This window comes from Streptomyces sp. NPDC046727, assembly GCF_040645635.1.
In the GTDB taxonomy this organism is placed as follows: Bacteria; Actinomycetota; Actinomycetes; order Streptomycetales; family Streptomycetaceae; genus Streptomyces.
Map to the genome: position 1 here is coordinate 1 of NZ_JBEYYR010000042.1, position 57,671 is coordinate 57,671.

Annotated in this window: 46 protein-coding genes, 1 tRNA gene, 1 rRNA gene and 1 pseudogene (1 of these 49 running past the window's edge); 28 read left to right on the forward strand and 21 right to left on the reverse strand. The window is 72.0% G+C overall.

Annotated features, from left to right (window positions below):
- The 3 genes from rrf to ABZ937_RS35660 form a co-directional block, all read left to right on the forward strand.
- Positions 1-82 (forward strand): 5S ribosomal RNA (rrf, locus tag ABZ937_RS35650); the annotation flags it as partial.
- 114 nt (positions 83-196) lie between these two features.
- On the forward strand, positions 197-859 hold the full coding sequence (locus ABZ937_RS35655) for a DegT/DnrJ/EryC1/StrS family aminotransferase (protein ID WP_361698332.1): 663 nt from the start codon (positions 197-199) through the stop codon (positions 857-859).
- Between the two features lie 84 nt (positions 860-943).
- Positions 944-1,019, forward strand: a tRNA-Thr gene (locus tag ABZ937_RS35660).
- Positions 1,020-1,062: 43 nt separating this feature from the next.
- Here ABZ937_RS35660 and ABZ937_RS35665 read toward each other — a convergent pair.
- Entirely contained in the window at positions 1,063-3,822 is a 2,760-nt protein-coding gene (locus ABZ937_RS35665; RefSeq protein WP_361698210.1) for a SpoIIE family protein phosphatase, read from the reverse strand.
- Between the two features lie 411 nt (positions 3,823-4,233).
- On the opposite strand from ABZ937_RS35665, the gene ABZ937_RS35670 reads away from it, so the two are divergent.
- The 10 genes from ABZ937_RS35670 (at position 4,234) to ABZ937_RS35715 (ending at position 19,095) form a co-directional block, all read left to right on the forward strand.
- Positions 4,234-9,696 carry a HAMP domain-containing protein gene (locus ABZ937_RS35670; protein ID WP_361698212.1) on the forward strand — a complete coding sequence of 1,821 codons (5,463 nt, stop codon included), beginning with the start codon at positions 4,234-4,236 and terminating at the stop codon, positions 9,694-9,696.
- 292 nt (positions 9,697-9,988) lie between these two features.
- Entirely contained in the window at positions 9,989-10,669 is a 681-nt protein-coding gene (locus ABZ937_RS35675) for a response regulator (protein ID WP_361698214.1), read from the forward strand.
- A gap of 124 nt (positions 10,670-10,793) precedes the next feature.
- Positions 10,794-13,538, forward strand: a complete 2,745-nt coding sequence (locus tag ABZ937_RS35680; protein WP_361698216.1) for a DNA translocase FtsK — start codon at positions 10,794-10,796, stop codon at positions 13,536-13,538.
- Between the two features lie 280 nt (positions 13,539-13,818).
- Entirely contained in the window at positions 13,819-14,661 is an 843-nt protein-coding gene (locus tag ABZ937_RS35685) for a RodZ domain-containing protein (RefSeq protein WP_361698218.1), read from the forward strand.
- A 91-nt stretch (positions 14,662-14,752) separates the two neighbouring features.
- Entirely contained in the window at positions 14,753-16,225 is a 1,473-nt protein-coding gene (gene rimO, locus ABZ937_RS35690) for a 30S ribosomal protein S12 methylthiotransferase RimO (RefSeq protein ID WP_361698220.1), read from the forward strand.
- Positions 16,222-17,001 carry a CDP-diacylglycerol--glycerol-3-phosphate 3-phosphatidyltransferase gene (gene pgsA, locus ABZ937_RS35695; RefSeq protein WP_361698222.1) on the forward strand — a complete coding sequence of 260 codons (780 nt, stop codon included), beginning with the start codon at positions 16,222-16,224 and terminating at the stop codon, positions 16,999-17,001. Before rimO ends, pgsA begins: the two co-directional genes overlap by 4 nt.
- Positions 16,998-17,543 (forward strand): CinA family protein, encoded by a 546-nt coding sequence (locus ABZ937_RS35700; RefSeq protein ID WP_361698224.1) that lies wholly within the window; start codon positions 16,998-17,000, stop codon positions 17,541-17,543. Before pgsA ends, ABZ937_RS35700 begins: the two co-directional genes overlap by 4 nt.
- 109 nt (positions 17,544-17,652) lie before the next feature.
- On the forward strand, positions 17,653-18,027 hold the full coding sequence (locus ABZ937_RS35705) for a helix-turn-helix transcriptional regulator (RefSeq protein ID WP_053666341.1): 375 nt from the start codon (positions 17,653-17,655) through the stop codon (positions 18,025-18,027).
- Positions 18,028-18,221: 194 nt separating this feature from the next.
- On the forward strand, positions 18,222-18,692 hold the full coding sequence (locus tag ABZ937_RS35710) for a DNA starvation/stationary phase protection protein (RefSeq protein ID WP_361698226.1): 471 nt from the start codon (positions 18,222-18,224) through the stop codon (positions 18,690-18,692).
- A gap of 124 nt (positions 18,693-18,816) precedes the next feature.
- Positions 18,817-19,095, forward strand: a complete 279-nt coding sequence (locus tag ABZ937_RS35715; protein WP_361698228.1) for a hypothetical protein — start codon at positions 18,817-18,819, stop codon at positions 19,093-19,095.
- Here ABZ937_RS35715 and ABZ937_RS35720 read toward each other — a convergent pair.
- The 3 genes from ABZ937_RS35720 to ABZ937_RS35730 form a co-directional block, all read right to left on the reverse strand.
- Positions 19,043-19,807 carry an SDR family NAD(P)-dependent oxidoreductase gene (locus tag ABZ937_RS35720; RefSeq protein ID WP_361698230.1) on the reverse strand — a complete coding sequence of 255 codons (765 nt, stop codon included), beginning with the start codon at positions 19,805-19,807 and terminating at the stop codon, positions 19,043-19,045. The genes ABZ937_RS35715 and ABZ937_RS35720 overlap by 53 nt on opposite strands.
- 84 nt (positions 19,808-19,891) lie before the next feature.
- On the reverse strand, positions 19,892-20,737 hold the full coding sequence (locus ABZ937_RS35725; RefSeq protein ID WP_361698232.1) for a DNA-formamidopyrimidine glycosylase family protein: 846 nt from the start codon (positions 20,735-20,737) through the stop codon (positions 19,892-19,894).
- A gap of 185 nt (positions 20,738-20,922) precedes the next feature.
- Positions 20,923-25,920: an ATP-dependent helicase gene (locus ABZ937_RS35730; RefSeq protein ID WP_361698234.1), complete on the reverse strand. Its 4,998-nt coding sequence runs from the start codon at positions 25,918-25,920 to the stop codon at positions 20,923-20,925.
- A gap of 183 nt (positions 25,921-26,103) precedes the next feature.
- On the opposite strand from ABZ937_RS35730, the pseudogene ABZ937_RS35735 reads away from it, so the two are divergent.
- The 3 genes and pseudogenes from ABZ937_RS35735 to ABZ937_RS35745 form a co-directional block, all read left to right on the forward strand.
- A pseudogene (locus ABZ937_RS35735) lies at positions 26,104-26,955 on the forward strand (AraC family transcriptional regulator); the annotation flags it as partial.
- 29 nt (positions 26,956-26,984) lie between these two features.
- Positions 26,985-27,740 (forward strand): AzlC family ABC transporter permease, encoded by a 756-nt coding sequence (locus ABZ937_RS35740; RefSeq protein WP_361698236.1) that lies wholly within the window; start codon positions 26,985-26,987, stop codon positions 27,738-27,740.
- On the forward strand, positions 27,737-28,045 hold the full coding sequence (locus ABZ937_RS35745) for an AzlD domain-containing protein (RefSeq protein WP_361698238.1): 309 nt from the start codon (positions 27,737-27,739) through the stop codon (positions 28,043-28,045). Before ABZ937_RS35740 ends, ABZ937_RS35745 begins: the two co-directional genes overlap by 4 nt.
- A 74-nt stretch (positions 28,046-28,119) precedes the next feature.
- Here ABZ937_RS35745 and ABZ937_RS35750 read toward each other — a convergent pair whose 3' ends face one another.
- Entirely contained in the window at positions 28,120-29,064 is a 945-nt protein-coding gene (locus tag ABZ937_RS35750; RefSeq protein ID WP_361698240.1) for a hypothetical protein, read from the reverse strand.
- A gap of 80 nt (positions 29,065-29,144) precedes the next feature.
- Between ABZ937_RS35750 and ABZ937_RS35755 the strand changes: the two genes are divergently transcribed.
- Positions 29,145-29,339, forward strand: coding sequence for a DUF3046 domain-containing protein (locus ABZ937_RS35755; protein WP_361698242.1), 195 nt, complete (start codon positions 29,145-29,147; stop codon positions 29,337-29,339).
- A 139-nt stretch (positions 29,340-29,478) separates the two neighbouring features.
- Entirely contained in the window at positions 29,479-30,723 is a 1,245-nt protein-coding gene (locus ABZ937_RS35760) for an AI-2E family transporter (RefSeq protein ID WP_361698334.1), read from the forward strand.
- A 34-nt stretch (positions 30,724-30,757) separates the two neighbouring features.
- Here the strand turns inward: ABZ937_RS35760 and ABZ937_RS35765 are convergent, their stop codons facing one another.
- Positions 30,758-31,504, reverse strand: coding sequence for a hypothetical protein (locus tag ABZ937_RS35765; RefSeq protein ID WP_361698244.1), 747 nt, complete (start codon positions 31,502-31,504; stop codon positions 30,758-30,760).
- 87 nt (positions 31,505-31,591) lie between these two features.
- Positions 31,592-32,089, reverse strand: coding sequence for a hypothetical protein (locus ABZ937_RS35770; RefSeq protein ID WP_361698246.1), 498 nt, complete (start codon positions 32,087-32,089; stop codon positions 31,592-31,594).
- Positions 32,090-32,324: 235 nt separating this feature from the next.
- Between ABZ937_RS35770 and recA the strand changes: the two genes are divergently transcribed.
- The 3 genes from recA to ABZ937_RS35785 all read left to right on the forward strand — a co-directional run bounded on the left by recA (position 32,325) and on the right by ABZ937_RS35785 (position 37,102).
- Complete coding sequence (gene recA / locus ABZ937_RS35775; RefSeq protein WP_361698248.1) at positions 32,325-33,452, forward strand: recombinase RecA; 1,128 nt, start codon at positions 32,325-32,327, stop codon at positions 33,450-33,452.
- Positions 33,453-33,455: 3 nt separating this feature from the next.
- Entirely contained in the window at positions 33,456-34,361 is a 906-nt protein-coding gene (gene recX, locus ABZ937_RS35780) for a recombination regulator RecX (protein ID WP_361698250.1), read from the forward strand.
- A gap of 212 nt (positions 34,362-34,573) precedes the next feature.
- Positions 34,574-37,102, forward strand: a complete 2,529-nt coding sequence (locus ABZ937_RS35785) for an ABC transporter permease (protein ID WP_361698252.1) — start codon at positions 34,574-34,576, stop codon at positions 37,100-37,102.
- A gap of 89 nt (positions 37,103-37,191) precedes the next feature.
- On the opposite strand, the gene ABZ937_RS35790 is transcribed toward ABZ937_RS35785, so the two are convergent.
- The 8 genes from ABZ937_RS35790 to ABZ937_RS35825 form a co-directional block, all read right to left on the reverse strand.
- On the reverse strand, positions 37,192-37,632 hold the full coding sequence (locus tag ABZ937_RS35790) for a rhodanese-like domain-containing protein (protein WP_361698336.1): 441 nt from the start codon (positions 37,630-37,632) through the stop codon (positions 37,192-37,194).
- A gap of 5 nt (positions 37,633-37,637) precedes the next feature.
- Positions 37,638-38,189 carry a cysteine dioxygenase gene (locus tag ABZ937_RS35795; RefSeq protein WP_361698254.1) on the reverse strand — a complete coding sequence of 184 codons (552 nt, stop codon included), beginning with the start codon at positions 38,187-38,189 and terminating at the stop codon, positions 37,638-37,640.
- Between the two features lie 70 nt (positions 38,190-38,259).
- Positions 38,260-38,346, reverse strand: a complete 87-nt coding sequence (locus ABZ937_RS35800) for a putative leader peptide (protein WP_313960178.1) — start codon at positions 38,344-38,346, stop codon at positions 38,260-38,262.
- Between the two features lie 75 nt (positions 38,347-38,421).
- Positions 38,422-40,038 (reverse strand): FAD-dependent monooxygenase, encoded by a 1,617-nt coding sequence (locus ABZ937_RS35805; protein WP_361698256.1) that lies wholly within the window; start codon positions 40,036-40,038, stop codon positions 38,422-38,424.
- 176 nt (positions 40,039-40,214) lie between these two features.
- Positions 40,215-41,165 (reverse strand): amino acid ABC transporter permease, encoded by a 951-nt coding sequence (locus ABZ937_RS35810; RefSeq protein WP_361698258.1) that lies wholly within the window; start codon positions 41,163-41,165, stop codon positions 40,215-40,217.
- Positions 41,162-41,827, reverse strand: coding sequence for an amino acid ABC transporter permease (locus ABZ937_RS35815; RefSeq protein ID WP_361698260.1), 666 nt, complete (start codon positions 41,825-41,827; stop codon positions 41,162-41,164). The genes ABZ937_RS35810 and ABZ937_RS35815 overlap by 4 nt, the downstream gene beginning before the upstream one ends.
- A 74-nt stretch (positions 41,828-41,901) precedes the next feature.
- Complete coding sequence (locus ABZ937_RS35820; protein ID WP_361698262.1) at positions 41,902-42,735, reverse strand: glutamate ABC transporter substrate-binding protein; 834 nt, start codon at positions 42,733-42,735, stop codon at positions 41,902-41,904.
- Between the two features lie 85 nt (positions 42,736-42,820).
- Entirely contained in the window at positions 42,821-43,597 is a 777-nt protein-coding gene (locus tag ABZ937_RS35825) for an amino acid ABC transporter ATP-binding protein (protein WP_361698264.1), read from the reverse strand.
- Positions 43,598-43,893: 296 nt separating this feature from the next.
- On the opposite strand from ABZ937_RS35825, the gene ABZ937_RS35830 reads away from it, so the two are divergent.
- Together ABZ937_RS35830 and ABZ937_RS35835 are read left to right on the forward strand one after the other, a co-directional pair.
- On the forward strand, positions 43,894-44,580 hold the full coding sequence (locus tag ABZ937_RS35830) for a response regulator transcription factor (protein ID WP_361698266.1): 687 nt from the start codon (positions 43,894-43,896) through the stop codon (positions 44,578-44,580).
- A gap of 9 nt (positions 44,581-44,589) precedes the next feature.
- Positions 44,590-46,038 (forward strand): HAMP domain-containing sensor histidine kinase, encoded by a 1,449-nt coding sequence (locus ABZ937_RS35835; RefSeq protein ID WP_361698268.1) that lies wholly within the window; start codon positions 44,590-44,592, stop codon positions 46,036-46,038.
- Here the strand turns inward: ABZ937_RS35835 and ABZ937_RS35840 are convergent.
- Positions 46,017-47,015: a TAXI family TRAP transporter solute-binding subunit gene (locus ABZ937_RS35840; RefSeq protein WP_361698270.1), complete on the reverse strand. Its 999-nt coding sequence runs from the start codon at positions 47,013-47,015 to the stop codon at positions 46,017-46,019. The two genes, ABZ937_RS35835 and ABZ937_RS35840, sit on opposite strands and share 22 nt — an antisense overlap.
- 105 nt (positions 47,016-47,120) lie before the next feature.
- Between ABZ937_RS35840 and ABZ937_RS35845 the strand changes: the two genes are divergently transcribed.
- Positions 47,121-47,528, forward strand: a complete 408-nt coding sequence (locus ABZ937_RS35845; RefSeq protein ID WP_361698272.1) for a MazG nucleotide pyrophosphohydrolase domain-containing protein — start codon at positions 47,121-47,123, stop codon at positions 47,526-47,528.
- 40 nt (positions 47,529-47,568) lie between these two features.
- Here the strand turns inward: ABZ937_RS35845 and ABZ937_RS35850 are convergent, their stop codons facing one another.
- The 4 genes from ABZ937_RS35850 to ABZ937_RS35865 form a co-directional block, all read right to left on the reverse strand.
- Positions 47,569-49,008, reverse strand: a complete 1,440-nt coding sequence (locus ABZ937_RS35850) for a hypothetical protein (RefSeq protein WP_361698274.1) — start codon at positions 49,006-49,008, stop codon at positions 47,569-47,571.
- A 207-nt stretch (positions 49,009-49,215) separates the two neighbouring features.
- Positions 49,216-49,659 carry a MarR family transcriptional regulator gene (locus ABZ937_RS35855; protein WP_361698276.1) on the reverse strand — a complete coding sequence of 148 codons (444 nt, stop codon included), beginning with the start codon at positions 49,657-49,659 and terminating at the stop codon, positions 49,216-49,218.
- Positions 49,660-49,754: 95 nt separating this feature from the next.
- On the reverse strand, positions 49,755-50,114 hold the full coding sequence (locus tag ABZ937_RS35860; protein ID WP_361698278.1) for a DUF6204 family protein: 360 nt from the start codon (positions 50,112-50,114) through the stop codon (positions 49,755-49,757).
- 63 nt (positions 50,115-50,177) lie between these two features.
- A complete protein-coding gene (locus tag ABZ937_RS35865) occupies positions 50,178-53,543 on the reverse strand; it encodes a CHAT domain-containing protein (RefSeq protein ID WP_361698280.1) in 3,366 nt (1,121 codons plus the stop codon).
- 213 nt (positions 53,544-53,756) lie between these two features.
- On the opposite strand from ABZ937_RS35865, the gene ABZ937_RS35870 reads away from it, so the two are divergent.
- The 4 genes from ABZ937_RS35870 to ABZ937_RS35885 all read left to right on the forward strand — a co-directional run bounded on the left by ABZ937_RS35870 (position 53,757) and on the right by ABZ937_RS35885 (position 56,394).
- Positions 53,757-54,299: a hypothetical protein gene (locus ABZ937_RS35870; RefSeq protein WP_361698282.1), complete on the forward strand. Its 543-nt coding sequence runs from the start codon at positions 53,757-53,759 to the stop codon at positions 54,297-54,299.
- Between the two features lie 519 nt (positions 54,300-54,818).
- The gene (locus ABZ937_RS35875) at positions 54,819-55,037 is read left to right on the forward strand and encodes a hypothetical protein (protein ID WP_361698284.1); all 219 of its coding nucleotides are present in this window, start codon (positions 54,819-54,821) and stop codon (positions 55,035-55,037) included.
- On the forward strand, positions 55,034-55,717 hold the full coding sequence (locus ABZ937_RS35880; protein ID WP_361698286.1) for a hypothetical protein: 684 nt from the start codon (positions 55,034-55,036) through the stop codon (positions 55,715-55,717). The genes ABZ937_RS35875 and ABZ937_RS35880 overlap by 4 nt, the downstream gene beginning before the upstream one ends.
- Positions 55,717-56,394 carry an RES family NAD+ phosphorylase gene (locus ABZ937_RS35885; RefSeq protein ID WP_361698288.1) on the forward strand — a complete coding sequence of 226 codons (678 nt, stop codon included), beginning with the start codon at positions 55,717-55,719 and terminating at the stop codon, positions 56,392-56,394. The genes ABZ937_RS35880 and ABZ937_RS35885 overlap by 1 nt, the downstream gene beginning before the upstream one ends.
- A 43-nt stretch (positions 56,395-56,437) precedes the next feature.
- Here ABZ937_RS35885 and ABZ937_RS35890 read toward each other — a convergent pair whose 3' ends face one another.
- Positions 56,438-57,671: the 3' portion of a cation:proton antiporter gene (locus tag ABZ937_RS35890; protein ID WP_361698290.1), read on the reverse strand. It continues 26 nt past the right edge of the window; the window shows 1,234 of its 1,260 coding nt (coding positions 27-1,260); its start codon lies off the right edge, out of view — the gene reads right to left on this strand; its stop codon occupies positions 56,438-56,440.

Below are 57,671 nucleotides of genomic sequence, written 5' to 3' on the forward strand. Positions count from 1 at the left end.
CATACCGAACCCGGAAGCTAAGCCTCACAGCGCCGATGGTACTGCAGGGGGGACCCTGTGGGAGAGTAGGACGCCGCCGAACAAATATTGAGAAAGGTCGGATCCTGAACTTCGGTTCGGGGTCCGACCTTTTTCCGTTGTGCGTAACGTGTCGTTCACGTTGCGAGCACAGCATCCAGACATGGGAACTGCAGCAATGCTCAGGGCCGCCGGCGTAGGAGTCGGTGACGAGGTCGTCGTGCCGGCCTTCGGGAACGTCGAGGTCGCCGAGGCCGTGACCCTGGCCGGTGCCCTCCCCGTGTTCGCCGACATAGACCCGGTGACCTACTGCCTCGAACCGGACGCGGTGGAGGCGGCCGTAACCTCCCGCACGGCCGCGGTCGTTGTCGTACACCGCTTCGGACGCCGCGCCGCCATCGGGCGACTGCACGCGCTCGGCCAGCGGCACGGGCTGCTGGTGCTGGAGCAGGGCGAGTCCGAGGCGCCGTACGACGAGATAGCCCAGCGCAGGGAGCGGGCCGCCTATCTCGATGCCAAGCTGAAGGGCGTACGCACGCCGGACGGCGGTGACGGGCACACCTACCAGCAGTACGTCGTACGGGTGCCGGGGAACGGCCGGCCGGACCGGGACGCCTTCGCACGTGCCCTGCGGGCCAAGGGAGTTGAGTGCCGGGTGCCGGTGAAGACGCCCGTGCACCGGTTGCCGGAGTTCCGCCGGTGCGTGTCGTTGCCGGCGACCGAACTGGCCGCCGACGAGACGCTCGCGCTGCCCGTGGACGCCGCGCTCACCAAACGGGAGATGCAGCGGATAGTGTCCGCCACCAACGCCCTTGGTGGCCTGCTGCAGCCCGCCTTCTGAGCGGACACCGAACGAATTTGGGAACTGGGGCCCGCTCGGGGTACAGTTTCTTTGTCGCCGGGAGGGAAACCTCGAAGACGACAGGCCCCTATAGCTCAGTCGGCAGAGCGTCTCCATGGTAAGGAGAAGGTCAACGGTTCGATTCCGTTTGGGGGCTCCAGCAAAAGGCCCCACCCTTTCGGGTGGGGCCTTTTCGTGTTTCCTCAGGCCTCCTGGTGGATTCCCGGGACGCGCATCGCCAGAATCGCCATGTCGTCCGACGGGGCGTCGGACGCGAAGCGTTCCACCGCGCGCATGATGCGTGCGGCGACCGCACCCGCCGTCAGACCCGTGCACGTCGTGAGGACGTCGGCGAGGCCGTCGTCGCCCAGCATGCGCGTGCCCTCCCGGCGTTCGGTGACGCCGTCCGTGACGCAGAGCAGCACATCGCCCGGGTCAAGGGTGACCGTCTCCTCGTACAGCTCAAGGTCCTCGATGACGCCCAGCAGCGGCTGCGGCTCGGCCGCGGTCACCACCGTGCCGTCCTGGCGCAGACGCAGCGGGAGCGGATGGCCGGCGCAGACCACCTTCAGCTCGGCGCTGCCGTCCTCCTGCGTGCGCAGCTCGCCGTAGAGGAGGGTCAGGAAGCGGCTGCGGTCCCCCTCGTCGAGGATGGCGGAATTCAGGCGCTCCAGGACCGCGGGACCGGACAGGCCCTCCCTGGCCAGCAGGCGCAGGGCATGCCGGGCCAGGCCGGTGACCGCCGCCGCGTTGGGGCCCGTACCGCAGACGTCGCCGATGGCGAAGCCGTAGGCGCCGTTGCCGATGGGGAAGACGTCGTAGAAGTCGCCGCCGACCTCGTTGCCCTCGCCGGCCGCGCGGTAGATGACCTCTACCTCGACGCCGTCGATCTGCGGCAGGCCCGGTGGGAGCAGGCTGCGCTGGAGGGACTGGCTGATGGCCGTGCGCTCCGAGTACAGGCGGGCGTTGTCCAGGGCGAGGGCGGCCCGGCGGCTCAGGTCCTCGGCGAGTTCCAGGATCTCCTGGCGGAAGTGCTCGTCGGTGGGTTTGCCGAGGGTCAGCATGCCGATGACGCGGTTACGGGCGACGAGCGGCAGGACGACCGTCTCGCCGCCGACCGCGGAGGCCGTCGCGAGCGTCGGGCCGATGCCGGACGCGACCTGGTGCGTGGGGCCGCCGGTCAGGCCAAGGCTGCGCATGGAGGTGCGCAGGGCCGCCTGGTGGGCGACCTCGCCCGGGGTCGTCCAGACCCGGGCGCCGGGCGTCGGTACCGGATCCGGCGGCGGGATCTTCGACAGCAACGACTTGATGCCGTCGATGAGTTCCTCGTCCTCGTGCAGGACGTACGACAGGTACGGGTCGGAGGCCTGGTCGGCGATGGTGTACACCGCGCACCAGGTGGCCAGGGTCGGGACCGTCATCTGGGCCATCAGGGCCAGCGTCTGGTCCCGGTCCAGGGTGCCGGCCAGCAGGTCGGAGGCCTCGACCAGGAAGCTCAGCGAGCCACGGCGCAGCCGCTCCAGCTCGCCGAGGCGCGCCGACTCGACGGCGAGGGCGATGCGGTCGGCGGCGAACTGCAGGCGCAGCGCCTCCTCGTTGGTGTACCGGCCGGCCGCCTCGGCCGCGACGCCGAGGGAGCCGGTGAGGCGGCCCTCGACCTTCAGCGGGACGGTCACGACCGAGCGCATGCCGGTGCCGGAGAGCAGCGGTACGGCCCCGGGGACGGCGGCGAGGTCGTCGTGGACGGCGGGCATGCGCGCGGAGCCGTACCGGCCGGGGCCCGCCTCGACGGGGACGCGTGCGAAGCGCTGGCGGGCGGAGGGCAGGCCGGTAGAGGCGCGGACCTCCAGTTCCGTCTCGTCGTCGGTGGCGAGCAGCAGGAACGCGGAGTCCCCGTCGAGCATGTCACGGGCGCGTTCGACGGTGCGCTGGAGCAGCCCGTCGAGGTCGTCCGGGGCGGGGGAGCCGATGAAGACCTCGAAGGGGTCGGTGGCCTGCCCGTCGGAGGAGGGGGGCTGGTCGCCGGCCGGGACGCGGGACGGCGTCTGGAGGACGGCGCGCTCGTGGTCGCGGACCAGGAGGCAGACGGTGGAGGGCTCGCCGCCGGTGTCGCGGACCCTGAGGTGGGAGGCGTACACGTGGGCCACGCGGCCGTCGGCGCCCCGGATGCCGTAGGTGCCCTCCCAGCGGGAGAGCTGGAGGGCCTCGGCGATGCCGGTGCCGGTGCCGGGGGTGTGCGGCCAGGCCGCCAGCTCGGTGAGGGGTTTGCCGATGACCTCGGTCGCCGGGTAGCCGAACAGTTCCTCGGCGTCCTCGTTCCAGGCGCTGATGGTGCCCTTCCGGTCGACCTGGAGGACGGCGACGCGGACCCGGCCGTCGGCCAGCGGGAGGAGGTCGGCGGGCAGAGCCGGGCCGGCCGTGCGCGTGCCGACCGGGCGTTCGGGCAGGTTGAGCTGGAACCAGACGTTCTTGTGGGTGGGGGTGTAGTCCACGCCCCAGCGGGTGGCCAGGGCCGCGCAGAGCTGGAGGCCGCGGCCGCCCTCGCGGTCGGGGCTGCCCATGGTGGCGGCGGAGCTCTGGAGGGGGACCTCGCGCTCCGGGTAGCGGTCGGAGACCTCGATGCGCACGCCGTCCTCGGTGCGCAGGCACAGCACGTCCGCGTGGGTGCCCGCGTGGACGACCGCGTTGGTCACCAGTTCACTGGTGAGGACGACCGCGTCGTCGACGATGTCGGCGAACCCCCAGCCCTGGAGGGTGTCGCGGACGAAGGACCGGGCGGTCGCGACCGATCGTCCGACGGGCTCGAAACGGGCAGCCGCGCGCGCGGTGATCACAGAACTCCTCGGCCGGTCGTCGGCATGCAGGGCTGGCTGGCCGGCGGGCTCGCGCCGCTGCTGCGGCATCAGCTCACCCGTCGGCTGTGGCTCCGGGGGCTGCCCCCCGGGGATCAGTCCGGTGGTCATGTGTCCGGCCGCCCCTCCGATGCCCGCTCGTACTCGTGCCACCGCCCAGGCCGGTCTGGACCGGTGCGGCTGGACAGCCGCATGCAAGGTTACTTACCTTCGCCGTCCGAGCGGATGCCGGTCGTAGGTGTTTACGCCCCCAGGGTGTGCGGACGATGTGCGAAGCTGCCGAACTGTTATGGCCTGGTTCGGCCGGGGTGAAACACTGGGCAAGCTTCTGACGAAGGTCGGGTCGCGCTGCGTGTGTTCCGTGTACGGCGGGCAGCAGCCCCTGGTGTGGCCGGATCTCGTCTGGCAGAAATACGCAGCAGTAACCGGCACGTGGAAGCAACCGGTATGCCGATGAGCGGCAGGCCGGGGCCGAAGCGGCCGAGCACAGCAGTGACGGTCTACCCCTCCGGGAGGGACACAGTGGAGTCTGGCGCGGCGACGCGAGGCACGAAGACGCGCGCGAAAGGCGGACCGTCCCTGGGCAGGAACGGTGGGACCACCGAGGTGGACACCGCTGCCCTGAACCGACTGCTGGCGGCGCTCGTGTCGATGCGCGACGGGAACTTCCGCAAGCGGCTCACGGTGTCCGGCGACGGCGTGATGTCCGAGATCGCGGCCGTCTTCAACGAGGTGGCCGACCGGAATCTGCATCTGACCGGTGAGCTGTCGCGCGTGCGGCGCATGGTGGGGCGTGAGGGAAAACTCACGGAACGGCTGGAGACGGGGGCCTGTGAGGGCTCCTGGGCTACGGCCATCGACAACTCCAATGCGCTGGTGGACGACCTCGTCTGGCCTGTTTCCGAGGTCAGCCGGGTGCTCACGGCGGTCGCCGAGGGTGATCTGTCGCCGCGGATGGAGCTGCGGACGCAGGCGCCGGACGGCGGTACGGGGCATCCGCTGCGGGGTGAGTTCCTGAAGGTCGGCCGTACCGTCAACAACCTGGTCGACCAGCTGTCGACGTTCACGGACGAGGTCACGCGCGTGGCCAGCGAGGTCGGCACCGAGGGCAAGCTCGGCGGCCAGGCCCGGGTGCGCGGAATGTCGGGTTCGTGGAAGGACCTGACCGAGTCCGTCAACACGATGGCCTACCGGCTGACCGCGCAGGTGCGGGACATCGCGCTGGTGACCACGGCGGTCGCCAAGGGTGACCTGTCACGCAAGGTGACCGTGCATGTCGCCGGTGAGATGCTGGAGCTGAAGAACACCGTCAACACGATGGTGGATCAGCTGTCGTCCTTCTCCTCCGAGGTCACGCGGGTGGCCCGGGAGGTGGGCACCGAGGGCATCCTGGGCGGCCAGGCGCAGGTGCCCGGCGTTGCCGGTGTGTGGAAGGAACTGACCGACTCCGTCAACACCATGGCGGGCAACCTGACCGCGCAGGTGCGGGGGATCTCGCAGGTCACGACCGCTGTCGCCAACGGTGATCTCTCGCAGAAGGTGACGGTTCCGGCGCGCGGCGAGGTGGCGCAGCTCGCCGAGACGATCAACCAGATGACCGAGACGCTGCGGATCTTCGCGGACGAGGTCACGCGGGTGGCGAACGAGGTCGGTGCGGAGGGGCGGCTCGGCGGGCAGGCGAACGTGCCGGGCGCGGCGGGTACGTGGAAGGACCTCACGGACTCCGTCAACACGGTCTTCCGGAACCTGACCACGCAGGTGCGGGACATCGCCGCGGTGACGACGGCGGTGGCCAGCGGTGACCTGTCGCAGAAGGTCACGGTGGATGTGGCCGGCGAGATGCTGGAGCTGAAGAACACCGTCAACGGCATGGTGGACCAGCTCTCGGCGTTCGGAGCCGAGGTGACACGGGTCGCGCGGGAGATCGGTGTCGAGGGCGAGCTGGGCGGACAGGCGCAGGTGTCCGGGGCGGCCGGTACATGGAAGGACTTGACGGACTCCGTCAACACTGCGTTCCGCAACCTCACCGGGCAGGTGCGCAATATCGCCCAGGTGACGACGGCGGTGGCGAACGGTGACCTGTCGCAGAAGGTCACCGTGGACGTGTCCGGTGAGATGCTCCAGCTGAAGAACACCGTGAACACGATGGTGGACCAGCTGTCGAGCTTCGCCGACCAGGTCACGCGGATGGCCCGGGACGTGGGTACGGAGGGCCGCCTCGGCGGTCAGGCCCGGGTGGACGGCGTCTCCGGCACGTGGAAGGAGTTGACGGACTCCGTCAACTTCATGGCCGGCAACCTGACCTCCCAGGTGCGGCAGATCGCCCAGGTGACGACGGCCGTGGCGCGCGGTGACCTGTCGCAGAAGATCGACGTTGACGCGCGCGGCGAGATTCTTGAGCTGAAGAACACGATCAACACGATGGTTGATCAGCTGTCCGCCTTCGCCGACCAGGTGACCCGGGTCGCGCGTGACGTGGGTACGGAGGGCCGCCTCGGCGGTCAGGCGCAGGTGCCCGGTGTCGCCGGTGTGTGGCGGGATCTGACCGACTCCGTGAACGGCATGGCCGGCAACCTCACGGCCCAGGTGCGCAACATCGCGCAGGTCGCCACCGCCGTGGCGCGCGGTGACCTCTCCCAGAAGATCACCGTGGACGCGCGCGGGGAGATCCTGGAGCTGAAGAACACCCTGAACACGATGGTGGATCAGCTGTCGTCGTTCGCCCAGGAGGTCACGCGAGTGGCCCGTGAGGTGGGCACGGAGGGCATCCTCGGCGGTCAGGCCGAGGTGCAGGGTGTCTCCGGCACCTGGAAGGACCTCACGCAGTCCGTGAACTTCATGGCGAACAACCTGACGATCCAGGTGCGCAACATCGCCGAGGTCACGACGGCGGTCGCCAAGGGCGACCTGTCGAAGAAGATCACGGTTGACGCGAAGGGCGAGATCCTTGAGCTGGTCACGACGGTCAACACCATGGTTGACCAGCTCTCAAGCTTCGCCGAGCAGGTGACCCGGGTGGCCCGCGAGGTGGGCACCGAGGGCATCCTGGGCGGCCAGGCGCACGTGCCGGGCGTGACCGGCATCTGGAAGGACCTGAGCAACAACGTCAACCTGATGGCCAACAACCTGACCATGCAGGTGCGGAACATCTCGCAGGTGTCGGCGGCCGTGGCCAACGGTGACCTGACGCGGCAGGTGACGATCGAGGCGCGCGGTGAGGTCGCGCAGCTCGCCGACACCATCAACACCATGGTGAAGACGCTGAGTTCGTTCGCCGACCAGGTCACCAAGGTGGCCCGTGAGGTGGGCACGGACGGCATCCTCGGTGGTCAGGCGCACGTACCGGGTGTGGCCGGCACCTGGAAGGACCTCACCGAGTCGGTGAACGGCATGGCGTCCAACCTGACCGGTCAGGTGCGCAACATCGCCATGGTCACCACGGCCATCGCCAAGGGTGACCTGACGAAGAAGATCGACATTGACGCTCGCGGTGAGATTCTTGAGCTGAAGACGACGATCAACACGATGGTTGATCAGCTGTCCAGCTTCGCCGAGGAGGTCACGCGTGTGGCCCGCGAGGTGGGTACGGAAGGGCAGCTGGGCGGTCAGGCACGCGTGCGTGACGTCGACGGCACCTGGCGCGACCTGACGGAGTCCGTGAACGAGATGGCCGGGAACCTGACCCGGCAGGTGCGTGCCATCGCGCGCGTGGCGACCGCGGTGACCCGTGGCGACCTGAACCTGAAGATCGACGTGGACGCGTCCGGCGAGATCCAGGAACTGCAGGACTACATCAACAAGATGATCGCCAACCTGCGTGACACCACGATCGCCAACAAGGAGCAGGACTGGCTCAAGGGCAACCTCGCCCGTATCTCCGCCCTCATGCAGGGCCGCCGGGACCTGGAGGACGTGGCCTCGCTGATCATGAGCGAGCTGACGCCGGTGGTGTCCGCGCAGCACGGCGCGTTCTTCCTGGCGATGCCGCTCATGGACGGCAAGGGCGTCGGCAACGGCGAGGACGGCTACGAGCTGCGCATGCTGGGCTCGTACGGCTACTCGATGGGCTCCATGCCGACGTCGTTCCGGCCCGGTGAGGCGCTGATCGGCACGGCCGCCGAGGAGAAGCGCACGATCCTGGTGGACAACGCGCCCAGCGGCTACCTGAAGATCTCCTCCGGGCTCGGCGAGGCCCCGCCCGCGCAGGTGATCGTGCTGCCGGTGCTGTTCGAGGGCAAGGTGCTCGGCGTGATCGAGCTGGCGTCCTTCACGCCGTTCACGCAGATCCAGAGGGACTTCCTGAACCAGATCGCCGAGATGATCGCGACCAGCGTCAACACCATCTCGGTCAACACCAAGACCGAGCAGCTGCTCAAGCAGTCGCAGGAGCTGACCGAACAGCTGCGGGAGCGGTCGGCCGAGCTGGAGAACCGGCAGAAGGCGCTGCAGGCCTCCAACGCCGAACTGGAGGAGAAGGCCGAGCTGCTGGCCCGGCAGAACCGGGACATCGAGGTGAAGAACACCGAGATCGAGGAGGCCCGGCAGGTCCTGGAGGAGCGCGCCGAGCAGCTCGCGGTGTCGATGCGCTACAAGAGCGAGTTCCTCGCCAACATGTCGCACGAGCTGCGCACGCCGCTCAACTCCCTGCTGATCCTGGCCAAGCTGCTCGCCGACAACGCCGAGGGGAACCTCTCGCCGAAGCAGGTGGAGTTCGCCGAGACCATCCACGGTGCCGGCTCCGACCTGCTCCAGCTGATCAACGACATCCTCGACCTGTCGAAGGTCGAGGCGGGCAAGATGGACGTCTCCCCGACGCGTATCGCGCTCGTCCAGCTCGTGGACTACGTGGAGGCCACCTTCCGGCCGCTGACCGCGGAGAAGGGCCTGGATCTGTCGGTACGGGTCTCCCCGGAGCTGCCGGCGACCCTGCACACCGACGAGCAGCGGCTGCTGCAGGTGCTGCGCAACCTGTTGTCCAACGCGGTGAAGTTCACGGACTCCGGTTCGGTGGAACTGGTGATCCGGCCGGCCGGCTCAGGGGTGCCGCAGTCCATCCGGGAGCAGCTGCTGGAGGCCGGTTCGCTGACCGACCCGGACGGCGAGCTGATCGCGTTCTCGGTGACCGACACCGGCATCGGCATCGCGGCCAGCAAGATGCGGGTCATCTTCGAGGCGTTCAAGCAGGCGGACGGCACCACCAGCCGCAAGTACGGCGGCACCGGCCTGGGCCTGTCGATCTCGCGGGAGATCGCGCAGCTGCTCGGCGGCGAGATCCACGCGCAGAGCGAGCCGGGCCGCGGCTCGACGTTCACGCTGTACCTGCCGCTGTACCCGAGCGAACTGCCGCCGCAGGGCTACACGCAGTCCGTGCCCGCCCTGGAGGCCGGTGATCTGGTCGCCGCCGCCGAGGCGCACCTGTCCTCGGAGCTGTCCGCGGTGGAGATCGAGACCCCGGCCGAGGTGAAGTCGTACCAGGAGACGCAGAACGGACCGGCCGCGCTCTTCCGGCGCCGGCGGCGGAGTCTGCCCGAGGACACACAGCGGGCCGAGCAGTGGACCCCCGTCTCCGAGCAGGAGCGCGCGCCGCAGCAGGGCCGCGCGGTGCGGTTCGGCGGCGAGAAGGTGCTGATCGTCGACGACGACATCCGCAACGTGTTCGCGCTCACCAGCGTCCTGGAGCAGCACGGCCTGTCGGTGCTGTACGCCGAGAACGGCCGCGAGGGCATCGAGGTGCTGGAGCAGCACGACGACGTGGCGGTCGTCCTGATGGACATCATGATGCCCGAGATGGACGGCTATGCGACGACTACGGCGATCCGCAGGATGCCGCAGTTCGCGGGGCTGCCGATCATCGCGCTGACGGCGAAGGCGATGAAGGGCGACCGGGAGAAGGCGATCGAGTCGGGCGCCTCCGACTATGTCACCAAACCGGTCGACCCTGATCACCTGCTGGCCGTGATGCGCCAGTGGATGGGTGTGGAGTGATCGCGGCGGGCGCGGCGAACGGTCCGACCGGGCCGTACGTGAACGCCGGGGGAACCTTCGGCGGGTTCCGGGAGTTGTTCCATGACGAAGTCCGGCACCATGTGGGAATCCCGGATTCCGGGAACCTTCCGGGGTCCTGCCGCGTTTCCGTTACGTGCACAGTGACATCGCGGTGACAGGGTGTGGCGACAGGCGGGGTGCGGCTACGATGACCGGCACAAGGACGGGCGGCGAAAGGGAGTCGTCCCCTGGGGCGGCGCCCGGTGTACCGCCGGGGCGAGGAGGGCGGGCCATGGTGCAGAAGGCCAAGATCCTCCTGGTCGATGACCGGCCGGAGAATCTGCTGGCGCTGGAGGCCATCCTCTCTGCGCTCGATCAGACGCTGGTGCGGGCATCGAGCGGGGAGGAAGCGCTCAAAGCACTGCTCACGGACGATTTCGCGGTCATTCTGCTGGACGTCCAGATGCCGGGCATGGACGGGTTCGAGACCGCCGCGCACATCAAGCGGCGCGAGCGGACCCGGGACATCCCGATCATCTTCCTCACGGCGATCAACCACGGCCCGCACCACACCTTCCGGGGCTACGCGGCGGGCGCGGTGGACTACATCTCCAAGCCGTTCGACCCGTGGGTGCTGCGCGCGAAGGTCTCGGTCTTCGTCGAGCTGTACATGAAGAACTGCCAGCTGCGTGAGCAGGCGGCGCTGCTGCGGCTCCAGTTGGAGGGCGGCGGCAAGGGAGCCGTCGGCGGCAAGGAGCCGGCCGGACTGCTCGCCGAGCTGTCCGCGCGGCTCGCGGCCGTCGAGGAGCAGGCCGAGGCGCTGTCCAAGCAGCTGGACGACGACTCCGCGGACGCGGCGGCGGTGGCCACGGCGGCCCATCTGGAGCGCAAACTCACCGGGTTGCGCCGTGCCCTCGACGCCCTGGAGCCGGGCACGGGCGGCAGCGGTGCCTCGGTGCCCTCGCAGAACTGACGTACACCCGGACCGCAGTTGCGGATGAGTGTGCGTCAGTTCCGGTCCTCGGCAGGTACGACACGAACGGGTGAAGCTGTGGTCACACGTGTCCGCTGTCGTCTCCCCCGGTAACCTCACACCCATGGCCTCACGTCCCTCCGCAGCCAAGAAGCAGCCCGCGAAGAAGGCGGCCGCTCCCGCGAAGGCTCCGGCGAAGAAGGCCGCAGCGAAGAAGGCCCCGGCCAAGAAGGCGCCCGCCAAGAAGGCCGCGGCCAAGAAGCCCGCGCCGCCGAAGCCGGCACCCAACCCCACCGGGGGCGTGTACCGGCTCGTGCGCGCCCTCTGGCTCGGCCTCGCGCACGCCGTCGGAGCCGTCTTCCGCGGCATAGGGCAGGGCGCGAAGAACCTCGACCCGGCCCACCGCAAGGACGGCATCGCGCTGCTGCTGTTCGGCATCGCGCTGATCGTCGCCGCAGGCACCTGGGCGGACCTGCGCGGGCCCGTCGGCGACCTGGTGGAGATCCTGGTCACCGGCGCCTTCGGCCGGCTCGACCTGCTGGTGCCGATACTGCTCGCGGTGATCGCCGTACGGTTCATCCGGCACCCGGAGAAGCCGGAGGCCAACGGGCGGATCGTGATCGGCCTGTCCGCGCTCGTCATCGGCGTGCTCGGCCAGGTCCACATCGCCTGCGGCTCGCCCGCGCGCAGCGCCGGCATGCAGGGCATAAGGGACGCCGGCGGTCTCATCGGCTGGGCGGCGGCCACCCCGCTGACGTACTCCATGACCGAGGTGCTCGCCGTACCCCTGCTGGTACTGCTGACGATCTTCGGGCTGCTCGTGGTGACCGCCACCCCGGTCAACGCCATCCCGCAGCGGCTGCGGACGCTCGGCGTCCGCCTGGGTGTGCTGCACGACCACGAGGCGGAGCGGTTCGACGGGGACGACGGGCACTACGACGAGCCGTGGCGCGAGGCGACGCCCGCGCGCCCGCGCAGGCGCTCCGGCGCCCCGCAGGCGTACGACCCCGACGGGGCCGAGGAGGAGGCCCTCTCGCAGCGCCGCGGGCGGCCCAGGCGCTCCGCGGTGCCCCAGCCGGACCTGCAGCGGCAGCTGGACGCCGTGGACGTCGCGGCGGCTGCCGCGGCCGCGCTCGACGGCGCCGTGATGCACGGCATGCCGCCGTCCCCGCTCGTCGCCGACCTCACCCAGGGGGTGAGCGTGGGCGAGCGCGAGGACACCACCCCGGTGCCCGCTCCCGCTCCCGAGCCCGCACCGGCACCGGCGCCGGTCCCGGCCGCGCGGCCGAAGCAGGAGAAGCTCAAGGCCGACGCCGTACCCGACCTGACCAAGAAGGCCCCCGACGAACCCCGCGACCTGCCCGCGCGCGCGGAGCAGCTCCAGCTGTCCGGCGACATCACCTACGCGCTGCCCTCCCTCGACCTGCTCCAGCGGGGCGGCCCCGGCAAGGCGCGCAGCGCCGCCAACGACGCGGTCGTCGCCTCGCTCACCCAGGTCTTCACCGAGTTCAAGGTCGACGCGGCCGTCACGGGCTTCACCCGAGGCCCGACGGTCACCCGCTACGAGGTCGAGCTGGGCCCCGCCGTGAAGGTCGAGCGGATCACCGCGCTGACCAAGAACATCGCGTACGCGGTGGCCAGCCCGGACGTGCGGATCATCAGCCCCATCCCCGGCAAGTCCGCGGTGGGCATCGAGATCCCGAACACGGACCGGGAGATGGTCAACCTCGGCGACGTGCTGCGCCTCGCGGAGTCCGCGGAGGACGACGACCCGATGCTGGTCGCCTTCGGCAAGGACGTCGAGGGCGGGTACGTCATGCACTCGCTGGCGAAGATGCCGCACATGCTGGTCGCCGGCGCCACCGGCTCCGGCAAGTCGTCCTGCATCAACTGTCTGATCACCTCGGTCATGATGCGGGCGACCCCGGAGGACGTCCGGATGATCCTGGTCGACCCCAAGCGCGTCGAGCTGACCGCCTACGAGGGCATCCCGCACCTGATCACGCCAATCATCACCAACCCCAAGCGGGCCGCCGAGGCGCTCCAGTGGGTGGTCCGCGAGATGGACCTCAGGTATGACGACCTGGCCGCCTATGGGTACCGGCACATCGACGACTTCAACCGCGCGGTGCGCGAGGGCAAGGTCAAGCCGCCCGAGGGCAGTGAGCGGGAGCTGCAGCCGTACCCGTACCTGCTGGTGATCGTGGACGAGCTGGCCGACCTGATGATGGTCGCCCCGCGGGACGTCGAGGACGCGATCGTGCGCATCACGCAGCTCGCGCGCGCGGCCGGCATCCATCTGGTGCTCGCCACCCAGCGCCCGTCGGTCGACGTGGTCACCGGCCTGATCAAGGCCAATGTGCCCTCCCGGCTGGCCTTCGCCACCTCCTCGCTGGCCGACTCCCGGGTCATCCTCGACCAGCCCGGCGCCGAGAAGCTGATCGGCAAGGGCGACGGCCTGTTCCTGCCGATGGGCGCGAACAAGCCGACCCGTATGCAGGGCGCGTTCGTGACCGAGGAGGAGGTCGCGGTCGTCGTCCAGCACTGCAAGGACCAGATGGCGCCGGTCTTCCGGGACGACGTCACCGTGGGCACCAAACAGAAGAAGGAGATCGACGAGGACATCGGTGACGACCTCGACCTGCTGTGCCAGGCGGCCGAGCTGGTCGTCTCCACCCAGTTCGGGTCGACGTCCATGCTGCAGCGCAAGCTGCGCGTCGGCTTCGCCAAGGCCGGACGGCTCATGGACCTCATGGAGTCCCGCAACATCGTGGGACCGAGCGAGGGTTCCAAGGCACGTGACGTTCTTGTGAAGCCTGACGAGCTGGACGGTGTGCTGGCGCTGATTCGCGGGGAGTCCGAGGGGTAAGCGCGAAGGGCCGTTCGGTGGAAGCCGGTTACGCCGGGTGGCGGGACACGCCGTGATCCAGCCGTTAGAGATCGCGGGCAACCGTTTCCCTGTGTCGTACGTCAAGTTGAGCGAGAGGGCAGACGGGTCCCCCATTCGGGTGTGTCCGCCTGTCCCGTCCTCGGGATGTCCGGCCATTCCGATGGCGTACAAACTCCTACCGCCCGGTTGCCCCACCCTTTCGTACCCCCCCTAGACTGAGCTTCCAGCACAGGTGGCTACACGCTCGAAAGGCGCCCCCGTGTCCATCGGCAACTCCCCTGAAGACGAGCGTCCGTTCCGAGACGAGTCCCAGGAAGCCCGACCCTCCGTGGGCCGCGCGCTGCAGCAGGCGCGGATCGCGGCCGGGCTCACCGTGGACGATGTCAGCACTGCCACTCGTGTCCGCATCGCCATCGTGCACGCCATCGAGGCGGACGATTTCGCCCCCTGCGGCGGCGCCGTGTACGCCCGGGGGCACATCCGCACGCTGGCCAGGGCCGTGCGTGTCGACCCCGAGCCGCTGATCGCTCAGTTCGACGCCGAGCACGGCGGCCGTCCCGCGCCCACCCCCGCCGCACCCCTGTTCGAGGCGGAACGGATCCGGCCCGAGCGGCGCGGCCCGAACTGGACCGCGGCGATGGTCGCCGCGATCGTCGTCGTGATCGGGTTCGTCGGGTTCACCGCGGTCAAGGGCGGAGACGACTCCGGCGACTCGAAGTCGCAGGTCGCCGAGGGCGCCGCGCCCACCACCGGCAAGTCCGCCTCGCCCACGCCGAAGAAGGAGAAGCCCGCCGAGCCGAGCGACGGGCCCTCCGACAGCGCCATCGCCGCCGCGCCCCAGGACAAGGTCACCGTCCAGGTCAGCGCCGCCGACGGACGCAGCTGGATCTCCGCCAAGGACCACAACGGCCGGATGCTCTTCGACGGGCTGCTGAAGAAGGGCCAGTCCAAGACCTTCCAGGACAGCTCCAAGGTCAATCTGATCCTCGGCGACGCGGGCGCGATCGAGCTGTACGTCAACGGCAAGAAGATCGAGAACAACTTCCGGCCCGGCGCGGTCGAGCGTCTCACCTACACGAAGGGCGACCCCGTGGCCGGCTGACCGGCCATGCACGGCAGATGTGACGGGGTTGGCCAAGATCGGCCAACCCCGTCGACGTGGGCTGTCAGTGAGACAAAGTAGTCTTGAGCCCATGCCTGAACGCCGTACCGTCGCACTTGTCACTCTCGGCTGCGCCCGTAACGAGGTGGACTCGGAGGAGCTCGCAGGCCGCTTGGAGGCGGACGGCTGGCAGCTCGTCGAGGACGCCGCGGACGCGGACGTCGCCGTCGTCAACACCTGTGGCTTCGTGGAAGCCGCCAAGAAGGACTCCGTCGACGCCCTCCTGGAGGCGAACGACCTCAAGGACCACGGGAGAACCCAGGCCGTCGTGGCGGTGGGCTGCATGGCCGAGCGGTACGGCAAGGAGCTGGCCGAGGCGCTGCCCGAGGCCGACGGCGTGCTCGGCTTCGACGACTACGCGGACATCTCCGACCGTCTGCAGACCATCCTGTCCGGTGGCATCCACGCCTCCCACACCCCGCGCGACCGGCGCAAGCTGCTGCCGATCAGCCCGGCCGAGCGACAGGACTCCGCCGCCGCGGTGGCACTCCCCGGGCACGGCCCGGCCGACCTCCCGCAGGGCGTCGCGCCCGCCTCCGGCCCCCGCGCGCCCCTGCGCCGCCGCCTCGACGGCGCCCCGGTCGCCTCCGTCAAGCTCGCCTCCGGCTGCGACCGGCGCTGCTCCTTCTGCGCCATCCCGTCCTTCCGTGGCTCCTTCATCTCCCGCCGCCCCAGCGACGTCCTCAACGAGACCCGCTGGCTGGCCGAGCAGGGCGTGAAGGAGATCATGCTGGTCTCCGAGAACAACACCTCCTACGGCAAGGACCTGGGCGACATCCGCCTGCTGGAGTCCCTGCTGCCGGAGCTGGCCGAGGTCGACGGCATCGAGCGGGTGCGGGTGAGCTACCTGCAGCCGGCCGAGATGCGCCCCGGACTCATCGACGTCCTGACCTCGACCCCCAAGGTCGCCCCGTACTTCGACCTGTCCTTCCAGCACTCCGCGCCCGACGTGCTGCGGTCCATGCGCCGCTTCGGTGACACCGACCGGTTCCTGGAGCTGCTCGACACCATCAGGAACAAGGCCCCCGAGGCCGGCGTCCGCTCCAACTTCATCGTCGGCTTCCCCGGCGAGACCGAGTCCGACCTGGCCGAGCTGGAGCGCTTCCTGAACGGCGCCCGGCTGGACGCCATCGGCGTCTTCGGCTACTCGGACGAGGAGGGCACGGAAGCGGCGACGTACGACAACAAGCTCGACGAGGACGTCGTCGCCGAGCGCCTGGCCCACATCTCCCGGCTCGCCGAGGAACTCGTCTCGCAGCGCGCCGAGGAGCGCGTCGGCGAGACCGTGCGGGTCCTGGTGGAGTCCGTGGACGAGGAGGAGGGCGTCCACGGCCGTGGCGCGCACCAGGCGCCCGAGACCGACGGCCAGGTCCTGCTCACGAGCGGCGAGGGCCTGAGGGTCGGACGTATGGTCGAGGCGAAGGTGGTCGGTACGGAAGGTGTCGACCTGGTGGCCGAGCCGCTGGCCGGCTCGCTCGCGTGTAGTGAGGAGGCGGGCAGATGACCGGAGTCCCGGCATCCGCCGCGGGCGGTTCCTCCGGCGCGCACCGCGCCCGGGGTTCCGCCGCCGCTGCCGACGGCGCCCGGTCCGAGGTCTCCGGTTCTGCATCGGGTCCGGCCGGTCCGGCCGACGGCCCGGACGGCGGTGGGCGGTCCCCGCGCGGCGGGAAGATCGCGGCCGCGGCCGTCAACCAGGCCAGCGTCTGGAACGTCGCCAATCTGCTGACCATGCTCCGGCTGCTCCTGGTGCCCGGCTTCGTGGCACTGATGCTGGCGGGCGGCGGCTACGACCCGGCCTGGCGCTCCCTGGCCTGGGCCGCCTTCGCCATCGCCATGATCACCGACCTGTTCGACGGGCATCTGGCGCGCACCTACAACCTGGTCACCGACTTCGGGAAGATCGCCGACCCCATCGCCGACAAGGCGATCATGGGGGCGGCGCTCATCTGTCTCTCCGGCCTCGGTGATCTGCCGTGGTGGGTGACGGCCGTGATCCTCGGCCGGGAACTCGGCATCACCCTGCTGCGTTTTCTGGTCATTCGCTACGGCGTGATCCCCGCCAGCCGGGGGGGCAAGCTGAAGACGCTCACCCAGGGCGTGGCCGTCGGGATGTACGTCCTGGCGCTGACGGGGTGGCTGGCCACCCTGAGGTTCTGGGTGATGGCCGTGGCGGTCGTCCTCACGGTCGTGACGGGCCTCGACTACGTGAGACAAGCCATTGTGCTGCGCCGACGGGGAATCGCCGAGCGCGCCGCGGCGTTGGAGGAGACGGAAGCGTGAGTTCCCAGGCCACCGAGCTGGTGCGACTACTGACCGTGAGGGGCGAGACCCTCGCCGTCGCCGAGTCGCTGACCGGTGGCCTGGTAGCGGCGGAGATCACCGGGGTGCCCGGGGCGTCCCGGGTGTTCCGGGGCTCGGTCACCGCCTACGCCACCGCGCTGAAGCACGAGCTGCTGGGTGTCGACGCCACCCTGCTGGCCCAGCGAGGAGCGGTGGACCCGCAGGTCGCGGCCCAGATGGCGGCCGGAGTCCGCAAGGCTCTGGGGGCCGACTGGGGCATCGCGACCACCGGGGTCGCCGGCCCCGAGCCGCAGGACGGACAGCCCGTCGGGACGGTCTTCGTGGCCGTCGACGGGCCCCTCACCGCCCGGACCGGTTCCGCCGGTGGCGGAAAAGTCGAGGCTCTGCGGTTGAACGGCAGCCGTGCGGAAATTCGTATGGAGAGTGTACGGAGCGTACTCGCAGTGCTCCTGGAGCAGCTTGCGGGCGAACAAACTGGGAATGAGCGGGCACAGGATACGGAACGGAACGGGGGGTTTTGATGTTTGCAGCCCTGAGTGAACACGACATCGCTCCCCGCACGGCCGCGGCGCAAGGCGGTACGGTGGGGCGAGAAGGATGCGGCTACGCGGTCCGAGGAGGGAGCCACCGATGATTCTGCTCCGTCGCCTGCTGGGTGACGTGCTGCGTCGGCAGCGCCAACGCCAGGGCCGTACTCTGCGCGAAGTCTCCTCGTCCGCCCGAGTCTCACTCGGCTATCTCTCCGAGGTGGAGCGGGGGCAGAAGGAGGCTTCCTCCGAGCTGCTCGCCGCCATCTGCGACGCGCTGGACGTACGGATGTCGGAACTCATGCGAGAAGTGAGCGACGAGCTGGCGCTGGCCGAACTGGCCCAGTCCGCCGCGGCCACCGAGCCTGTGCCCACGCCGGTCCGACCGATGCTGGGTTCCGTGTCGGTGACCGGTGTGCCACCGGAACGGGTGACCATCAAGGCGCCTGCGGAGGCGGTGGACGTGGTCGCCGCCTGAGGTCCGCGCGCGGCCTGACGATCCGATACACGGTGAAGCCCCGGCCGGCTTCTCCAGGGAGACCTGGGGGAGGCGGGCCGGGGCTTCTTCCTTGCCGGCGACGCCGCCCACCCGTCCTGCGCCCGTTTGCCGGTGTTGTGGGGTGCGGTCATGGTGGGAGGGATGTGACGGCGCCGAAGCACCGGAGGAAGCGGATGTACGTCGTGAAGAGCCCGTTGGCTGAGGCGGACCTGAAGGCCGTGTCCGAGGCGCTGCAGGGCGCCCTGGTCGACCTGGTGGACCTCTCCCTGATCGCCAAGCAGATCCACTGGAACATCGTCGGCCCCCGCTTCCGCTCCATCCACCTCCAGCTCGACGAGGTCGTCGACTCCGCCCGCACCCACTCGGACACCGTGGCCGAGCGGGCCTCGGCGCTGGGCGTACCGCCCGACGGGCGCGCCGCCACGGTCGCCGCCGGCAGCGGCATCAAGGCCGTTCCGGCGGGGTGGATCAAGGACGCGGATGCCGTCGGGGCGATGGCGGACGCGCTGGGCGCGGTGATCACCCGGATGCGTGAGCGGGTGCAGGCGACCGCGGAGCCGGACCCGGTGTCCCAGGACATCATCATCGGGATCACCGCGGATCTGGAGAAGCATCACTGGATGTTCCAGGCCGAGAACGCGTAGCGAGTGCGGCCGGCGACCGCTGAATCCGGTGACGAGTGGCCCGGCGTTGCATCGGTGAGCCCGTGGTGCGCCTCCCGCGCGGGGCGCGCGACGGTCTAGCGTCCGGCTGGAGGTGATGGCGGGCATGGTGGGGCGGATAGTGCGCCGGGGGGTGGCTCTCGGGCTCGGGGCGGTGTGGTGGTGGGCTGTGCTGCGGCTCGCCGCGGGGCAGGGCTCGGGTGTGCTGGAGGGCGCCGTCGCGGCCGGCGGCTGGGGGCTGAGCCTGCTGCCCGTGCACTGTGTACCCAAGGGGCACGCCACCGGGGCCCTGTCGGCGGGGCGCTGGGTGGCCGCGTGGCGCGCCGGGGACGTCACCAGGGCATCGCGACACCCCCGTTCGGGCGAAGTATCTGGCCCGTCGTGAACCCCGAGGCGTCCGACGCCAGATACAGCACCGCGTGCGCGACGTCGTCCGGTTCGCCGACCCGGCCCAGCGGGGTCATGCGGGTCATCACGGCCTCGGTGTGCGCCTGTGCCTCGCGGTCGTGGCGGGCGGTCATGGGGGTGCGGATCCAGCCCGGCGCGATGGCGTTGACCCGGATGCCGTGCGGGCCGACCTCGGTGGCCAGCGTCTTGGTCAGCTGCACCACGGCAGCCTTGGCCGCGCCGTAGCAGAGCAGCCCGGCGCCGCCGGTGTCGACCGCGCCGGAGGCCATGGTGACGATGCTGCCGCGGGTCTCCCGGGCCAGCATCAGCCGGGCCGCCTCCTGGCAGGCGTACAGCACGCCCTTGAAGTTGACGTTCAGCACCCGGTCGAGATCCGCGTCCGAGGTCTCCAGGACCGGGCTGCTGTGCATGATCCCGGCGATCGCCGCCAGTACGTCCAGCCGCTCGCAGGACCGGACTGCCTCGCCGAGCCGGGCCCGGTCGGCGACGTCGAGGACGTGGACGCGGGCCGTGCCGCCGCGCTCCTTGATCAGCGTTGCGGTGCCGTCCAGGCCGTCCGCGTCCCGGTCGGCGCAGTGCACCGTCGCGCCCGCCTCGGCGAGCAGCACGGCGGAGGCCCGGCCGATGCCGCCGGCCGCTCCGGTGACGAAGGCGGTGCGTCCGCTGAGGTCGTACGCGGTGAGGGCCATGCTGGGACGGTACGAGCGGATCTGACGGTCCGTCAATTGGTCGGCGTGGGCCGATGGCTCGGCGCCTGCCCGGGGCGTCGGCGGTCAGCCCGTGCGGCGGGGGTATTTCTCCCGCCAGCGTTGCGCTGTGCCCGGGGCGGGAGCGGGGCCCGTCTGACAGGCGGGGCACCAGTAGGTGGGGCGCTCCTGGGAACCGTCGCCCTGGTCGGCCACCCGGACCGGGGTCCGGCAGCGCAGACACGGGCGGGCCGCGCGGCCGTAGACGAACAGGTCGTGCCGGTGCAGGCCGGTGGTCTGCCGGACCGGGCGGTCGCGGTTCGCCTCCAGGAGACGCTTGGCCAGGCCGGGCAGCTGCTCGGCGCGGTCCGCGGGGAGCGCGCCGGCCGGCAGCCAGGGGGTCACGCCGAGCAGGAAGCACAGCTCGCTCTTGTAGACGTTGCCGATGCCGGCCAGATTGCGCTGGTCCAGCAGGGCCTCGCCGAGCTGACGGGCCGGGTCCGCGAGCACGTTGGCCAAAGCCTGCTCGGGATCCCAGTCCGGCCCGAGCAGATCGGGGCCGAGGTGGCCGACGACCCGCTCCTCCTCGGTCGTGCGCAACAGCTCCAGGACCTGCAGGCGGTAGCCGACGGCCGTGCGGTCGACGGTGCCGAGGATCGCCCGGATCTGGTGGGCCGGTCCGCCCCGCCAGCGCTCACCCGTGCCGTACACCTTCCACGCGCCCTCCATACGCAGATGCGTGTGCAGGGTCAGGCCGCCCTCGAACCGGGTGAGCAGGTGCTTGCCGCGGGGGATGGTGCTGAGCACCCTGCGGCCGGTCAGATCGACCGTCGCGTACTTCGGCACCCGGAAGTCGCTGCGGGTCAGCGCCTTGCCCGCGAGAGCCTCATGCAGCCGCCGCGCGGCCTGCCAGACGGTGTCACCTTCGGGCATGGGTCAAGGGTGCCATGGGGGTGGGTGGGGCGGGGCGGTGCCCTGTGTGGGGCGGGGCCGGGTGGTGGTTCCCGGCGCCGGTCTCGCTGAGGCGGGCGCGGGTGCGGACGGTGGCCGGGCCCGGGGCGGGCGAGGCCGGGTGCCTGATCCTGGCGGAGGTGGGGCAAAGAGGCCGTCCGCGCCGGTCACGCTCTCAGGCGTAGGCCGCGTGGTGTTGCCACGAAGCCCGCGGCCTCCAGGAGGGTGCCTATGGGGGAGGTCAGGGCCTGGGTGCCGTTGATCCGTTCGACCGTGACCGTGCCGAGGGAGCCCGCGCGGGCCGCCGCGGCCAGTGTCTCGGCGGCCGTCCGGAGGCGGGGGTCGTCCGGCGCGGCGGTGTCCGGGGCGGCGGGCCAGGCCAGCAGTGTCTTGCCGCCGCGCTCCATGTACAGCGTCAGCTCGCCCTCCACCAGGACGACCAGCGATCCCGCCTTGCGGCCCGGCTTGTGCCCGGCTCCGGTCGGCGGCTCGGGCCAGGGGAGCGCGGAGCCGTAGGCGTTCGCCGGGTCGGCCGCGGCCAGGACCACGGCACGGGGGTCGGGCGCGGGCGAGCCTGCTCGGCCGTTGCCGTAGCCGCGGGGCGCGCCGTAGGGTCCGCCCGGGTTGTAGGGGGTGCTGCCGCCGCGGGGTCCGCCGTAGCCGGGGGAGGCGAACGGGTCGGCGAGGTCGCGGGGTGAGACGTGGTCGCCCTCGGTGGTGGTGTGGTGCTCCGGCGGCCAGGTGAAGTCGCCGTCCAGGCCGGGGTGGGCGAAACCGCCGTCGGCTCCGTCGAAGGCGCCGGCAGGTGTGTGGCCGTGCGGGGTGCCGTCGGTCCCTGCTCCGTCGAACGGGTTCGGGAAGCCCTGCTCGGCGAAGCCGTTCCGGGGGGCCGGGGCGGGCAGGCCCTCGGCCCGCTCGCGGGCGTTCGCCACCGCGCGGAGGCGGTCCACCGCGCCGTCCATCGCGAACTGGGCCGCGCCCAGCCCCTCGACCACGTAGCCCCGCCGGGCCTGACCGCTCTCCTCGAACGCCGACAGCACTCGGTAGACCGCGGAGAAGCCGCCCTCGACCCCTTCCGCGGCGACCGCTCCCCGGGTGACCACGCCGTGCCGGTCCAGGAGGGTGCGGGCCAGCGCGTGCGCGCGCACGGTGGCGTCCGGTTCGGCCGTGGGCAGCAGCGACCAACGGCCGGCGACGGTCGGCGGGCCGGTGCGGGAGGCGGTGCGCGCGGCGGCCGTCAGCGAGCCGTAGCGCCCGCGCGGGACGGCGCGCTTGGCGCGGTGCGCGGTCGAGCCCGCCGTACGACCCGAGCCCAGGAGGGCCCGCATCGGCGCGAGGGTGTCGTTGGTGAGCCGGCCCGACCAGGCCAGGTCCCAGAGCGCGTCGGCCAGTTGAAGGTCGGTGACGTCGGGGTGCGTTGTGAAGCGGACCTGGTCGGCGATCTGCCGGAAGAACAGGCCGTAGCCGCCGGAAAGGGCGTCCAGGACGGACTGGTGGAGTGCGGTCAGCTCCAGCGGGTGCGGTGCCGGGAGCAACAGCGGGGCCGCGTCCGCCAGATAGAGGGAGACCCAGCCGTCCTTGCCGGGCAGGACGCCCGCGCCGGCCCACACCACCTCGCCCGCGGCGGTCAGTTCGTCGAGCATCGACGGCGTGTAGGTGGCCACACGGGAGGGCAGGACCAGCTTCTCCAGCGCGGAGGCGGGCACGGAGGCACCCTGCAACTGCTCGATGGCGCGCACCAGGCCGTCGATGCCGCGCAGCCCATGACCCTTGCCGATGTGCTGCCACTGCGGCAGGAACTGGGCGAGCGCGGCGGGCGGGACGGGCTCCAGCTCGTGCCGCAGAGCCGCCAGGGAGCGGCGGCGCAGGCGGCGCAGCACGGCCGCGTCGCACCACTCCTGGCCGATGCCCGCCGGGTGGAACTCGCCCTGGACGACTCGGCCGGCCGCGGCCAGGCGGTGCAGGGCGCCCTCGGTGACCGCGACGCCCAGGCCGAACCGGGCCGCCGCGGTGGCCGAGGTGAACGGGCCGTGCGTGCGCGCGTACCGCGCGAGGAGGTCGCCCAGTGGGTCCTTCACCGGCTCGGTGAACGCCTCGGGGACACCGACCGGCAGCGCCGTGCCGAGCGCGTCGCGCAGCCGGCCCGCGTCCTCGACGGCCGCCCAGTGGTCCGCGCCCGCGACGCGGACCCGGATGGCCCGGCGGGCGGCGGCCAGCTCCGGCGCCCACTGCGGGTCCGCACCCCGCGCGATCAGCTCGGCGTCGGTCAGCGGGCCGAGCAGGCGGAGCACATCGGCAACGCCCTCCATGTCCTTGACCCGGCGGTCCTCGGTGAGCCACTGCAGCTCGCGCTCCAGCTCGGCCAGCACCTCCGCGTCGAGCAGTTCGCGCAGCTCCGCCTGACCCAGCAGCTCGGCCAGCAGCCGCGAGTCCAGGGACAGCGCGGCGGCTCGGCGCTCGGCCAGCGGGGAGTCGCCCTCGTACAGGAACTGGGCGACGTACCCGAAGAGCAGGGAGCGGGCGAACGGGGACGGCTCCGGGGTGGTGACCTCGACCAGCCGCACCTTGCGGGACTCGATGTCGCCCATCAGCTCGACCAGCCCGGGGACGTCGAAGACGTCCTGGAGGCATTCGCGGACCGCCTCCAGCACGATCGGGAACGAGCCGAACTCGCTCGCCACCTGGAGCAGCTGGGCCGCCCGCTGGCGCTGCTGCCACAGCGGGGTGCGCTTGCCGGGGTTGCGGCGCGGCAGCAGCAGCGCGCGGGCGGCGCACTCGCGGAACCGGGAGGCGAACAGCGCCGAGCCGCCGACCTGGTCGGTGACGATCTGGTCGACCTCCCCCTTGTCGAAGGAGACGTCCGCCGCGCCGACCGGGGCCTGCTCGCTGTCGACCGCCGTGTGGAGGGGGGTGCCGGCCTTCATGGGCTCCTGGTCGAGCAGGTCCAGGCCCATCAGATCGGCGTCGGGCAGCCGCAGCACGATGCCGTCGTCGGCGTGCATGACCTGCGCGTCCATGCCGTACCGCTCGGACAGGCGGGCGCCGAGGGCGAGGGCCCAGGGGGCGTGGACCTGGGCGCCGAAGGGGGAGTGGACGACGACCCGCCAGTCGCCCAGCTCGTCCCGGAACCGCTCCACGACGATCGTGCGGTCGTCCGGGACATGGCCGCACGCCTCGCGCTGCTCGTCCAGGTACGACAGCACGTTGTCCGCCGCCCAGGTGTCCAGGCCCGCCGCCAGCAGCCGCAGTCGCGCGTCGTCCTTGGGCAGCGAGCCGACCTCGCGCAGGAACGCGCCCACCGCGCGGCCCAGTTCCAGCGGGCGGCCCAGCTGGTCGCCCTTCCAGAACGGCAGCCGGCCCGGCACGCCCGGTGCGGGCGAGACCAGGACACGGTCGCGCGTGATGTCCTCGATCCGCCAGGAACTCGTGCCCAGCGTGAAGACATCGCCCACCCGGGACTCGTAGACCATCTCCTCGTCCAGCTCGCCGACCCGACCTCCGCCCTTCTTGGGGTCGGAACCGGCGAGGAAGACACCGAACAGGCCACGGTCGGGGATCGTGCCGCCGGAGGTGACGGCGAGACGCTGGGCGCCCGGACGGCCGGTGATCTCGCCGGTCACGCGGTCCCACACCACGCGCGGGCGCAGTTCCGCGAACGCGTCCGACGGATAGCGGCCGGCGAGCATGTCCAGGACCGCCGTGAACGCCGACTCGGGCAGCGAGGCGAACGGGGCCGCGCGACGGACCATGGCCAGCAGATCGTCGAACTGCCAGGTGTCCAGCGCCGTCATGGCGACCAGCTGCTGCGCGAGCACGTCCAGCGGGTTCGCGGGCACCTTCAGGGACTCGATCGAGCCCGAGCGCATCCGCTCGGTGACCACGGCCGCCTGGACGAGGTCACCGCGGTACTTCGGGAAGACGACACCGGTGGAGACGGCGCCGACCTGGTGCCCCGCGCGGCCGACCCGCTGGAGCCCCGAGGCGACCGAGGGCGGCGACTCGACCTGCACGACGAGGTCCACGGCGCCCATGTCGATGCCGAGTTCGAGGCTGGAGGTGGCCACCACCGCTGGCAGCCGGCCGGCCTTCAGGTCTTCCTCCACCAGGGCGCGCTGTTCCTTGGAGACCGAGCCGTGGTGCGCGCGGGCGATCACCGGCGGCGCGCCCTGGGCAGCGCCGGAGCCGCCCATCAGCTGGGCGGGGGAGTGGTGCTCGTCCAGGGTCTCGCCGGTCGCCCGCTCGTACGCGATCTCGTTGAGCCGGTTGCACAGCCGCTCCGCCAGGCGGCGGGAGTTGGCGAAGACGATCGTGGACCGGTGGGCCTGGACCAGGTCGGCGATCCGCTCCTCCACATGCGGCCAGATCGACGGCCGCTCCCCGCCCTCGGCGGCGTCGGTGGCCGGGGAGCCGCCCAGCTCGCCCATGTCCTCGACCGGGACGACCACGGAGAGGTCGAACTCCTTGCCGGACTCCGGCTGGACGATCTCCACCTTGCGGCGCGGGGAGAGATACCGGGCCACCTCGTCCACCGGGCGCACGGTCGCCGACAGACCGATCCGGCGGGCGGGCTTCGGCAGCAGCTCGTCCAGCCGCTCCAGGGAGAGCGCGAGGTGCGCGCCGCGCTTGGTGCCGGCGACCGCGTGCACCTCGTCCAGGATCACCGTCTCCACGCCCGTGAGCGCGTCGCGCGTGGCCGACGTCAGCATCAGGAACAGCGACTCGGGTGTGGTGATCAGGATGTCCGGCGGGCGCGTGGACAGGGCGCGGCGCTCGGCGGCCGGGGTGTCGCCGGAGCGGATGCCGACCCTGACCTCGGGCTCGGGCAGCCCCAGGCGCACGGACTCCTGGCGGATACCGGTCAGCGGGCTGCGCAGATTGCGCTCGACGTCGACCGCGAGGGCCTTCAGCGGGGACACGTACAGCACCCGGCAGCGCTTCCTCGGGTCGGCCGGGGGCGGGGCCGAGGCCAGCTGGTCCAGGGCGGCGAGGAACGCGGCCAGCGTCTTGCCCGAGCCGGTCGGGGCGACCACCAGCACGTCCGAGCCCTCGCGAATGGCCTGCCACGCGCCCGACTGGGCCGCGGTGGGCGCGGAGAAGGCCCCCGTGAACCAGCCGCGGGTCGCGGGGGAGAAGCCGTCGAGGGCTCGGTGTGCGGAGCTGACCATGCGTCCATCGTGCACCCGCCCACTGACAATCGCCCTGACCTGCGCAAACGAGGCGGGCGCGGGTCCACCGCCCCGGGTGGCCCCGCGACCCGCGGGGGCGCTGGGGGGAGCTGGCCGGCGCGGAGCAGGGCGGTGGGCACCCGCGGAACCGGTGTGATCCGGCGCAGGGCGGAGAATGGGCGTATGGCGGGTTCAGGGGAGCGGGCGCGGCACTGGCGGTACGCGGAGCTGCCCGATGTCGACCTGCTGCGCGCCCGGTACATCCGCAAGACCTTCGTCCGGCACACCCACGAGAACTTCGTGATCGCGGCCATCGCCGACGGTGTCGAGGTCTTCCACCACCACGGCTCCGACGTCTCCGCCGGCGCCGGGGCGCTCGCCCTGGTCAACCCGGACACCCCGCACACCGGCCGGGCCGGCGTGCCCGAGGGCTGGCGGTACGGCGCGCTCTACCCGTCGCCCGAGGTGGTCGCCGCGATCGCCGCCGAGACGACCACCCTCCGGGGCACCCCGGGCTTCGTCAGTCCGGTCCTCGACGATCCCTCCACGGTCCGCCTGGTCCACCAGGTGCTGCGCGCCGCGGACGAGGGCAACGCACTGGCCGCCGACACGCTGCTGCGGGTCGCCGTGACCAGGCTGCTGCGGCTGAACGGCGGCCCGCTGCCCCAGCGGCGGACCCGGACGGCCGGCGCGGGGATCGCGGCACGCGCGCGTGCGGTGCTGGAGGAGCGGATGACCGCGCCGCCGACGCTGGAACGGCTGGCCACGGACCTCGGGACCAGCCCGTTCGCGCTGCTGCGAGCGTTCCGTGACGCCTACGGCATGCCGCCCCACACCTGGCTGACCGACGCCCGGGTGCGCCGCGCCCGGCTGCTGCTGGACGCGGGGACGAGCCCCGCCGAGGCGGCCGTCGCCGTCGGCTTCACCGACCAGCCCCACCTCAACCGGCACTTCGCCCGGATCGTCGGCGTGCCCCCGGGCGCGTACCAGCGCGAGCGCACGAGCCCGGGCAAGCGCAAGAACGTACAAGACGCGGGCTGACGGCCGCCCGTACCGTCCGGGGCGTGGCACAGCACATAGCACTCACGGACCGGACCGCCGAAGGAGCGGACAAACCGGACGCGGCCGTCGTACGGGACGCCCTCGGGGTCGGCGTCGCCGTGGGCCTGTCCGGGTTCGCCTTCGGGGTGACCTCGGCCGGCAGCGGACTCAGCCTCCTCCAGACCTGCGCGCTCAGCCTTCTCGTGTTCACCGGCGCCTCCCAGTTCGCCCTGGTCGGGGCGCTCGCCGCCGGAGGCAACCCGTTCACGGCAGCCGCCGGCGCCTTCTTCCTGGGCGTGCGCAACGCCTTCTACGGACTGCGGCTGTCGCAGTTGCTCGCCCTCCCGCGCGCGGTACGGCCGTTCGCCGCCCAGTGGGTGATCGACGAGACCACCGCGGTGACCCTGGCGCAGCCGACCCGGCGGGCCGCGCGGATCGGCTTCACCGTCACCGGGCTCAGCCTGTACGTGCTGTGGAACCTCACCACGCTGCTCGGCGCGCTGGGTGCCAGGGCGATCGGTGACACGCGCGCGTGGGGCCTGGACGCGGCAGGACCCGCCGTGTTCCTGGCCCTGCTCGCCCCGATGCTGAAGACGGCCACCGAGCGCGCGGTCGCGGGCCTCGCCGTCCTGCTGGGCCTCGGTCTGCTGCCCGTCCTGCCGACCGGGGTGCCGGTCCTGGTGGCGGCGCTGGCGGCCCCGCTCGCCCTCTTCGCGGAGGGCCGGCGCGGCGGGCGTACCCGGCGGCACGAACCGGACGGCTCGGAGGAGGACCGGTGAACACCTGGATCGCGATCGGCGTGACCGCCCTCGGTTGCTACGCCGTCAAGCTCGCCGGCCTGCTCGTCCCGGCACACACCGTGGAGCGGCCGTACGTGCGGCGGCTCGCCGCCCTGCTGCCGGTCGCCCTGCTCGCCGCGCTCACGGCCCAGCAGACGTTCGCCGAGGGGCACACGCTGATGCTGGACGCCCGGGCCGCCGGGCTCGGCGCGGCGGCCCTGGCACTGGTGCTGCGGGCGCCGTTCCTGCTGGTTGTGACGGCGGCCGTGGTGGTGACGGCGGCCGTGCGGGCCGTCGGAGGATGAGGCGGGCCGTTGATGGGTGAGGTAGTCCGGCCCGTTCGCCGACGGGAAGGACCCGACAAGCGAACGGGGACGGCTCAGCCCACGAAGCGGCCGTACGCCCTCAGGGTGCGCAGTGCCTCGATGGTCACCAGGGGACGCGCCTCCAACGCCGGCGCCGGCGCCCACCGGCGCCAGCTGATCGGCCAGCCGCCGTCCTGCTGCTGCTGGGCGGCCAGGTGGTCGAGCGAGCGGGCCATCTCGTCGTCCGTGAACCACGCGCGCGCGAGCGAGTCCGGGCTCCGGGCGAAGTCGTGCGGGAAGTGGTGCTCGCCCGGGGCGTAGCCGGACGCGACCGGAAACGCGTCGAGCCGGTCCGGATCCAGCGCCGCGAGCCGCTGCTCCCGCACCAGGCGGCCCAGCCGGTCGGCGGCGGCCTCCGCGCGCGGGCGGTCGGGAACGGAGTCCAGGAAGGTCACGGCGGCCTCCACCTCGTAGGGGTGGGACTTCTCCAGGGACTCCACCGCCTGCCAGCAGAAGTCGGTGGCCCGGAACAGCCAGGCGTGCCACACCTCGTTGCGGTGCAGCAGCCCGACCACCGGCCCGGTGGCCAGCAGCTCGCTGGGCGGGTCGTCGACGACCGGGACGAACGGCGCCGTCGGATATCCGCGCTGACTGGGGTGGATCGCCGGCAGGGCACCGTCCGGGGTGGAGACGGAGGTCAGATAGCGGCACACACGCTCCACCCGCTGCCCGCCGCAGCGCTCGACGGCGTCCAGTACCCGCAGCGCGTGCGCGGTGTGCAGGGGCTGGCTGACCGGTCCGCGCAGATCGGGCTCCAGCGCGTGCCCGTACCCGCCGTCCTCGTTGCGGTAGGCGTCCAGCGCCGCTTCCACCGCCTCCCGGCTGCCGTGCAGGAAGTGGTACGCGAAGAGACGCTGCTCCAGCACGCGCGCGGTGAGCCATATGAACTGCTCGGCGCGGAAGAGCGGGGAGCGCGCCGACGGCGGGGAGGGGAGTGGGGAAGCTCCTGTTTGGGCCATGCGTCAGACCGTAGGACGGAAAGCGGTCTCGGCAGGCGCTCCCGGGCAGGGCCCACCCCCAGGGGCGGGATACTGGAGTCATGCGGTTGACGGTCTTCTGGCAGCGGATGGCGGATCACTTCGGTCCGGGGTACGCCGACACCTTCGCGCGCGATCACGTGATGTCGGAACTGGGCGGACGGACGGTGAACGAGGCACTGGACGCAGGCTGGGCGGCCAAGGACGTGTGGCGCGTGATCTGCACGGTCATGAACGTGCCGGGCGAGAAGCGCTGACCTGCCGACCGGAATGCCGGGCTTGTTGCGTACGACACCGGCGGTACGGCACTGAAACTGTCACGAAGATCGCGGGCGGGCGCCGGTTGTCGGTGGCGTGGGCGAGACTGGGCAAGTGGCACCCACTGACGAGGACCCCCTGGCACCCACCACGGAGGACGGCGAGCCGTCCGTCCGGCGGGCAGCACCGGCCGCTACGACCCCGCCCGTCCGGCCCCCGGTCTCCGAAGCCGTCGCTCCGGGCGGCCGGATGCCGCGCTGGCTGCCGCGCGCCATGGTGCTCGCGCTCGCGCTGATCGCCGCGTTCCAGCTGGGCAGCTGGGCCTTCCACCAGCTGACAGGCCTCTTGATCAACATATTGATCGCGTTCTTCCTGGCCCTCGCGATCGAGCCCGCGGTGAGCCGGATGGCCGCCCGCGGCATGCGCAGGGGGCTCGCCACCTTCCTGGTCTTCCTCGGGCTGGCCATCGTCTCCGCCGGGTTCATCACCCTGCTCGGCTCGATGCTGGCCGGCCAGATCATCAAGATGATCGAGGGCTTCCCGCAATACCTTGACTCGCTCATCAACTGGATCAATGAGACCTTCCACACGGAGCTCAGACGGGTGGACATCCAGGAGGGCCTGCTCCACTCCGACTGGCTGCGCAAGTACGCGCAGACCAGCGCGGCCGGGGTCCTCGACGTGTCCGCGCAGGTGCTCGGCGGGCTCTTCCAGCTGCTGACGGTCACCCTGTTCTCGTTCTACTTCGCCGCGGACGGTCCCCGGCTGCGGCGCGCCCTGTGCTCCGTCCTGCCCCCCGCCCGCCAGGCCGAGGTGCTGCGCGCCTGGGAGATCGCCGTCGACAAGACGGGCGGCTATCTGTACTCGCGCGGCCTCATGGCGCTCATCTCCGGCATAGCGCACTACATCCTGCTCCAGTCCCTGGGCGTGCCGTACGCGCCCGTGCTCGGCGTCTGGGTGGGCCTGGTCTCGCAGTTCATCCCCACCATCGGGACGTACCTCGCGGGCGCGCTGCCGATGTTGATCGCGTTCACCGTCAACCCCTGGTACGCGGTGTGGGTGCTGGTCTTCGTCGTGATCTACCAGCAGTTCGAGAACTACATGCTCCAGCCCAAGCTGACCGCCAAGACCGTCGACATCCACCCGGCGGTCGCCTTCGGCTCGGTCATCGCGGGCACCGCGCTGCTGGGCGCGGTCGGCGCGCTGATCGCCATCCCGGCGGTGGCCACTCTGCAGGCGTTCCTCGGGGCGTACGTGAAGCGGTACGCCGTCACCGACGACCCCCGGGTGCACGGCCACCGCGGCCGAAGCCCGGGCGGCCCCGGGATGCTCACGCGCATGCGACGGCTCTGGGCCCGCCCCTCCGGCGGCGAGCAGACGTAGGCCCCGAAGGCCGCTTCCGCGGGCCGGCGCCGCCTCAGTACGTCAGGACCGCCCACGCGGCGGCCACGGCGACGGCCGCCGCGTAGCCGCCGGCCGCCGCGGCCACGATCCGCCGGCGTGCCGGCTCGCTCCAGGGCGTGCGGTACAGCAGCCGGGCCAGCAGGGGCAGGACGAGCACGGCGTGCAGGCTCACACCGTGCAGCGGCTTGAGCGGAGCCGTCGAGTGATAGGCGGCCTCCTGGTGGCCGGTCCGCGTCAGGAGCACCCCGCGCGCGATCATGCCCGCGCCGGAGGCCAGCGCGACCAGCAGGAGGGCGAAACCCGAACGCACGGCGAGCGGCATGCCTGCGGGGCCCGTCGGCCGGTGCCGGAAGGAGGCGACGGCGAAGACGGTGAGCAGGACGACCAGGACGCCGCCGCCCATCGCGAGCGTCATGGACACGGCCGTGTCGAAGGGTGTCTCCCTGTTCAGGTGCGAGGGCACCCGGCGCCATGCCTGGAGGGTGATGCCGCCCACCTCCACCACGCAGTCGGCGGCGAAGACGAGCAGCAGGGCCGTGCGCAGCCGGTCACCGGTCCGCAGGTACGACGTGACCCAGGTGACCGCGATCAGTGTCACTCCGAACGAGAGCCCGAAGGTGACGGGCTTGCGCCAGGAGACGGGACCGTCCCAGGGGCCGCCGTCGACCGCGAACACCACGAGGTGGACGAGGCCGGACAGGACGAGGAGCAGCCCCGTCGTGTGGCAGAGGCGGTCGACAGCGGCACGCGGATTTTTCATGGGCCCCAGGCTCCCGGGCGCGGCCCGCGCGGTCGTCGTCCGGCCGGAGACACCCGTGGTACGCCCCGGGGAGCACGCGGGCCCGTGTCACAGGTGATCGAAGAAGCGGGTCCACCAGGTCGCGCAGTCCTCGGCGGCGAGCCAGGTCACACCGTCGTACGGCCGGTGGAGCAGTCGCTGGGGGACCAGCCGGTGGCCGAGGTCGGACAGAGCGGTCGTGACGCGGACGTGGTCCGCCTCGGACAGCGCTCCGTCGCACACGGCGTCGTCCAGGTCCTCGTGACCGCCGGGGGCGGGTGTGGTGACCACGGCCAGGTCGCCGTAGTTGCTCAGCCGCACGGCGAGGAACCCTCCGGCCTCGGTCGCCCGGGCCGGGACGTGCACGGAGAAGGAGTAGCTCGCGTCCTGGATCCCCTCGTCGAGGTCACAGGGCCACCCGAAGTCCTCGCTCAGCCGGTCCCGCAGTCTGGCCGCCCGGAGCCGGGCCGCGGGGTGGTCGAAGCCGTCGGGGTGCTCCAGGTGGTGCGGTCCGGGCAGCCGGTCCAGGGCGTGGAACAGGGCCCACGTCCGGGTGTCGTCGTTCATCCCCGCCCACCTTACGGAAGCCCCGGCCGCGGCGAGTGGTGCGCTTGACACGAAAATCGAACATCCATTCTCATGGAAGCTCAGGCGAGGCTTTCGGTTGGGGATTTCGACCCGATTCGCGGGGATGTGTCCCACGGTTATCCACAGGCTGGGCCTGCGTCGGGGCGCATTGTCAGTGGCAGGCGTTAGCGTCTTTGACGTGAAGCGATCGACTCAAGCAAACCGGGTGGAACCCATGGCAGGAACCGACCGCGAGAAGGCGCTCGACGCCGCGCTCGCACAGATTGAACGGCAATTCGGCAAGGGCGCGGTCATGCGCATGGGCGAGCGGTCGAAGGAGCCCATCGAGGTCATCCCGACCGGGTCGACCGCCCTCGACGTCGCCCTCGGCGTCGGTGGCCTGCCGCGCGGCCGTGTCGTCGAGATCTACGGACCGGAGTCCTCCGGTAAGACGACCCTGACCCTGCACGCCGTGGCCAACGCACAGAAGGCCGGCGGCCAGGTCGCGTTCGTGGACGCGGAGCACGCCCTCGACCCCGAGTACGCGCGCAAGCTCGGCGTCGACATCGACAACCTGATCCTCTCCCAGCCGGACAACGGCGAGCAGGCCCTGGAGATCGTGGACATGCTGGTCCGCTCCGGCGCCCTCGACCTCATCGTCATCGACTCCGTCGCCGCGCTCGTCCCGCGCGCGGAGATCGAGGGCGAGATGGGCGACAGCCACGTGGGTCTCCAGGCCCGGCTGATGAGCCAGGCGCTGCGGAAGATCACCAGCGCGCTCAACCAGTCCAAGACCACCGCGATCTTCATCAACCAGCTCCGCGAGAAGATCGGCGTGATGTTCGGCTCCCCGGAGACCACGACCGGTGGCCGCGCGCTGAAGTTCTACGCCTCGGTGCGTATCGACATCCGTCGCATCGAGACCCTGAAGGACGGCACCGAGGCGGTCGGCAACCGCACCCGCTGCAAGGTCGTCAAGAACAAGGTCGCGCCGCCCTTCAAGCAGGCCGAGTTCGACATCCTCTACGGCCAGGGCATCAGCCGCGAGGGCGGTCTGATCGACATGGGCGTGGAGCACGGCTTCGTGCGCAAGGCCGGCGCCTGGTACACGTACGAGGGCGACCAGCTCGGCCAGGGCAAGGAGAACGCGCGCAACTTCCTCAAGGACAACCCCGACCTGGCCAACGAGATCGAGAAGAAGATCAAGGAGAAGCTGGGCGTGGGGGTCCGGCCGGAGGAGCCCGCTGCCGAGCCGGGCGCCGACGCGGCCAGCACCGCGGCGGCCGAGGACCCCGCCAAGCTGGCGTCCGCCCCGGCAGCCGCCAAGGCCACCAAGCCCAAGGCCGCCGCAGCCAAGAGCTGACCCGTGACACGACGAACCGACTGGGCCGAGTACGAGTACGCCACCCCCGGTGCCCCACGGGGGAGGGGCACCGAGGGCTACCCGCACTCCGCCCCGGACGGTGACGACGGACACCGGGACGCCGGCTACGGCGAGTACGGCGGGCAGGGCGCCTACAGCGGGCGTGACGAGTACGGCGGGCCCGGCGCGTACCGCGGCACCGGCGGGTACGACGGTGCCGGCGGCGCCGACCCGGGGGAAGCGGACGGCGAGTCGTACGGGGGCGGTTCGCCCGGCGGCCGTGGCTCCGGCGGGCCCGGCGCGCGCGGTGGCCGGGGGCGTGGCCGTCGGCGGCGCGGCTTCGGGGACGCGCCCGGTGAGGACGAAGGCGCCCCTCCCTCGGCGAGGGACGAGCGAGGGGAGTCTTCAGGGGACCCGGCTGAGCGGGCCCGGGCGATCTGCCTGCGCCTGCTCACCGGGACCCCGCGCACCCGCAAGCAGCTCGCGGACGCCCTGCGCAAGCGGGAGATCCCCGAGGAAGTGGCCGAGGAGGTGCTGACTCGGTTCGAGGAGGTCGGGCTCATCGACGACGGCGCGTTCGCGGACGCCTGGGTGGAGTCCCGGCACCACGGCCGGGGGCTCGCCCGGCGCGCCCTCGCCCGGGAACTGCGCACCAAGGGCGTCGACTCCGCGCTGATCGACGAGGCCGTCGGCCAGCTCGACTCCGAGCAGGAGGAGGCGACCGCCCGCGAACTGGTCGCCCGCAAGCTGCGTGCCACCCGTGGCCTCGACCGCGACAAGCGGCTCCGCCGGCTCGCGGGCATGCTGGCCCGCAAGGGCTACTCCGAGGGCATGGCCCTTCGGATCGTCCGCCAGGCCCTGGAGGAAGAGGGCGAGGACACGGAGTTCCTGGGGGACGGGGACTTCTGACGCGCTCCCACCGGCGTCGGGGTGGGGTTAACCCCCGCCTCGAACGGGCGGGATGACCCCCGCCGCAGGACGCCGGGTCACCGCAGTGCTCTCACCTGCCCGCACGGGCGAGTCTGTACGCGCACCCCCGGCCCCGGCACACGCACCAGCCGGAGGCCGGCCGGGTACGACACAACCCGTGCACACAACAGAACAGAAGAGAGCCCGTCCCCATGATGCTGCGTTACGCCCTGCAGACAGTCCGCGCCCGCAAGGCAGGTTTTCTCGGTGCCTTCCTCGCCCTGATGTGCGCGGCGGCTCTGATCACCGCGTGCGGCACCCTCCTCGACACCGGCCTGCGCGGCACCGTCCGGACCGAGCGCTACGCCGCCGCTCCCGTCGTGGTCTCCGCCGACCAGTACGTGCACCGCACCACCGTCAAGCACAAGAAGGGCAAGACCAAGGTCAAGCACAAGGCGAAACCCATCGCCGAGCGCGCCTGGCTTCCCGAGCGGCTGCGCGGCACGCTCGCCCACACCCCCGGCGTGGCCCGGGTCGTCCCCGAACTCACCTTCCTCGCTCAGCCGTCGACCCCCACCGGCACCGGCGGCCGTACCCCCTACGGCCACGCCTGGGACTCCGCCGCACTGACCCCGTACCGGCTGACCGCGGGCCACGCCCCCAAGGCCGCGGACGACCTCGTCATCGACAGCGACCTCGCCGCGCGGGCCCGGCTGCGGCCCGGCGACCGGCTCACCGTGCAGTCCACGCAGGCCCCGCGCGGCTACCGGATCACCGGTATCGCCACCCCCGCCACCGCCGTACGCCACCAGACGTCCCTCTTCTTCTCCGCCGCCGAGGCGCGCCGGCTGGCCGCGCACCCCGGGCAGGTCACCGCGTTCGGTGTGCTGCCGGCCAAGGGAACGGATCCCGAGCGGGTGCGCCAGGCCGTGGCGCGGGCGCTGCACGGCACCACGGCCCAGGTCAGCACCGGCGACGCCCGCGGGCCCGTCGAGTTCCTGGACGCGGCCGCCGCCCGCACCCGGCTGGTCAGCATGGGTGGTGCCATGGGCGGCACCTCGCTGCTGGTGGCGGTGCTCGTGGTCGTCGGCACCTTCGCGCTCACCGTCCAGCAGCGCCACCGTGAACTCGCCCTGCTCCGGGCCATCGCCGCCACGCCCGGGCAGATCCGCAAACTGCTCGGCCGGGAGGCGCTGATCGTCGGCGCGGCGGCGGGCACGGCCGGCGCACTGCTCGGGCTGCCGCTGGGCGGCTGGCTGCACTCGAGGTTCGTCGCCCTGGGCGCCGTACCCGACACGCTCGAACACACCGTCGGTGTCTTCCCGCCGCTCGCCGCTCTCGCCGCCACCCTGCTCGGCGCCTGGGCGGCGGCCCGGATCGCCTCCCGCAGGATCGCCCGGATCCGCCCGGCCGAGGCCCTGGCCGAAGCCAGGACCGAGCGCACCCGGCCGCCCTGGGGCCGGATCGCCGCCGGGCTGCTGCTCCTCGCCGGCGGAGTCGTCCTCGTCGTGGTCCTCACCTCCCTGCGCACCGAGCCCGCCTCGACTCCCGTGACCTTCCTCGCCGTCGTCGTCCTGTCCACCGCCGTCGCCCTGCTCGGTCCCCTCCTGGTCAGGGCCGCCGCGCTGCTGCTCACCGGCCCGCTCCGGCTCACCGGTCACGGCGGCCGGCTCGCCACCGCCAACCTGCGAGGCAACGCCGCCCGCATGGCCTCCGTCGTCACCCCGCTCGCCCTGCTCGTCGGCATGACCTGCACCGTCCTCTTCGTCCAGGCCACCCTCGGCGACGCCGCCCGCACCCAGGTCCGCGAAGGTGTCCGGGCCGACTGGGTCGTCGCCGCCCAGGGCCCCGGCGTCCCCGGCGCGGCCGCCGAGCGGCTGCGCGCACGGCACGACACCGTCACCGAGGTGGTCCGCACGACCGTCCGCGTCGGCCTCGACAAGTACCCCGCGCAGGGCGTCACCCCCGCCGGCCTGACCCGCACCTGGGACCCGGAGGTCACCGCCGGTTCCCTCGACCGGCTCGGCCCCGGCACCGTCGCCGTCAGCGAACTGGCCGCGGACCAGCAGCATCTGAAGCCGGGAAGCACGCTGAAGCTCACCCTCGGCGACGGCACGCCCGCCACGCTCACCGTCGCCGCCGTCTACGCCCGGGGTCTCGGCTTCGGCGACCTCACCTTCGCCCACGACCTCGTGGCCCACCACGTCGACAACCCGCTCGCCTCCTCCGTCCTCGTCAGCACGACCCGTACACAGACACAACTCTCGACTACGCTCCGTGAGTTCCCGGGACTGCGTATTCTTTCGCCGGCCGCCGCCGACGCCCTCCAGGCCGACCGCCAACAGACGAACGCCGAGGTCAACTACCTCGCCATGGGGCTCGTTCTGGCCTTCACCGCCATCGCCGTCGTCAACACGCTCGCCATGTCGGTCGCGGAGCGTGTGCGGGAGTTCGCGTTGCTCCGCCTCGCCGGCGCGACCCGCCGTCAGGTGCTGCGCATGCTGCGCACCGAGGTGCTGTCCGTGCTGTTCCTCGCCACCTCGCTCGGCAGCGGCATCGCCCTCGCCGTGCTCACCGCGTTCAGCGTCGGCATGACAAACCGGGCCGCCCCGACGGTCACGCCGCTGCTCTACGTCGGTGTCGTCGGGGTCGCCGGCATCCTCGCGCTCGCGGCCAGTGCCCTCTCGGCGCGCGCGGCGCTCCGGGTGCGGGCGGTGACGGTCGCCACGGCCAAGGAGTAGCGGCGGCTCCGGCCGCGGTGTGCGTGCGTGTTTCCCGGTGAACCCCCGTCCGTCAGGTACGGGGGTTCACCGCTTTCGGAACCTGCGGTTCAGGACGTCGCCGGCACCACCGGCAGCCCTGCCGCCCGCCACGCCTGGAAGCCGCCCACCAGATCCGTCGCCCGGTGCAGGCCCAGCTGGTGGAGGGAGGCGGCGGCGAGACTGGAGGCGTAGCCCTCGTTGCAGATCACCACGACCCGCAGGTCGTGACCAGTGGCCTCGGGAAGGCGGTGGCTGCCCTGGGGATCGAGGCGCCACTCCAGTTCGTTGCGCTCGACCACGACCGCGCCGGGGATGAGTCCGTCCCGCTCGCGCAGGGCCGCGTACCGGATGTCGACCAGCAGCGCCGCGCCGGAGCGCGCCACCTCGTGCGCCTCCTGCGCCTCGACGCGCCGGTAGCCCGCGCGCACCCGCTCCAGCAACGCGTCGATGCCGAGCGGCCGTCCGTCCGGTACGCCCGCCACGCCGGTCACCACCGGCCGCTCGTCGATGCCGCTCACTGCCAGTCCTCCGGGCGCTCGACCTGCTCCAGGCGCAGGACCTGGCCCGTGCGACTGTAGCGGCGGATCCGCGGCAGCGGCGGGTAGTAGGCGTGGACGGAGATCGCGTGTCGCTCGTGGGACTCGTTGAGCACCTCGTGCACATGGTGGCGGCCGAAGGCGCGGCCCTGCCCGGCGGCCAGCCGGCGGACCCGGTCCACGCCCTCGGTGAGCTCCAGGGTCTTCCAGCCGTCGGTGGGCAGCCGGGCGGTGAGGGAGTGCTCGGTGAGGTCGCCCGACGCGGTGAGGAAGGCGCCGACCGAGTCGGCGTGGTCGTGCCAGCCGGTGCCGGAACGGGGCGGCCAGCCGATCAGCCAGGCCTCACTGCCGCCGGGCCCCTTCAGGCGCACCCAGGTGCGGCCCTCGGGGTCGAGCGGCAGGGAGGCGATCAGCTCGGCGTCCGAGGCCGTACGCCGGACGTAGTCGAGGAGGTCCGCCTGGGTGGGTCCGGCGCCGACGGCACGGGACGCGGAAGCGGAAGGGGACAGCGAAGAGGAAGGGACAGACACGGACACCGTCCTGAGGAGCGTTCGCGGAGACGGGCGCGCGACGGCGCCCGTAAAGGGGAGGGATGCGAATTCAGCAGGACGGACGACACACGCAGCCCGCATAGCGGACGAGGTCCATATGGACCCTCCGCCACAGGCGCACACAGGTGTCGGTCACGATCCGGAGTACAGCATGCGGCCGTACTCCGGTCAACCGAGTGTCACCCTGCGGACGGAGGGTGGGGGCGCGCGGTCAGCGCGCGCCGGAGCCCGCCTCCGCCGTCTTCTTCTGCTCCTCCTGCACCGCGCCGCCCACCGTGGCCTCGGCGGCCGCGTACAGGTCGGCCGGGCGGACGCCGCTCAGCGCGGTGACCAGGTGGCCGTCGGGGCGTACGAGCAGCACGCTGTGCGCCGGCGCGCCGGGGTAGCTCTCGGCGACCAGCAGTTCGGCGGGGTGCGGCAGCGCGGTCACGGCCGCCGCGAGCCGGGGCATCACCCCGGCGGACACCCAGTGCTTGCGGTCCCAGACACCCGTACCGGGCGCGATCAGGACGACGAGCAGCGCGCCGCGGCCGAGCCGGTCGCGCAGCCGGACGAAGGACCCGTCCTCCGCGGTGACCCGGACATCGGTGACCGGCGCGCCGGGCGGGGTGTCGACCGGGATGCCCGCCTCCAGATGCCGGGGCGCGAGCGGCGAGTCGGCGTACGTCCCCGGCGCGCCCAGCGGGCCGCGCCCCAGATGGCCGTCCGTGAGCAACGCGTCGTGGCCCTTGGCCGCGCCCGGGACGATGTGGCGCAGCCCGCCTCCGCCGCGCAGCACCGGCAGCACCTGGTCGGCGGCGCGCAGCCGGGCGGCGACCACCCCGCGCCGCTCGGACTGGTAGCTGTCCAGCAGGGCCTCGTGCGGGCCGTGGTGCCAGGCCGTGGTCAGCTTCCAGGCGAGGTTGTCGGCGTCCCGGAGGCCCTCGTCGAGCCCCTGGGTGCCGAGCGCGCCGAGCAGATGGGCCGCGTCCCCGGCGAGGAAGACCCGGCCGACGCGCCACCGGCGGGCGAGGCGGTGGTGCACGGTGTGGACACCGGTGTCGAGCAGGTCGTACGCCGGTGGGGTGCCGTTCGTCCAGCCCGCGAGGGTCTCGCGGATCCGGGCCACCAGGATCTCGGGCGTGACCAGGTCCTTGCCCGGCGGCAGCAGCCAGTCCAGGCGCCACGCACCGTCCGGGAGGGGGCGGGCGGTCACCTCCCCGGCCGAGGGCCCGGACGACCGCCACGGCGGCATCCGATGGAGCAACGCGCGACCCTCCCACGGAAGTTCCACGCGCAGCGCGGCGACCGCGTGCCGCTCCACCGCCGTACGGCCCGGGAAGCGGATGTCCTGGAGTTTGCGCACGGTGGAGCGGGGGCCGTCGCAGCCGACCAGGTAACTCCCGCGCCACCAGGTGCCCTGGGGGCCGCGGGTGTGCGCGGTGACGCCGGAGGGCTCCTGCTCGATGCCGTCCAGGCGGCTATCGACGGCCACCTTCACCAGCGGCTCGTCGGCGAGAGCCGCGCGCAGGGCGTTCGTGAGGACGTGCTGGGCGATGTGCAGCGGGGCGGCGGGGTCGGTCTCGTCGAAGGCGATCTCGTTCATCACCTGCTTGCGGCGCAGCGACCGCCATCCGGCCCAGCGCAAGCCCTGCTCCGCTAGCGGGAATCCGGTCAGGCGCTCCAGCAGAGCGACCGTTTCCTCACGCAGGACGACCGTGCGCGCCGGGCGGGGTTCGTCCTTGCCCGGGCCCTCGTCCAGGACGACGGCCGGCACCTCCTGGCGGGCCAGCGCCAGGGCGAGCGTGAGCCCGACGGGCCCCGCTCCGACGATGATCACCGGGTCCACGGTGTGGCGCCCCCTGCTCGCAGCGATGCCGTGACGGAGACAAGTGAACAGGAAGGTGAAGCGGGGTGCACGATCACAGAACGTATGCAACCCATTGGCAGAGTTTGCGTCAAGTGACCGGGGGCAGTGGCGATCATGCCACTGCCCCCGGGCGCCTCATGTCACTTGAATGACCGTCAGTCCTTGGAGACGTCGTCCCCGACGACGGGACCGGTGAGGTCCAGGACTCCGGCCGTGCCTCCGGCCCCGGTCGCCGCCGTGCCCGCGATGTCCGCGACATCCTGGGCGCCGAGCACCGCGCCGGTCGACTTCTTGCGGCGCCGCAGCCGGCCCTCCAGCCAGCTCGCGAACGAGGTCAGCGAGAAGTTGATGACCAGGTAGATCACGGCGACGACGGTGAAGGAGGCGATGGTGTTGGCACCGTAGTAGCCGGCCATCGGGTTGACCGAGGCGAGCAGCTCCGGGAAGGTCAGGACCGCGCCACCGAGCGCGGTGTCCTTCACGATCACGACCAGCTGGCTGACGAGCGCCGGGAGCATCGCGGTGACCGACTGGGGCAGCAGGATGAGCCGCATCACCTGGTTCTTGCGCAGACCGATCGCCAGGGCTGCCTCGGACTGGCCCTTCGGCAGGGCGAGGATGCCCGCGCGGACGATCTCCGCCAGCACCGACGCGTTGTACAGCACCAGGCCGGTGACGACTGCGTACAGGGGACGGTCGTCCGACGGGACGTCGGTGTACTCGGAGTACAGGGCGTTCCCGAAGATCATCAGAACCAGCACCGGGATCGCGCGGAAGAACTCGACGACCGCCCCGACCGGGATCCGTATCCACGCGTGGTCCGAGAGGCGGGCGATACCGAGCACGGCACCGAGCGGCAGCGCGATGACCATGGAGAGGGCCGCGGCCTTCAGGGTGTTCTGCAGACCGGGCCAGATGTACGTCGAGTAGGCCTCGGTGCCGCTGAAGAACGGCTTCCAGAGCGCCCACTCCAGCTGGCCCTTGTCGTCCAGGGACTTGTACACCCACCACAGGACGGCCGCGAGGACGACGAGGAAGCCCGCCGTGTACAGGATGTTGCGCCGCTTGGCCCGGGGGCCCTGGGCGTCGTACAGGACCGAACTCATCGCTTCACCGCCACCTTCTTGCCCACCCAGCCGAGGATCAGACCGGTCGGCAGGGTCAGACAGCAGAACCCGAAGGCGATGACCGCGGAGATCAACAGCAGCTGTGCCTCGTTCTCCACCATCTCCTTCATCAGCAGTGCCGCTTCCGCCACGCCGATCGCTGCCGCCACCGTCGTGTTCTTCGTCAACGCGATCAGCACGTTGGTCAGCGGGCCGACGGCCGCGCGGAAGGCCTGCGGCAGCACGATCAGGCCCAGCACCTGCGTGAAGCTCAGGCCGATGGCCCGGGCCGCCTCCGCCTGGCCGACCGGAACCGTGTTGATGCCCGCGCGGATCGCCTCGCAGACGAAGGCCGACGTGTAGACGATCAGACCGAGCACGGCCAGCCGGAAGCTGTACGTGTCGACCTTGTCCGAGCCCAGGGTGACGCCCAGCGTGTCGTGCAGGCCGAGCGAGGAGAACAGGATGATCACCGTGAGCGGGATGTTCCGCACGATGTTCACGTACGCGGTGCCGAAACCGCGCATCAGCGGCACCGGGCCCACCCGCATGGCGGCCAGCAGGGTGCCCCAGACCAGGGAGCCCACGGCGGACAGCAGCGTGAGCTGCACCGTCGTCCAGAACGCTCCCAGCACGTCGTACTTGTCAAGAAAGTCGAACACGATCTCCCGCGCTTCCGCGTGTTGGATGCCCGGGTGCGCCGCCCTCACGGACGGCGCACCCGTAGGGCGTTGCCTCAGCTCTTGATGTCACCGATCTTCGGAGCGGGCTCGTTCTTGTAGCCGGCCGGGCCGAAGTTCTTCTCCACGGCCGTCTTCCAGGAACCGTCGGAGACCATCTCCTCCAGGGCCTTGTTGATCTTGGCCTTGAGGTCGCTGCCCTTCTTGACGCCGATGCCGTAGTTCTCATTGGTCATCTTGAAGCCGCCGAGCTTGAACTTGCCCTTGAACTGGGCCTGGGCGGCGTAACCGGCGAGGATCGAGTCGTCCGTGGTCAGCGCGTCGATCGCCTTGCTCTGCAGACCGGTCAGACAGGCCGAGTACGCCGGGTACTGCTGGAGCTGCGCCTCCCGGGCCAGCTTGTCCTTGACGTTCTGCGCCGACGTCGAGCCGGTCACCGAGCACAGCTTCTTCTTGTTCAGGTCCGCCGGCGACTTGATGGAGTTGTCGTCCGCGCGAACCAGCACATCCTGGTGGGCCAGCAGGTACGGGCCGGCGAAGTCGACCTTCTGCTGACGCTCCGGGGTGATCGAGTAGGTCGCGGCGATGAAGTCGACGTCGCCGCGCTGGAGCATGGTCTCGCGGTCGGCGCTCTTCGACTCCTTCCACTCGATCTGGTCGGCGCTGTAACCGAGCTTCTTGGCGACATAGGTGGCCACGTCGACGTCGAAGCCCGCGTAGCCCTGCGGGGTCTTCTGGCCGAGGCCCGGCTGGTCGAACTTGATGCCGATGGCGATCTTCTTGCCGTCACCGGAGCCGCCTTCGTCCTTCTTGTCGCCGCCGCACGCGGTGGCGGTCACGGAGAGGGCGAGGAGGACGGCCGAGGCGGCGGTGACCTTGCGGAGCTTCATGGTGAACATCCTTTGAGTGGTGAGGAACGAGGTCCTGAGGCGCTGGGGACCCGACCGGGCGGTGCGTGCGACCGGGGCCGTGCGGTCAGTGGTGCAGGATCTTGGACAGGAAGTCCTTGGCCCGGTCGCTGCGCGGGTTGCTGAAGAACTGGTCGGGCGTGGCCTGTTCGACGATCCGGCCGTCCGCCATGAAGACGACACGGTTCGCGGCCGATCGCGCGAAGCCCATCTCGTGGGTGACGACGATCATCGTCATGCCCTCTCGCGCGAGCTGCTGCATGACCTCGAGGACCTCGTTGATCATCTCGGGGTCGAGAGCGGAGGTCGGCTCGTCGAAGAGCATGACCTTCGGTCCCATCGCCAGCGCCCGGGCTATCGCGACCCGCTGCTGCTGACCGCCGGACAGCTGCGCCGGGTACTTGTCGGCCTGGGTGCCCACGCCGACCCGGTCCAGCAGCGCCCTGGCCTTCTCCTCGGCCTGCTTCTTCTCCGCCTTGCGGACCTTGACCTGGCCCAGCATCACGTTCTCGAGCACGGTCTTGTGCGCGAAGAGGTTGAACGACTGGAACACCATCCCGACGTCCGCCCGCAGCCGGGCCAGTTCCCGGCCCTCGTGCGGCAGGGGCTTGCCGTCGATCGTGATCGTGCCCGAGTCGATGGTCTCCAGGCGGTTGATGGTGCGGCACAGGGTCGACTTTCCGGACCCGGAGGGCCCGATGACCACGACGACCTCGCCGCGGGCGATCGTCAGGTCGATGTCCTGGAGCACGTGCAACGCGCCGAAGTGCTTGTTGACGCTCTTCAGGACGACCAGTTCGTCGGACGTGGCCACGTCTTCCTTGGCCACCGGTACTTTGGTCATCGCTCTCAGGCTCCGTCCTCCTCGGGTTTCCGAGGACAGTAGTGAGGGGCTGTGACCTGCGTCATCACATCTGAGGGAGATCTGAGCATCACGATCCGATAGCAATCGGACACGTGTCGTAGCACTTGTCGGCTGTGCGCGTATCGGGCGGGTAACGGAAGCGACAGGCAACCCGAAGCCTCTTGACGTCGTCCTTATCCATCAGCGTCACTGCCATGGTGCACGCGCGCGTGTCTGTGATCTACAAGACCGACGCAAACCGAGACCGTACGACCGCTGAACCGGAGGGGGCCGGGATGAGACTGCTCCTCGTCGAGGACGACAACCACGTCGCCGCGGCCCTGTCGGCCGTCCTCGCGCGGCATGGCTTCCACGTCACGCACGCGCGCAGCGGCGAGGAAGCCCTCCAGGCGCTCGTCCCGGAGGGCGCCGGTTTCGGTGTCGTCCTGCTCGACCTCGGCCTGCCCGACCAGGACGGCTACGAGGTCTGCGGCAAGATCCGCAAGCGCACCAGCATCCCGGTGATCATGGTGACCGCGCGCTCCGACGTCCGCTCCCGCATCCACGGGCTCAACCTCGGCGCCGACGACTACGTCGTCAAGCCGTACGACACCGGGGAACTGCTCGCCCGGATCCACGCCGTCAGCCGGCGCACCGCCCACGAGGACCCCGCGACCGGCGGCGAGAGCGCCCTGCTCCTCGGCCCCGTCCGCATCGAACTGCCCACGCGTCAGGTCAGCGTGGACGGCTCGGTGATCCAGCTGACCCGCAAGGAGTTCGACCTGCTCGCCCTGCTCGCCCAGCGGCCCGGCGTGGTCTTCCGGCGCGAGCAGATCATCAGCGAGGTCTGGCGCACCAGCTGGGAGGGGACCGGTCGCACCCTGGAGGTGCACGTCGCCTCCCTGCGCGCCAAGCTGCGCATGCCCGCGCTGATCGAGACCGTACGCGGCGTCGGCTACCGGCTCGTCGCCCCGGCCGCCTAGCGGGGACGGGTGCGCACACGCCTCCTGCCGCTGCTCATCGTCCTGATGGCGGCCGTCCTGCTCGCCCTCGGGGTCCCGCTCGCCGTCAGCCTGGCCGCCGCGCAGCAGCAGAAGGTCGTCGTCGACCGCATCGACGACACGGCACGGTTCGCGGCGCTCGCCCAGTTCGTCACCGACAGGCCCGGCGGATCCCGCCGCACCACCACCGACGAGCGCTGGGAGACCCTGCGCAGCGAACTGCAGAGCTACTACGGCGTCTACGACATCCGCGCCGGGGTCTTCTACCGCAACGGCTCCGCCATGGCCAATGCGCCCGACGACTGGTTCGTACCGCCGACCGGGGAGGTCCGCCGGGCGTTCGACGAGGCGCTGCTCAGCCGGCGCAGCCATGACCCCCGGCAGGTGTGGCCCTGGCAGCGCGGCCGGCTCATCGTCGCCTCACCGGTGATCCGGGACGGGGACGTCGTCGCGGTCGTGGTCACCGACTCGCCCACCGGACAGCTGCGTTCCCGGATCCTGCGCGGCTGGCTGTTCATCGGGGCCGGCGAGATCGCGGCCATGCTGCTCGCCGTCGGCGCGGCGCTGCGGCTGACCGGCTGGGTACTCAGGCCGGTACGGGTCCTGGACGCCACCACCCACGACATCGCCACCGGGCGCCTGAAGTCCCGGGTCGCGGTCGCCGGCGGACCGCCGGAACTCAGACGGCTGGCCCGCTCGTTCAACGAGATGGCGGACAACGTCGAGGACGTGCTGGAGCAGCAGCGCGCCTTCGTCGCCGACGCCTCGCACCAGCTGCGCAACCCGCTCGCGGCGCTGCTGCTGCGCATCGAGCTGCTCGCCCTCGAACTCCCGGAGGGCAACGAGGAGATCGCCTCGGTCCGCACCGAGGGCAAGCGCCTCGCGCAGGTTCTGGACGACCTGCTCGACCTGGCGCTGGCCGAGCACGCCGAGGCCGAACTCCGGCTCACCGACATCGGCGCGCTGGCCGGGGAACGGGTGGCCAGCTGGGCACCGGCCGCCGAGGCCAAGGGCGTCCGGCTGACCGGCGACTGCCCGCCCACCACCGCCTGGGCCGACCCGATCGCCCTGTCCAGCGCGCTGGACGCGGTGATCGACAACGCCGTGAAGTTCACCCCCGAGGGCGGCACGGTCGAGGTCGGCGTCAGCGCCGACGGCGACACGACCACGGTCGTGGTCACGGACACCGGACCCGGCCTCACCGACGACGAACTCGCGCGCGTGGGCGACCGCTTCTGGCGCAGCGGCCGGCACCAGAACGTGAAGGGCTCGGGCCTGGGCCTGTCCATCACCCGCGCCCTGCTCGCGTCGGGCGGCGGCTCGATCGACTACGCCCACCACGAGCCACGGGGGCTGCGGGTGACGGTGACGGTGCCACGGCACGCGGAGACGGGCGAACAGGCGGCGGTCGAAGCCTCTCAGGGCTTCATCGACCGGTAGTAGCGCCGGGCGCCCTCCTGCAGGGGCAGGGGGTCGGTGTAGATGGCGGTGCGCAGGTCGACCAGCTGGGCGGAGTGGACGTGGGCGCCGATGCCGTCCCGGCTCTTGATGACGGTGCGGGTCACCCACTCGGTCAGCCGGGGATCCATGTCCGCACGGGTCATCAGCAGGTTGGACACGGCGATCGTCGGCACCTGCGTACCCTGCTGGACGTTCGGGTAGGCCGACTCGGGGATGTTGGCGGCCCGGTAGTAACGCGCGCCCTCGCCCTCGGCGTGCAGATCGGCGAGGACGCTGTCGTCGATCGGCACGAACCGGAAGGCGCCCTTCTTGGCCAGCGTGACGAGCCCCTTCGTGGGCAGGCCGCCGGACCAGAAGAAGGCGTCGATCTTCCCCTGCTGCAGCCGCGCGGGCCCGATGTCTATGCCGTCCCCGACCGCCGTGATGTCCTTGCGCGGGTCGACACCGGCGGCCCGCAGCACCCGGTCGGCGATCAGCCGCACACCGGAATTGGGCAGTCCGATCGCCACCCGCTTGTGCCGCAGGTCCGCGACGCTCCTGACGTCCGAGTCGCGGGGCACGATGAGATGCACATAGTCGTCGTAGAGCCGGGCCACCCCGCGCAGCCGCCCGGCGCCGCTGCCGTGCCGCAGCTCGTACGTCGCCACCGCGTCGGCCGCCGCGATGGTGAAGTCGGCCTGCCCGGTCGCCACCCGCTGGACGTTCTCCTGCGAACCGGCGCTGTTGAGCAGCTTCACCTTCAGGCCCGGCATGTCCCTGCCCAGCTCGGTGCGCAGCCGCTCGCCGTACTCCTGATAGACCCCGCGGGGTGTACCGGTGCTGAACACGATCGTCCCGCTCGGCGGCTTCTCGCCCAGGGGCAGCAGCCACCACAACAGCAGCCCGAGGGCCACGACACCGACGGCCGCGCCCCGCAGCGCGCCGCGCCTGCCGAGCCGGGGAAACACCTTGGACATGCGGCGATCCTGCCAGGGGAGGCGCGGCGGTGACCAGGGCCGGGTCACTTCGGGGGCCGGCCGCGGGCGGCGGGCGTTGTCAGTGGCGGCCGTTAGAGTCGCCGTATGACCACTTCGCCCGCCCGCCTCGTCCGTGAGTTCCACCACGCCTTCGGCCTCGACGCCCGCAGTACGCCGACGGAGGTGGACCCCGGACTGGCCGCCCACCGGGGGGAACTGCTCGCCGAGGAGGCCGCGGAGGTCGCCGAGGTCGCGGTGGAGGGTCCGCTGGACCGGCTCGCGCACGAGCTGGCCGACGTGGTGTACGTGGCCTACGGCACCGCCCTGGTGCACGGCATCGACCTGGACGAGGTGATCGCCGAGATCCACCGCGCCAACATGAGCAAGATCGGCCCGGACGGGCAGGTCGCCCGCCGGGCCGACGGCAAGGTTCTCAAGGGGGAGCACTACCGGGCACCGGACGTGTCCGCCGTGCTGCGCGGCCAGGGGTGGATACCGGGCGGCGCGGCCTGACACCCGCTCGGGCGCAGGGCACCGCGCCGGGGCCGGGTGCCTACGAGGAGAGCGAACCGCCCGCCAGTTTCCACTCGCGGTGCAGGGCGCCCAGGGGAATGCTCCGCTGGACGATCGGGGTGCCGAAGATCGACAGCTGGAGCCGCAGGGTGCCGGACAGGTCGACGCCGCCGTAGACGGCCCAGGTGCCGTCCGCCTTCGGCTCGCTGCCGTCGGAGGCGGCGGTGAGCGTGCCGGCGGCCTCGCCGCGCAGGTACGGGGCCAGGTCGGCGGTGACGCCGACGGTGCCGTAGAGGCCGACCGTGGCCTCGGCGCCGAGTGCCGTCTTCACGCTGCCGGCGGTGCTGACGGAGGCGCGTACGGGGGTGCTGGTCATGTCCGAGGAGCTGACCGGCGTCCACCCCTTGGCCGGGCCGAAGGTGCCGCCCGCCTTGAAGTCGCCCTTCAGGCTCTGCTCGACGTCGACGGTGACCCGGCCGTCGGCACTGATCTGGAAGTAGCAGGTCAGATCGAGGTTGACGACGACGGGGACCGGGCCCACCTGGAGGACGGGATCGGCGTGCAGCTTGGCGAACGGGATCCGCAGCGGGGTGCTGCCGGTGGACGCCGCGGCCTGCCCCTTGACCGCCCAGCCGGAGGTCCAGTCACCGGACACGCCGAGGTACGCCGAGCCGGGCGGCGCGTCGGTCCCGGCGCCGCCGTAGGCGAAGTCGACCTGCGGGGCGACCTGGACGAAGCCGTGCACGGAGGCGCCGGCCGACGCGGGGGCGTCCTTGGCGGCGGGCACCTCGGCGCTGACGTCGAGCCGGAGGCTGCCGAGCGGCACCGTCGCGCCCTTGGGGCCGGCGTGCACGTCACCCTTCTTCGACCAGGACACCCGCACATCGGGCAGCAGTTTGTCGACGGAGAAGGACGAGGGGTCGACCGGCACGTCGCCCTTCGCCGTGTCGTCGCCCAGCAGCGCGTTGAGCGTGGCCGGTTCGGTCTGCACCTCGGTGCCGCCGTCCGTCTCGCCGATCACCTTGGTGACCTTGGCGAGCAGTCCGTGCGGTGCGCCCGGCGCGGGCGCGCTGGCGATCACGTCGCCCACGGCGGTCCGGTGCGGTGCGGCGGGGGTGCCGGTGGAGGCGTCGGCGGAGGGAGCGGGAGAGCCGGGTGAACTCGCCTTCTTCTTCGGCTTGTCGGAGATGACGGCGTGCCGGGTGCGGCTGTCGTACGAGCTGACGGCGAGCGTGGTCTTGTGTGCCCGCTGCCCGGGGCGGCCCGGGCTCGCCGTGGCGGTCGCGGTGGCCGTGGGCGCGGCGGCGGCGACGGTGAGCGAGTGGTCCGGGCCGTCGGCGGTGTCTTCGGCGGCCCGGATCCGCTGTTCCTGGCCGGCGGTCGGCCGGTGGGCCGTCTGCGGCGCGGGCGAGGAGCAGGCCGCGGCGAGGAACAGAGTGGTCACGGCGAAGGCGGGCAGCAGGGCACGCCTGTGCCTCATGCGTCTGCGCAAGGTGGGTCCTGTGTGAAGTGGGGGGTGGCAGAGAGGTACCGGCACCGGTTCTACTCACGGGTAGAACCGGCGGGTAACTCGTTGACGAGCCATGAGCATGCCACCCCCTGCGCACGGGTCGCGCACAATCAGGCCACAACTCAAGGTGACCTGTGCCACGAGCAGTTGAGGCGAGGAGGTGCGGCGGGGGCGGGCTCAGCGTCCCGTCAGGCCCGTGCCGCCCAGGCGGGACAGCAGGTCCGCGAGACGGGCCAGGTCCGCCGCCGGCCACGCCGGGCCGGCGAAGACCTCGGCGGCGGTCTCCTCCGCCGTGGCCAGCATCTCCGTCAGCCGCCGCCGGCCCGTCGCGGTCAGCGCCGCGTACGCCACGCGCGCGTCCCGGGCGTCCGGCTCCCGCGTCACCAGCCCGATCCGCTCCAGCGGGGCGAGCCCGCGCGTGACGCCGGAGGCGGTCAGCCCCAGCGCCTCGGCGAGATCGACCCGGCGCATCCGGCCGCCGGGCGCCTGCCCCAGCCGGAGCAGCAGGGTGAAGTCGGCGAGGCTGACGCCGTGCAGCCCGCTCAGCCGGGCGTCGAAGCGCCGTACGAGCGCCGTCTCGGCCCGTACCAGCCGCAGCGCCGCGTCCAGGGCCTCACTCACGGGCCGCCCCTCTCCAGTCCCTTGGCCATCCCCTTGCTCGTTCCCCTGCTCATTCCCTTGCCATATCCTTGACTACTCAAGTTTATGGGGTGGATTCAGGTGCCGCTGGTGCGGGCGGTGCGGCGCCGGCGCTTGCCGAGGGGGGCCCGGGAGAGGTCCTCGGCGGTGGTCCGGAGGCGCTTGAAGCCGTAGCCGCGCTCGGTCAGCCACGCCTTCGCCGCCTCCTCGGCCTGCTCGGTCGCCTCCAGGATGTCCTCCTCTTCCTCTCCCGTGGCGGAGAAGCGGAAGGTGAAGGCCGGCCGGGCCGCGATGTCGTAGGTGAGGCTCCCCCCGGGGGTGAAGGCGGCGCGCAGGACGTCGTGTTCGGCGGCGTCGGCCAGCAGGGCGGCGCGCTGCGCGTCGGTGAGGTCCTCGAAGGCGCCGCGGACGGTGATGCGGAAGGTCCGTGTACTCATTCCGCGACCTTAGGCACAGGCCAGCGGAGTCCTCCACCGGGTTTCCGGGGCCGCCGGGCGCGGTCACAGGCCGGGATGGCCCTGGTGGATGAAGGCGGCCCAGGCCGCCGGGTGCTCCAGCCGGTGGTTTCCGTCCAGTTCGGCGAGGAGGTCGCCGGTGAGGGAGCCCGGGTTGCGGCGGTGCGGGTCGAGCATCCACATCTGGGCGGCCCGGAGGGCGTCCGCCGGGCCGCGGCCCTCGACGGACAGGTAGTGGTGGAAGACGGCCATCATCAGGGCCGCGTCGGAGTCCCGGGTGGCCCAGCGCGACCCGACCACGTCGCGTGCGCCGCCCGCCAGGAACGCGGTCGTCAGCGTGAGCGCCTCGTCGTGGTCACGGGTGGTCAGGTCCGTCTCGCAGGCACTGAGCACGACCAACGGCCCGTCGGAGGCGTCCCGTTCGGGTCGCGGCCGGGAGAGGAGCCGGGACACGGTCAGCGTGCCGCGATCCGGAGGGCTGTCGGGGTCCGCAGGGCTGTCGGGGTCCGGCGGGTCGTCGGGCCGCGCCAGCATCAGGGCCGATGCCGTCGGGTCGGTGCCGGCCGAGGCGTGGCAGGCCAGATGGAGCAGGGACGGGGTGCCGTCGAGTACGTCGAGGAGGTCGTCCGGGGTGCCCGGTGCCCTCGGCAGGGCGGGCGGGTCGAACATGTCGCCGTAGAGCCGCGCCGTCGGGTAGCAGGCCCGGTACAGGGACGTCACCTCGCGTTCCGCGTGCGGCAGGGTCACCAGGGGGTCCGAGACCAGGACCGGGTCGGCGGCGGGGGCCCGCCGGGTGCGCCGTACCGCGTCCAGGAACTGGCGGCCGGACGCGGCGTAGCTGATCACCATGATCTGGCAGACGTAGTCGTGGGGCGCTTCGGCCGGCAGGCGGGCCGCGTGCCAGGGGACGATGCCGAGCCGGCCGCACGGCACCAGCACGATGCGCGGCGGGCCGGGACGGTCCCGGCGGCGGTTCTCGTTGGCGGCGAGCCGCTCCGCGACACCCGTCATGACCGGCACGATGACCGCGTCGGTCGCCCAGTCGCACAGCTCCGACAGCGCCTCCCGCCAAGTCTCCTCGGCGGCCGGGCCGGGACGGTGCCGGCGCTCCGTGGCCGCGTCCAGGTAGCGCTCCAGGGGGCCGCTGTGCTCGCCGGACAGCAGCGGCAGCGCCTGCACGCCGGTGCCGGTGTCCGGGCCCACCATGATCGCCATGCCGGGCGTGCCGTCATCGCCGGCCAGCAGGTAGAGCAGGGCGTCGGCGTCACCCTCCGCGACCCCTGCCCGCAGCTCCGCCACCGTGGGCGTACGGAACAGCACACCGTCCGGGTCCCGGTGGCCGAGCGCCTCCAGGGCGCGGCGGCGCAGGGAACTGGGCAGTTCGCGGGGCAGGGTGCCGGGCTGCGCGGCGGCCTGTGCGGTGCCCGAAGCGCGCCAGGCCCGCGCCAGCTCGTGGTGCCCGCGCTCCTCCAGCAGTTCGGGTACGGCCCGTGAGGTGGACGCGGCCTGCAGCACCAGCGCGCGGCCGAGTTCGAGCGCGGCCACGGCCTCCTCCACCCGGCCCTGGGACGCCGCCCGGACAGCGGCCCGTACCCCGCGGTCCGCGCCGAACCGGGCGGTCAGCAGCCCGTGGTCGGGGCCGGTCTGCAGGACGACGTCCGCGGCGAGCGCCTGCAGGGACTCCATCGCCGCGTCCGTGGCCGCGTCCCGGTCGGCCGGGTCGTCGGTGCGGGCCAGGCGCGCCCGGTAGTTCTCCGCCAGCAGCCACAGTCCGTCGGCCGCGAGCTGGGGCGAAAGCCCCTGCCGGACCCGCTCGCGGAACCGCTCCAGCTCGCCGATGGCGGCGTCCAGGTCGGCCGGATCCCGCGTGGCGGAGTACCGCAGGGTGGCCGTCGTCCCGGAGAGGGACAGGGCGTCTCCGGCCGCGTCCGGCGGCGCGGGCGTGTGGGCCGGGAGCTGGTCGGGGTCCTGTCCGAGGACCGCCCGGGCGGCTCGCATACTGTCCTTGAGCGACGTCAGCAGGGCCTCCGGGATGTAGGGCTGCCCGGCGGACGAGCCGTTCACGAGCGCTTCCTGATGGGCGAGCCCCCGCAGGAGCGTCTCCTGGTCGCCGGTGTGCCGGCCGAGCGCGACGAGCGCGACGCCGAGCCCGCCCAGCACCACCGCGCGGGCCGGGTGGTCGGCGGGAGTGGACCGCTCCAGCGACTCCAGTTCGGCCACCGTCCGCGCGAGTTCCGGCCCGGACTCCGTCTCCTCCGCCCTGCGCGCCTCGACGGCCAGCGTCAGCGCCCGCGACGCGAGAGGGAGTCCGGCCGCCGCGGGATCGGCGGCGGCCAGCCGGGCGAAGTCCTCCTCCATCGGCCCCAAGTGGTCGCGGGCGACGGAACCGTCCTGTTGGCTGCCGCCGAGCGCCGGGCCCATCTGGAGCACGAGCCGCATCAGGTTTCTGACCTCGGGCGCCTGCGCGTGGTCGTCCGGCAGCCGGTCCAGTTCCGCGCCCAGTCGCCGGAGAATGTGGTTGACGGCTTCCGGGTCGCCGCTGCGCAGCGCCTCCGAACCGCCGGCCAGCGCGGTCAGCATGGCGTTGTCGAAGGGGGCACCGGCGTCGGTGCCGGATCCGGCGGTGGTGCCGGTTCCGGCGGCGGTCGGCTCGTCGCGCGGGGGCGCCGGGGGGTCGGTGTCGGGGGCCTCCGTCATCACGTTCAGCAGCATGCGCAGCTGGTCCGTGAACGGGAATCCCGCCGGCAGCATCCCCAGCAGCGTCTCCGGCTCGTCGAAGCCGGCGTGCGACACGTGGGCCAGCACATCGCGCGTCCGCGTCAGCGCCTCCCGCACTTCCGGGGGCAGCGCCAGCCCCTCGGCCTCCCCGGTCAGCGACATCACCCGCGCCACGGCGGCCTCCCCGGCGCCGGGGCCCGCCCGCAGGGACTGGTCGAGGACGGACCAGAAGTCCGGGGTGGGCCCTGCCGTGCCGCCCTGCGTCACGGGCGCCGACAGGGACAGCAGGAACAGCGCCGCATGCCTGCGGTCCTCCTCCGTCGCCGCCTCCCCGGCGGCCGTCCCCGGATCCCGTACCTCGTCCAGCAGCCGCCGGCCCCGCTCCCGGTCCTCCGGCGTACCGAGACCGGCGGACCAGCGCATGGCCAGCAAGGCGCCGAGCCGTAGGGTGACCACGGCGAGCAGCTCCCGGTCGTGGTCCAACAGATCGCGCAGCGCGGTCAGTTCGGCCACCGGACCGTCGAACTCCGTCGGGGCCACCGATCCGTCGTGCAGCCGGTCGAGCAACTCGCGTGCCCGCCCGCTGGCGTCGGCGGCCCAGACCCGCAGTCCCCGGACGCCCCCGCTCTCCTCGCCGCCCACTCCTGCCCCCGTCCCGCCGTCCGCCGCTCTGACCCCGGCCCGTGGCCTCATGATGGCCCCGGCGCGCCTCGGCCGGATGCCCCTTGCCGTCAACTCCCGTGCCACATCCGGAAATCGACCGAGTTCCGCCCACCGGACCGGCGCCGACCACCGGACCCGGCCGCGGGCAGGGCGAACACCGGGCGACGTCCGGGCCGGCCGTTCACCAGGCCCGGGATCCGCTGTTTCCCTGACAGGTGACGGAACTACGGCGATGGAGGCGGGGTGGACCTCGGGGAAGTGACCGCGCCCGTGGTCGCGGTCGTGGGAGTCGTCGGGACGCTGCTGTCCGCGCTGCTGACCCAGCGCGCGGCCGACCGCGGCCGCCGACGCGAGCAGGAGCGCGCCGAGGCGGTCCGGGAGCGGCGCCGGCACGCCCAGGAGCTGCGCGCGTGCTACGTCGCCCTGAACAGCTCCGCCCGGCAGTATCTGGCCGCGCTCACCGACCAGGTGCACGCGCTGGGCCGCGACGAGGAGCTGCGGACCGTACGGCAGCGGCTCACGGAGGCCCGTGACCAGTACCGGGATGTGTACGCGGAGGCCCAGATGCGGATGCCGGAGCGGGTGCTCGACCTCGCGGCCGGGCTCAGCCACGACCTCGGGGCGGTCTACGGCATGGTGCGACGCCTGGACGACGGAGGCCCGCGCGCCGGGGACTCGCCGGCCGCCGTGCGGGAGAGCATCGACGAACTGTGGGCCCGGCTACGGCGGATGCGGCGCGAACTGCGCACCGAACTGGGCGCGTTCCGGGCGGATTCCGGGCGATGAGGGGTTCGGGGGCGGGATCTTGTCGAGGTATGTGCTTGGGGGTCGGCATAGTGGCAGTGGCTCCGGGGCGGTGGCGTTCGGGGGTGGGTGTGGGGGCGCGGTCGTGGCTGGGGTTTTCCCGGCGTCCTTGGGGGTGGTGTGCCGCTGAGGGGAGGCGGCACGGGTGGGAGCGACTTCGGGTGGTGCAGGGGGTGGCCATGCCGGTGGAGGGGGAGCGATGGGGTGGCGGCTCGGGGGGAGGGGCCCTTGGGGGCGGTGGCGCGGAGGGGAGCCGCGCTGGAGGACGCGCCGGGGCTCAGTGTGGCGGGGTGGGGTGCGCTGTGAGGTGGGGGCCGTTGAGGGCAGCGGTGGTGGGAGCGGATCCAGCGGGGGCGTGGGGGAAGTCGCTTCGGCTGAGACCGACGCGGACGAGGGTGCGGTGGGTGAGTCGGCTGCCGACGAAGGCGCCCGAGGGGGAGGACACTGCTGGCGCCCGGAGAAGCCGGCGGCTCCCGGTGGCCGGCCCGGGACGGTTCGTCGGTGCTGCTCATGGCGGTGCTGCAGCACTGCCCCAACGGCGACGGGCTCCGTTCCGTCGACGCGCCGCGGGCCGCGCAGCCGTGGATGCTCGACCCCGGCCGGGAGAACCCGGGTTCACTCCGTGGCGAGTCGCCGCGCCCCGGCAGGGAGCGGATCGCGCTGAACGCTGAGGACACCGGAACCAGGAACACGACGAGCACGGAAGGGAGGACGGCGTGAACGAGGAGGGCGCGGGGGCGGCGGAGCGGCTGCTCGCCCTGATCGGCGAGCACCGGGACACCATCCGCCAGGCGTTGGACGACACCCAGTACACGCTGTTGCTGACCAGGCTGACGGCCCTCGCCGAGGTCGCGCCGGACGACGACCGGGCGGTCCGCAGGGCACTCCAGGGCGTCCGCCTGGCGCTGCTGTCACTGCCGCACGAGCATCCGGTCCGCCAGGAACTGGAATCCTCACGGGGGACCCTGATGCTGCCCGGACCGGGGACCGTGGCCGGCGCGCAGGAGCTGACGGCCTGGTTCCGGCTGCCGTCCCCGGTGCGTGAACCGGCGTACGGCGGTGACCCCGAGCAGGACCGGCTGCTGAGCGAGCCCGCCCTGTCGGCCGACGAGGCGCGGCTCCGCTGCGGCGGGGCACCGCCCCCGGAACTGATCAGACTGCGCGATCCCCGGGACGGCGACCGGTACCCGGAGTTCCAGTTCGCCCCGGCCGGCGGCACCCCGCACGGAGTCGTCCTGGAGGTGAACCGGTTGCTGCTCGCGGACATCGATCCGTGGGGCGCCGCGGCCTGGTGGTTCAGCGGCAACACCTGGCTGGGCGGCGCCCCCGCGGCGCTGCTCGGCCGGCTCCCCGACCAGCGGCTGGTCGGCGCGGCCCGTGAACTGGCGGAGGGGGAGTGATGGACGGCGGCTTCTTCCCCATGATCGACCTGAAGCTGCGCCCGAACCGCCGGGTGATCCCGGCCGGTACGGAGCTGTGGCGGGTGCACCTGTCCCGGTACGCGCCGGACGAGTTCAACCCGAGACTCGCGGACATCCACTTCGACGGGGGCCGGTTCGACGGCACGGTGCTGGACCAGTACCACTCCCTGTATCTGGCGGAGTCCGCGCTGACGGCGCTCGCGGAGAGCGTGCTGCGCTCCCGGCCCTACGAGTCGCCGGCGGGCGACCGGACGATCCCCTACCGCGCGGTGTGGCAGCGGTCGCTGAGCTGTCTGCGCACCCGGTCGGAGCTCACCCTGGTCTCCCTGGTCAGCGGCACGGACCTGGCCGCCGTGTGCCAGGACGCCACGCTTCTGGAGGACGAGAGCAACTACGCGCGGGCGCGGCGCTGGTCGAGCGAGATCCGGGCGCAGGCGTCCGATGCGATGGGGCTGATCTGGGAGTCCCGGCGCAATCGGGGCGAGCACGCGCTGGTGCTCTACCACGACCGCTGTGTGGGCGCCGACGGCTCACCGCTGGAGGTACTGCCCGACCGGGGCATCCCGGATCTCGGCTCCGAGGCGGGCCGGGAGCGCGCCGACGAACTGCTGGCACCGCTGTGGGCGAGGATCGCGAAGCCCGAGTGGCCCGACTGACGGCATCTGCCCGGAGGTGCCGGCCGCCCGCCCCGGGGTCCCGTCAGCGCTTGGCGGCCGGTGGCTGGGCGTCGCGGCGCTGCGGGACGAGGTCGTGATCGGCGAAGGGGTGCGGGTGGAAGGCGGTGAGGAGCGGTCCCGCCATGGCCGTGGTCACGACCGCCATCGCGACCATCAGGGAGTACAACCGCTCGTTGAGGACGCCGAGTTGCAGACCGGCGGTCAGGATGATCAGCTCGGTGAGACCCCTGGTGTTCATGAGCGTGGCGAGGACCGCCGACTGGCGCGCCGTGACGCCGTGCGCCCGGGCGCTCAGGAACGCGCCGAGGAACTTGCCGCTGACCGCCACGAACAGAATGAGGGCGAAGTCCAGCCATCCGGACCGCCCGAGGTCCGACAGGTCGACTTTCAGGCCCACGATGATGAAGAAGACCGGCAGCAGCAGACGGCTGCTCACATGCCCGATCCGGTCGGTGATGTCCACGCGGAGCCGCTCGGTGGATTCCTTCGGCATCACCACCCCGAAGAAGAAGGCCCCGAAGATGAAGTGGAGGCCGATCCTCTCGGTGATCGCGCCCGACAGCAGGATCCCGGCGAGGACGGTCGTCAGCAGCGCGGGGCTCAGCCGGCCGCCGCCCGCGGCGACCAGCCTCCGCAGCAACGGCCGTACCACCCACAGCATCACGGCGGCGTACGGCACGAGCAGCAGGAGGAGCCACTGGTCGGCGCCGCCTCCGCCGGACAGCGCGACCACGGCGGCGAGCATGCACCAGGCGATCACGTCACCGATCGCGGCGCAGGCCAGTGCCAGCCCGCCGACCGGGGTGTGCTGCATCTTCCGGTCCGTGAGAATGCGGGCCAGCACCGGAAAAGCGGTCACCGACATCGCCGTACCCATGAAGAGCACGAATCCCAGCCGGTGATCCGGGGCGTTGTCCTCGACCAGCAGGAGGGCGAGCAGGGCGCCGAGTCCGAACGGCAGCACAATGGACGACACCGAAACGGTGGCCGCCAGTCTTCCGGTGCCGCGCAGGATTTTCCGGTCGAGTTCCAGACCCACGATGAACATGAAGACGGCCATGCCTACATCGGCGAGAGCGGTGAGCATCGGCCGGATGTCGGTGGGAAACAGAAAGTCCGAGACTGTGTGGCCCAGGAAAGTGGGGCCGAGTAGGATGCCCGCGAGTACCTCGCCGATGACTGCGGGCTGGGAAAATCTGCGCGCCGCAAGGCCCAGCAGGTGCGCGAGGACGAGTATGAGGGAGAGGTCGGAAAAG

Coding starts and splice junctions, on each gene's coding strand:
- ABZ937_RS35830 (WP_361698266.1), top strand. CDS start 43,894: ATGAGACTGCTCCTCGTCGAGGACGACAACCACGTCGCCGCGGCCCTG.
- ABZ937_RS35785 (WP_361698252.1), top strand. CDS start 34,574: ATGATGCTGCGTTACGCCCTGCAGACAGTCCGCGCCCGCAAGGCAGGT.
- ABZ937_RS35730 (WP_361698234.1), bottom strand. CDS start 25,920: ATGGTCAGCTCCGCACACCGAGCCCTCGACGGCTTCTCCCCCGCGACC.
- ABZ937_RS35705 (WP_053666341.1), top strand. CDS start 17,653: ATGATTCTGCTCCGTCGCCTGCTGGGTGACGTGCTGCGTCGGCAGCGC.
- ABZ937_RS35850 (WP_361698274.1), bottom strand. CDS start 49,008: ATGAGGCACAGGCGTGCCCTGCTGCCCGCCTTCGCCGTGACCACTCTG.
- ABZ937_RS35675 (WP_361698214.1), top strand. CDS start 9,989: ATGGTGCAGAAGGCCAAGATCCTCCTGGTCGATGACCGGCCGGAGAAT.
- ABZ937_RS35710 (WP_361698226.1), top strand. CDS start 18,222: ATGTACGTCGTGAAGAGCCCGTTGGCTGAGGCGGACCTGAAGGCCGTG.
- ABZ937_RS35655 (WP_361698332.1), top strand. CDS start 197: ATGCTCAGGGCCGCCGGCGTAGGAGTCGGTGACGAGGTCGTCGTGCCG.
- ABZ937_RS35840 (WP_361698270.1), bottom strand. CDS start 47,015: ATGTCCAAGGTGTTTCCCCGGCTCGGCAGGCGCGGCGCGCTGCGGGGC.
- ABZ937_RS35820 (WP_361698262.1), bottom strand. CDS start 42,735: ATGAAGCTCCGCAAGGTCACCGCCGCCTCGGCCGTCCTCCTCGCCCTC.
- ABZ937_RS35885 (WP_361698288.1), top strand. CDS start 55,717: ATGGACGGCGGCTTCTTCCCCATGATCGACCTGAAGCTGCGCCCGAAC.
- ABZ937_RS35860 (WP_361698278.1), bottom strand. CDS start 50,114: ATGAGTACACGGACCTTCCGCATCACCGTCCGCGGCGCCTTCGAGGAC.
- ABZ937_RS35845 (WP_361698272.1), top strand. CDS start 47,121: ATGACCACTTCGCCCGCCCGCCTCGTCCGTGAGTTCCACCACGCCTTC.
- ABZ937_RS35720 (WP_361698230.1), bottom strand. CDS start 19,807: ATGGCCCTCACCGCGTACGACCTCAGCGGACGCACCGCCTTCGTCACC.
- ABZ937_RS35755 (WP_361698242.1), top strand. CDS start 29,145: ATGCGGTTGACGGTCTTCTGGCAGCGGATGGCGGATCACTTCGGTCCG.
- ABZ937_RS35865 (WP_361698280.1), bottom strand. CDS start 53,543: ATGAGGCCACGGGCCGGGGTCAGAGCGGCGGACGGCGGGACGGGGGCA.
- ABZ937_RS35770 (WP_361698246.1), bottom strand. CDS start 32,089: ATGAACGACGACACCCGGACGTGGGCCCTGTTCCACGCCCTGGACCGG.
- ABZ937_RS35810 (WP_361698258.1), bottom strand. CDS start 41,165: ATGAGTTCGGTCCTGTACGACGCCCAGGGCCCCCGGGCCAAGCGGCGC.
- ABZ937_RS35715 (WP_361698228.1), top strand. CDS start 18,817: ATGGTGGGGCGGATAGTGCGCCGGGGGGTGGCTCTCGGGCTCGGGGCG.
- ABZ937_RS35825 (WP_361698264.1), bottom strand. CDS start 43,597: ATGACCAAAGTACCGGTGGCCAAGGAAGACGTGGCCACGTCCGACGAA.
- rimO (WP_361698220.1), top strand. CDS start 14,753: ATGCCTGAACGCCGTACCGTCGCACTTGTCACTCTCGGCTGCGCCCGT.
- ABZ937_RS35765 (WP_361698244.1), bottom strand. CDS start 31,504: ATGAAAAATCCGCGTGCCGCTGTCGACCGCCTCTGCCACACGACGGGG.
- recA (WP_361698248.1), top strand. CDS start 32,325: ATGGCAGGAACCGACCGCGAGAAGGCGCTCGACGCCGCGCTCGCACAG.
- ABZ937_RS35750 (WP_361698240.1), bottom strand. CDS start 29,064: ATGGCCCAAACAGGAGCTTCCCCACTCCCCTCCCCGCCGTCGGCGCGC.
- ABZ937_RS35725 (WP_361698232.1), bottom strand. CDS start 20,737: ATGCCCGAAGGTGACACCGTCTGGCAGGCCGCGCGGCGGCTGCATGAG.
- ABZ937_RS35680 (WP_361698216.1), top strand. CDS start 10,794: ATGGCCTCACGTCCCTCCGCAGCCAAGAAGCAGCCCGCGAAGAAGGCG.
- pgsA (WP_361698222.1), top strand. CDS start 16,222: ATGACCGGAGTCCCGGCATCCGCCGCGGGCGGTTCCTCCGGCGCGCAC.
- ABZ937_RS35665 (WP_361698210.1), bottom strand. CDS start 3,822: ATGACCACCGGACTGATCCCCGGGGGGCAGCCCCCGGAGCCACAGCCG.